At 49.7% G+C, this 57671-nt stretch carries 51 protein-coding genes and 1 riboswitch (1 of these 52 running past the window's edge); of the genes, 38 read left to right on the top strand and 13 right to left on the bottom strand.

Translation table 11 applies throughout. From position 1 onward, the window contains the following. The 3 genes from ACYVSB_RS09360 to ACYVSB_RS09350 form a co-directional block, all read left to right on the top strand. A protein-coding gene (locus ACYVSB_RS09360) for a MerR family transcriptional regulator (RefSeq protein ID WP_164511173.1) crosses the window boundary here: on the top strand, positions 1 to 280 show its final stretch. 494 nt of this gene lie to the left of the window's left edge; the window shows 280 of its 774 coding nt (coding positions 495–774); its start codon lies off the left edge, out of view; the stop codon is at positions 278 to 280. Positions 281 to 463: 183 nt separating this feature from the next. After that, a complete protein-coding gene (locus tag ACYVSB_RS09355; RefSeq protein ID WP_125600675.1) occupies positions 464 to 784 on the top strand; it encodes a DUF898 family protein in 321 nt (106 codons plus the stop codon). Positions 785 to 839: 55 nt separating this feature from the next. Further along, positions 840 to 1973, top strand: coding sequence for a YdcF family protein (locus ACYVSB_RS09350; RefSeq protein ID WP_125600672.1), 1134 nt, complete (start codon positions 840 to 842; stop codon positions 1971 to 1973). Between the two features lie 125 nt (positions 1974 to 2098). Here ACYVSB_RS09350 and ACYVSB_RS09345 read toward each other — a convergent pair whose 3' ends face one another. Both ACYVSB_RS09345 and ACYVSB_RS09340 read right to left on the bottom strand, forming a co-directional pair. Next, complete coding sequence (locus ACYVSB_RS09345; protein WP_461219203.1) at positions 2099 to 5368, bottom strand: bacterial Ig-like domain-containing protein; 3270 nt, start codon at positions 5366 to 5368, stop codon at positions 2099 to 2101. Positions 5369 to 6197: 829 nt separating this feature from the next. Further along, on the bottom strand, positions 6198 to 6389 hold the full coding sequence (locus ACYVSB_RS09340) for a hypothetical protein (RefSeq protein ID WP_461219202.1): 192 nt from the start codon (positions 6387 to 6389) through the stop codon (positions 6198 to 6200). Between the two features lie 132 nt (positions 6390 to 6521). Between ACYVSB_RS09340 and ACYVSB_RS09335 the strand changes: the two genes are divergently transcribed. After that, positions 6522 to 6803: a hypothetical protein gene (locus ACYVSB_RS09335; protein ID WP_125600666.1), complete on the top strand. Its 282-nt coding sequence runs from the start codon at positions 6522 to 6524 to the stop codon at positions 6801 to 6803. A gap of 181 nt (positions 6804 to 6984) precedes the next feature. After that, positions 6985 to 8946: a M13 family metallopeptidase gene (locus tag ACYVSB_RS09330; protein ID WP_125600663.1), complete on the top strand. Its 1962-nt coding sequence runs from the start codon at positions 6985 to 6987 to the stop codon at positions 8944 to 8946. Positions 8947 to 9083: 137 nt separating this feature from the next. Here ACYVSB_RS09330 and ACYVSB_RS09325 read toward each other — a convergent pair whose 3' ends face one another. Beyond that, the gene (locus ACYVSB_RS09325; RefSeq protein ID WP_461219201.1) at positions 9084 to 9272 is read right to left on the bottom strand and encodes a hypothetical protein; all 189 of its coding nucleotides are present in this window, start codon (positions 9270 to 9272) and stop codon (positions 9084 to 9086) included. 217 nt (positions 9273 to 9489) lie between these two features. Between ACYVSB_RS09325 and ACYVSB_RS09320 the strand changes: the two genes are divergently transcribed. From ACYVSB_RS09320 to ACYVSB_RS09280, 9 genes are all read left to right on the top strand, one after another. Then, complete coding sequence (locus ACYVSB_RS09320) at positions 9490 to 9762, top strand: hypothetical protein (protein WP_125600660.1); 273 nt, start codon at positions 9490 to 9492, stop codon at positions 9760 to 9762. Positions 9763 to 10045: 283 nt separating this feature from the next. Continuing rightward, positions 10046 to 10387 (top strand): YxeA family protein, encoded by a 342-nt coding sequence (locus ACYVSB_RS09315; RefSeq protein WP_125600657.1) that lies wholly within the window; start codon positions 10046 to 10048, stop codon positions 10385 to 10387. Positions 10388 to 10615: 228 nt separating this feature from the next. Then, complete coding sequence (locus tag ACYVSB_RS09310) at positions 10616 to 10762, top strand: teichoic acid D-Ala incorporation-associated protein DltX (RefSeq protein WP_125600654.1); 147 nt, start codon at positions 10616 to 10618, stop codon at positions 10760 to 10762. A 13-nt stretch (positions 10763 to 10775) separates the two neighbouring features. After that, complete coding sequence (gene dltA, locus ACYVSB_RS09305) at positions 10776 to 12296, top strand: D-alanine--poly(phosphoribitol) ligase subunit DltA (RefSeq protein WP_461219234.1); 1521 nt, start codon at positions 10776 to 10778, stop codon at positions 12294 to 12296. Further along, positions 12289 to 13500, top strand: a complete 1212-nt coding sequence (gene dltB, locus ACYVSB_RS09300) for a D-alanyl-lipoteichoic acid biosynthesis protein DltB (RefSeq protein ID WP_125600652.1) — start codon at positions 12289 to 12291, stop codon at positions 13498 to 13500. The genes dltA and dltB overlap by 8 nt, the downstream gene beginning before the upstream one ends. A 78-nt stretch (positions 13501 to 13578) precedes the next feature. Beyond that, positions 13579 to 13812 (top strand): D-alanine--poly(phosphoribitol) ligase subunit DltC, encoded by a 234-nt coding sequence (gene dltC / locus ACYVSB_RS09295; protein ID WP_125600649.1) that lies wholly within the window; start codon positions 13579 to 13581, stop codon positions 13810 to 13812. Beyond that, complete coding sequence (gene dltD / locus ACYVSB_RS09290; protein ID WP_461219200.1) at positions 13764 to 15065, top strand: D-alanyl-lipoteichoic acid biosynthesis protein DltD; 1302 nt, start codon at positions 13764 to 13766, stop codon at positions 15063 to 15065. The genes dltC and dltD overlap by 49 nt, the downstream gene beginning before the upstream one ends. Positions 15066 to 15092: 27 nt before the next feature. Further along, the gene (locus tag ACYVSB_RS09285; protein WP_125600643.1) at positions 15093 to 16292 is read left to right on the top strand and encodes a serine hydrolase domain-containing protein; all 1200 of its coding nucleotides are present in this window, start codon (positions 15093 to 15095) and stop codon (positions 16290 to 16292) included. Positions 16293 to 16382: 90 nt separating this feature from the next. Further along, positions 16383 to 17588, top strand: coding sequence for a serine hydrolase domain-containing protein (locus tag ACYVSB_RS09280; RefSeq protein WP_125600641.1), 1206 nt, complete (start codon positions 16383 to 16385; stop codon positions 17586 to 17588). 142 nt (positions 17589 to 17730) lie between these two features. Here ACYVSB_RS09280 and ACYVSB_RS09275 read toward each other — a convergent pair whose 3' ends face one another. The 4 genes from ACYVSB_RS09275 to ACYVSB_RS09260 form a co-directional block, all read right to left on the bottom strand. Further along, a complete protein-coding gene (locus tag ACYVSB_RS09275; RefSeq protein ID WP_125600638.1) occupies positions 17731 to 18258 on the bottom strand; it encodes a DUF308 domain-containing protein in 528 nt (175 codons plus the stop codon). A 178-nt stretch (positions 18259 to 18436) separates the two neighbouring features. Continuing rightward, the gene (locus ACYVSB_RS09270) at positions 18437 to 18784 is read right to left on the bottom strand and encodes a hypothetical protein (RefSeq protein WP_125600635.1); all 348 of its coding nucleotides are present in this window, start codon (positions 18782 to 18784) and stop codon (positions 18437 to 18439) included. A 27-nt stretch (positions 18785 to 18811) separates the two neighbouring features. Next, positions 18812 to 19177: a hypothetical protein gene (locus tag ACYVSB_RS09265; RefSeq protein ID WP_125600632.1), complete on the bottom strand. Its 366-nt coding sequence runs from the start codon at positions 19175 to 19177 to the stop codon at positions 18812 to 18814. Between the two features lie 304 nt (positions 19178 to 19481). After that, complete coding sequence (locus tag ACYVSB_RS09260; protein ID WP_263853211.1) at positions 19482 to 19607, bottom strand: hypothetical protein; 126 nt, start codon at positions 19605 to 19607, stop codon at positions 19482 to 19484. A gap of 249 nt (positions 19608 to 19856) precedes the next feature. Between ACYVSB_RS09260 and ACYVSB_RS09255 the strand changes: the two genes are divergently transcribed. Continuing rightward, positions 19857 to 20732, top strand: a complete 876-nt coding sequence (locus tag ACYVSB_RS09255) for an NAD(P)-dependent oxidoreductase (protein ID WP_461219199.1) — start codon at positions 19857 to 19859, stop codon at positions 20730 to 20732. 194 nt (positions 20733 to 20926) lie between these two features. Here ACYVSB_RS09255 and ACYVSB_RS09250 read toward each other — a convergent pair whose 3' ends face one another. After that, positions 20927 to 21877 carry an NAD(P)-dependent oxidoreductase gene (locus ACYVSB_RS09250; RefSeq protein WP_461219198.1) on the bottom strand — a complete coding sequence of 317 codons (951 nt, stop codon included), beginning with the start codon at positions 21875 to 21877 and terminating at the stop codon, positions 20927 to 20929. 198 nt (positions 21878 to 22075) lie between these two features. Here ACYVSB_RS09250 and ACYVSB_RS09245 point away from each other — a divergent pair, with 198 nt between their 5' ends. The 4 genes from ACYVSB_RS09245 (at position 22076) to ACYVSB_RS09230 (ending at position 27241) form a co-directional block, all read left to right on the top strand. After that, positions 22076 to 23584 carry a hypothetical protein gene (locus ACYVSB_RS09245; RefSeq protein ID WP_461219197.1) on the top strand — a complete coding sequence of 503 codons (1509 nt, stop codon included), beginning with the start codon at positions 22076 to 22078 and terminating at the stop codon, positions 23582 to 23584. A gap of 217 nt (positions 23585 to 23801) precedes the next feature. Then, positions 23802 to 24494, top strand: coding sequence for a 2,3-diphosphoglycerate-dependent phosphoglycerate mutase (locus ACYVSB_RS09240; RefSeq protein WP_125600617.1), 693 nt, complete (start codon positions 23802 to 23804; stop codon positions 24492 to 24494). Between the two features lie 238 nt (positions 24495 to 24732). Beyond that, positions 24733 to 25866 carry a GGDEF domain-containing protein gene (locus tag ACYVSB_RS09235; protein WP_461219196.1) on the top strand — a complete coding sequence of 378 codons (1134 nt, stop codon included), beginning with the start codon at positions 24733 to 24735 and terminating at the stop codon, positions 25864 to 25866. Between the two features lie 361 nt (positions 25867 to 26227). Continuing rightward, positions 26228 to 27241, top strand: coding sequence for a GGDEF domain-containing protein (locus ACYVSB_RS09230; protein WP_461219195.1), 1014 nt, complete (start codon positions 26228 to 26230; stop codon positions 27239 to 27241). A gap of 239 nt (positions 27242 to 27480) precedes the next feature. On the opposite strand, the gene ACYVSB_RS09225 is transcribed toward ACYVSB_RS09230, so the two are convergent. Continuing rightward, complete coding sequence (locus tag ACYVSB_RS09225) at positions 27481 to 28446, bottom strand: LysR family transcriptional regulator (RefSeq protein WP_125600608.1); 966 nt, start codon at positions 28444 to 28446, stop codon at positions 27481 to 27483. 115 nt (positions 28447 to 28561) lie between these two features. Between ACYVSB_RS09225 and ACYVSB_RS09220 the strand changes: the two genes are divergently transcribed. The 4 genes from ACYVSB_RS09220 (at position 28562) to ACYVSB_RS09205 (ending at position 31853) form a co-directional block, all read left to right on the top strand. Further along, complete coding sequence (locus ACYVSB_RS09220; protein ID WP_461219194.1) at positions 28562 to 29428, top strand: aldo/keto reductase; 867 nt, start codon at positions 28562 to 28564, stop codon at positions 29426 to 29428. Between the two features lie 145 nt (positions 29429 to 29573). Next, positions 29574 to 30437 carry an aldo/keto reductase gene (locus ACYVSB_RS09215; RefSeq protein WP_125600603.1) on the top strand — a complete coding sequence of 288 codons (864 nt, stop codon included), beginning with the start codon at positions 29574 to 29576 and terminating at the stop codon, positions 30435 to 30437. A gap of 169 nt (positions 30438 to 30606) precedes the next feature. Then, positions 30607 to 31182, top strand: coding sequence for an LbetaH domain-containing protein (locus ACYVSB_RS09210; RefSeq protein WP_125600600.1), 576 nt, complete (start codon positions 30607 to 30609; stop codon positions 31180 to 31182). Next, a complete protein-coding gene (locus ACYVSB_RS09205; RefSeq protein ID WP_125600597.1) occupies positions 31182 to 31853 on the top strand; it encodes a cyclophilin-like fold protein in 672 nt (223 codons plus the stop codon). The genes ACYVSB_RS09210 and ACYVSB_RS09205 overlap by 1 nt, the downstream gene beginning before the upstream one ends. Positions 31854 to 32072: 219 nt before the next feature. Here ACYVSB_RS09205 and ACYVSB_RS09200 read toward each other — a convergent pair whose 3' ends face one another. Continuing rightward, a complete protein-coding gene (locus ACYVSB_RS09200; RefSeq protein WP_125600594.1) occupies positions 32073 to 32273 on the bottom strand; it encodes a hypothetical protein in 201 nt (66 codons plus the stop codon). 12 nt (positions 32274 to 32285) lie between these two features. On the opposite strand from ACYVSB_RS09200, the gene ACYVSB_RS09195 reads away from it, so the two are divergent. The 4 genes from ACYVSB_RS09195 (at position 32286) to ACYVSB_RS09180 (ending at position 42178) form a co-directional block, all read left to right on the top strand. Continuing rightward, positions 32286 to 32411 (top strand): hypothetical protein, encoded by a 126-nt coding sequence (locus ACYVSB_RS09195; protein ID WP_263853246.1) that lies wholly within the window; start codon positions 32286 to 32288, stop codon positions 32409 to 32411. Between the two features lie 747 nt (positions 32412 to 33158). Beyond that, complete coding sequence (locus ACYVSB_RS09190; RefSeq protein ID WP_125600591.1) at positions 33159 to 34202, top strand: zinc-dependent alcohol dehydrogenase family protein; 1044 nt, start codon at positions 33159 to 33161, stop codon at positions 34200 to 34202. Positions 34203 to 34422: 220 nt separating this feature from the next. Next, positions 34423 to 35958, top strand: coding sequence for an MFS transporter (locus ACYVSB_RS09185; RefSeq protein ID WP_125600588.1), 1536 nt, complete (start codon positions 34423 to 34425; stop codon positions 35956 to 35958). Between the two features lie 211 nt (positions 35959 to 36169). Continuing rightward, positions 36170 to 42178, top strand: coding sequence for an MSCRAMM family protein (locus ACYVSB_RS09180; protein ID WP_461219193.1), 6009 nt, complete (start codon positions 36170 to 36172; stop codon positions 42176 to 42178). 219 nt (positions 42179 to 42397) lie between these two features. Here ACYVSB_RS09180 and ACYVSB_RS09175 read toward each other — a convergent pair whose 3' ends face one another. Further along, complete coding sequence (locus tag ACYVSB_RS09175) at positions 42398 to 43633, bottom strand: MFS transporter (protein WP_461219192.1); 1236 nt, start codon at positions 43631 to 43633, stop codon at positions 42398 to 42400. Then, positions 43626 to 44210, bottom strand: a complete 585-nt coding sequence (locus ACYVSB_RS09170) for a TetR/AcrR family transcriptional regulator (RefSeq protein ID WP_461219191.1) — start codon at positions 44208 to 44210, stop codon at positions 43626 to 43628. The genes ACYVSB_RS09175 and ACYVSB_RS09170 overlap by 8 nt, the downstream gene beginning before the upstream one ends. A 230-nt stretch (positions 44211 to 44440) precedes the next feature. On the opposite strand from ACYVSB_RS09170, the gene ACYVSB_RS09165 reads away from it, so the two are divergent. The 9 genes from ACYVSB_RS09165 (at position 44441) to ACYVSB_RS09125 (ending at position 53680) form a co-directional block, all read left to right on the top strand. Next, positions 44441 to 44695: a hypothetical protein gene (locus tag ACYVSB_RS09165; protein WP_461219190.1), complete on the top strand. Its 255-nt coding sequence runs from the start codon at positions 44441 to 44443 to the stop codon at positions 44693 to 44695. Positions 44696 to 44728: 33 nt separating this feature from the next. Continuing rightward, positions 44729 to 45250: a hypothetical protein gene (locus tag ACYVSB_RS09160; protein ID WP_461219189.1), complete on the top strand. Its 522-nt coding sequence runs from the start codon at positions 44729 to 44731 to the stop codon at positions 45248 to 45250. Continuing rightward, positions 45234 to 45665 carry a MarR family winged helix-turn-helix transcriptional regulator gene (locus ACYVSB_RS09155; protein WP_461219188.1) on the top strand — a complete coding sequence of 144 codons (432 nt, stop codon included), beginning with the start codon at positions 45234 to 45236 and terminating at the stop codon, positions 45663 to 45665. Before ACYVSB_RS09160 ends, ACYVSB_RS09155 begins: the two co-directional genes overlap by 17 nt. Beyond that, a complete protein-coding gene (locus ACYVSB_RS09150) occupies positions 45658 to 46497 on the top strand; it encodes an alpha/beta fold hydrolase (RefSeq protein WP_461219187.1) in 840 nt (279 codons plus the stop codon). The genes ACYVSB_RS09155 and ACYVSB_RS09150 overlap by 8 nt, the downstream gene beginning before the upstream one ends. A gap of 122 nt (positions 46498 to 46619) precedes the next feature. Continuing rightward, positions 46620 to 46880, top strand: a complete 261-nt coding sequence (locus ACYVSB_RS09145) for a hypothetical protein (protein ID WP_461219186.1) — start codon at positions 46620 to 46622, stop codon at positions 46878 to 46880. Positions 46881 to 47080: 200 nt separating this feature from the next. Then, the gene (locus ACYVSB_RS09140; RefSeq protein ID WP_461219185.1) at positions 47081 to 47311 is read left to right on the top strand and encodes a hypothetical protein; all 231 of its coding nucleotides are present in this window, start codon (positions 47081 to 47083) and stop codon (positions 47309 to 47311) included. Positions 47312 to 47428: 117 nt separating this feature from the next. Next, positions 47429 to 49963 (top strand): excinuclease ABC subunit UvrA, encoded by a 2535-nt coding sequence (locus ACYVSB_RS09135; RefSeq protein ID WP_461219184.1) that lies wholly within the window; start codon positions 47429 to 47431, stop codon positions 49961 to 49963. Positions 49964 to 50410: 447 nt separating this feature from the next. After that, on the top strand, positions 50411 to 51643 hold the full coding sequence (locus ACYVSB_RS09130) for a tetratricopeptide repeat protein (RefSeq protein WP_461219183.1): 1233 nt from the start codon (positions 50411 to 50413) through the stop codon (positions 51641 to 51643). A gap of 384 nt (positions 51644 to 52027) precedes the next feature. Then, complete coding sequence (locus ACYVSB_RS09125; protein ID WP_461219182.1) at positions 52028 to 53680, top strand: SpaA isopeptide-forming pilin-related protein; 1653 nt, start codon at positions 52028 to 52030, stop codon at positions 53678 to 53680. 130 nt (positions 53681 to 53810) lie between these two features. Here the strand turns inward: ACYVSB_RS09125 and ACYVSB_RS09120 are convergent, their stop codons facing one another. Beyond that, positions 53811 to 54800, bottom strand: coding sequence for a helix-turn-helix transcriptional regulator (locus ACYVSB_RS09120; protein ID WP_461219181.1), 990 nt, complete (start codon positions 54798 to 54800; stop codon positions 53811 to 53813). 347 nt (positions 54801 to 55147) lie between these two features. On the opposite strand from ACYVSB_RS09120, the gene ACYVSB_RS09115 reads away from it, so the two are divergent. Then, the gene (locus tag ACYVSB_RS09115; protein WP_461219180.1) at positions 55148 to 55723 is read left to right on the top strand and encodes a histidine phosphatase family protein; all 576 of its coding nucleotides are present in this window, start codon (positions 55148 to 55150) and stop codon (positions 55721 to 55723) included. A gap of 71 nt (positions 55724 to 55794) precedes the next feature. Next, positions 55795 to 55860: riboswitch (Fluoride riboswitch) on the top strand. Between the two features lie 94 nt (positions 55861 to 55954). After that, entirely contained in the window at positions 55955 to 57517 is a 1563-nt protein-coding gene (locus ACYVSB_RS09110) for a MutS-related protein (protein ID WP_461219179.1), read from the top strand. The last annotated feature ends 154 nt before the right edge of the window (positions 57518 to 57671 follow it).

Raw genomic sequence — 57671 nt, 5'->3', positions numbered from 1 at the left:
AATGCAGCAATTAGAGCAGCAGGTTTTTGCCGGGTTGCGCCAGTTGCTGGGGCCAACCACACCGGATCTGGATTCAAGCGGGAGCCAACAAGTTTTTGCGGCGCACCGTGCTTGGGTGCGGCTGGCTTGGGGCCAGGCGAAACCTTATTCGGCGGAAGCCCATCGTGGGTTGGCGGCCATGTACGCAGCAGATCCGCGGTTTATCAAGTATTATGATGACGCGGCTGGTCCTGGCGCGACCGCGTTATTGGTGGCGATCATTGACCACTACGCGCGCTAGATCAGCGGTGAGTGCGGTTACGTCGCATCAATTAAAGACAGTGACGTTGTCAGGGCAAGTCCACGGGGCGAAAGGCGTTCAGCCTTTCGTCCTATTTTGTTGAAAAGCGCCGAATCGACAGAATAATTATGGTAAAATATAGACAATTTGAAGGGCACGGACGGCGTGCGATGGGGTGGAAAAATGGAAACACGGAATGGTGAAACATCATTTTTTGATGGTGGGTTGTTGCAGTTTATCGGGTGGACGTTAATGGGAACAATCGTGACAGCGGTAACGTTGGGAATCTGTTATCCTTGGGCATTGACGATGATTTATGGGTGGCGGATCAATCATACGGTTGTTGATGGTCATCGGATGCATTTCGACGGGACTGCCGTTGAATTGTTTGGACAATGGCTGAAGTGGCTGGTTTTGACGATCATTACTTTGGGGATCTATGGGTTCTGGGTCAATATCAAATTGATCGATTGGAAGACACGGCACACTACTTTCCTGAATTGAGGTGGGCTGATCCTAGCGCAATCAAAATAATGGCTTCGGGGGAGTGAAGGGAATAATGGCGACAGCAGGTTGGTTGAATCAGGCTCCCTTATATACGGGACTGGCGACGATCGTCCTTTTGGGAATATTTCTGTGGTCGTGGTTAGCGGAACCGCGACGGTTAGTGAATGGTGTTTTATTTACGTTATTTTTTGTTGTTTTCTTATTAGAATTGGCCTTTTTGATTTTCTGGACGCGCAACGTGGTATTTATCACGATCATGGGGATCACCTTCATTATGCTCCTCATGTTGATTGCCTTGGTGCTTTTCTTCCTGTGGGCGCTCCTGCTGTGGAATGCGATTTTGGTGTGGAAACGGGAAAGTCATACCTTGTCGAATATGTTGACGCTGTTCTTAGGTGTGGGCCTGATCTTACTGTGGGTGATCAACCTGCTGGCGGTGAACCGTTTTCTGCCTAACTGGTTAAATGTGATTTTAACGGTGTTGCCCTTTATTGGCTTCTACTTGGTTGTTTGTAGTTATAATTTCTTGGTCAACGCCGCCTTGTATCAGTTCGTGCCGCGGGGCTACCGGGCCGATTATTTGATTGTGCTCGGCGCCGGGTTGATCGATGGTGATCGGGTCTCACGCCTGCTCGGTAATCGGATCGAGCGGGCGCTGAAGTTTGCCCAGAAGCAACAAGCCAAAGGTCGTCCTGCTCCGAAAATCATTTTCTCTGGCGGGCAGGGTCCAGACGAGAAGTTGTCTGAAGCCAAGGCGATGGCCGATTACGCGGTGGGCCACGGCTTGGATCCGCGCTTGGTGTTGTTGGAAGATCGGTCTACGACTACCTTAGAGAATATGACCTTTTCGAAGCAACTGATCACGTCTGATTATCAAGGGACCCGGGCACAACCACGGGTCAAGTTCTTCACCAATAACTATCACACTTTCCGGGCGGGCTTGTATGCGCGCCAAGCTGGCCTACCTGCTAATGGTGTTGGCGCGCCTACACGGCTTTACTTCCTGCCGAACGCGTTGATCCGTGAGTTCGTCGCGGTGCTGATCATGAATAAGCGGCGCCACTTCTGGATCCTGGTCACCTTTGTCGGGTTGTTGTTACTGACCTCGGGGCTGGTTTACGGCCTCAACAACTCCGATGCCTTCTCGCAATGGTTGGTCCGCTTCTTTAGACGGTTTACGAATTAAGCAAAACCATGACAAAATGAACCCAATCAACATGATGAAAAACAAAAAAGAAGCAAAGCGGGAATTCCGTTTTGCTTCTTTTTGTGCCACGGCTCAATTGCGTGTCTGCAGGCTCATCGCTGGGATCAGCGCTGCCGTTTCCGTAAGGCTAAATGGCCTAAAAGTACACTAGTAGCGCCTAATAAGGCTAGACCGATCGCTACAGCGACCTTAGTCGATTGTTCGTTGGTTTGCGGTAGCGTCGGCTTCGTTGCTTCCGTGGTGGTGGCGCCAGTCATCGGTAAGGTTGGCGCCGTGCTGGTGCCCGTTGTGTTCTGATCAGTGCCATTCGTGGCGGAATCATCACTACTGTCACTGCCGGTACTATTGTTAGTGCCGTTGGTGTCATTGCCGGCGCCGTTACTAGCGTCGTCCTGGTTGCCGGAGTCATCACTACCGGGATTGCCATCGCTGCCGTTGTCGCCAGGATTGTTGGTATTGCCATCACTGCCGTTGTCGCCAGAGTTGTTGTTAGTGTCACCACTGCCATTGTTGCCAGAGTTGTTGTCATCGCCGCCATTACCGCCGGATGGTAGTGATTGATCGGCCAAGACGGTGACCGTCGCTTGTTTAGAAATGACCGAATCGACCAGTTGATAGCTGTAAGTCACGGTGTAAATGCCGGGCGTTTTGGCCAAGTAGGTTTCTGGATCGGTGATTGTTTGCCCTTGGGCATCGGTAACGGCCACGTTGAAGTCGGCTGAGGTCAACGCAGCCTTGGTCGCGGGATTCTTGCCGGGAACTAGATTCGTGGTGGTCGTCCAATTATGGGCTTCGGAACTACCAACTTTGAATTTAGAAGAGGTCGTCTCAAGCACCTGGATCAGCTCAATATATTCTTGTTGCCTTGCAGTCGAACCTGAATCTGAACCGTCCGAATTAGTCAAACTGAAGCTGTTGCTTGTGCCTGTGCGATAGGTATAGTAGTCAACTTGTTTCCCGCTACTGTCAACGACCACCGAAAGTCCGGCGGGATTGACCTTGTCTTTGATGTCGTCAAGCACGATTCGATAAGAACCAGTTGTATAAGTGCCCGTATTCTTGGCGTCATAGGCGCTGAATTCGGCGTTGGCGATGTAATTCTTGAACTGAAGGTAGTGCGCGACCGGTTCGGGAAGATCGAGCAGGGCTTGGACATCTTCAGGGAAGGTGACATAACTATCGTCGCCGGTTAAGTAAGTCGCGAGGAAGCCGTTGGTGAACAGCTTGACAGGTAAGGCGAACAGCACGTTATTGTAAATCGCGGAGTTGGCGAACGTTGCGTAGCTACCCAACCGCCCCGTGGAACTGATTGTGGCAGTCGGCTGGCTAAAGGTAAAAGTACGACTGGTAAATCTGAGCGCGGATTGGACAACCCCAGAGGTAGCGTGGTCATTGTTATTGTTGATCGTGTTAATCATTGTGGCCAGACTCGCCGCGCTATCGCTAGAACTTACTGCTAGCGGAATCGACAGCTGGAGGTTTTGACCTTTACGCAAAGTGCCATCGACCATCACAACGGCGATTTTCTGGTAATCATTGTCGTTTTTGCTGAGGAATTCGTCAAGCGGGAAATAATTACCGTCACCATTGCTGTAATAGAGGGTCAACCCATCGGTGGAACCAGCCACCGCAGTCGCCGCTGCAGTCGCGCGGGCATACAGCCGTGTGGCAGCGGTAACCGGCACCGAACTAGGCAGGGAAAAAGCTGTTCGGATCCGCAATGAGCCGTTGGTGGTGTTTTTGATCGTACCAATCAGAGCCAAACTCTTGAAATTCAGCGCGTTGACGATGGCGTTGGGCGTAGTGGTGGCGGTCGTCTTCAGATCGTCCGTCGTGAGGAATTTAGCGATCGGTGAATAAGCCATCGTCCCGTCCGTGCCAGTCACCGCAAACTGGCTGTAATGTTGGTAACCGCCTTGTTCGTCAGGCGTCGCGGAGGTATTGGTTTCACTGTCGACCGCCGAACTGTTGATTTTGCTGGTGTCGATCAGGTTGCCTAAATCAGTCGCGCCGGTGACGGTGACCGTCGCGGTTTGACTGATGGTCTCTGACCCCAGTTGGTAGGCATAGGTCACCGGATAGGTCCCGGCTTTCGTGGTGTTGACGGTGCCGGATGTCGTGACTTTGCTCGTGATATCGGTGCCATCAACTGGTGAAGTTGCCGCCACGAGATTATCCGCGGCAGACCAAGTGTCACCGACAGTCAAGTTACTGTCTTTCGTGGTCAACACCTTGATCAGCGTGACATTAAGCGTGGTGCTCATCTTATCGGGGGTGGCGTAAGTGTACTGACTCAGTTGGGTGCCGTTACTACTCAGGCCCACACTATAGCCGGCCGGATTGACCGCTGCCTTGATCCGACTAAGATCCAAGGCGTAGCGTCCGGTAGTGAATAGCGTCGTCCCACTAGGAGTACTGCCACCAAAATTCAGCGCCGTGATATCGTCACGCGGCACCAAACCCTTGAGCAAACTTTGAGTGGCGCTGTCCCAATTGGCACCGGTAGGATCAATGGCGTTGTAGCCGGTGTAATTGGCGGGAACCGCATTGGCAAAGTAAATGATACCCTTGGTTGCTAGCGAGCGGCCCGCGGCATTATAAGTGAACGATGTGGTCGTTAACTCAGTACTCGCTTCTTTGGTCAAGTCGGCTGCGGCCAGGCCGGTGACCGCTAAAGGTGTGGTAACTTGGACGGTTTGATTTGCCGCCAAGGTGCCTTTGATTTGAATCGCTTTCAACTCCGACCAAGTTTTGCCGGCATCTTCGTAGGCTTGCAAGGTTCTGTATTTAGTATCTGCCGCCTGATAGAGGACGGTTAATCCGGCGTCCTGACTGATCGTTGGCGCCGCCGTGGCCGTTGCTGTGACCGCGGTGCTGGTCGCTGTGGGTAAATTAAAAACCGCATTGATCGTTATGTCGCCTGCAGTTGTGTTATGCAAGGTGCTCAAAAGTCCCAGACTAGCGAACTGGGTCTGATCAATGATTGCTTGCATGGCCGTCCCGACTTGTTCCATGGGCCCGGTTTCAGTGGCGCCGGCCGTAGTCGTGACCTGAAACTGCGAATAAGCTGCCAAACCACTAGCGTCAGTGGGCGTGCTGGCACTCAAATAAGGATCCGCCGTGATCGCCGCCGCGGTGTTGTCTGTCGTGCCGCTAGCTGTTGTGCTCGTAGTTGCTGTTGCGCTGGTGGTTTCCGTTGTGCTGGTGTTAGCGGTCGTGTCCGTGCTAGCCGTTGTTTCCGCGCTATTGGCGGTTGCTGCGGCGACTGTTAAGACCGGCACGCTAGGCGCTACGGTCCCGATGCCTAAAACAGCCACACTAAGTAGCGAGGCACCTTTGATCAAATGACTGAAATGTGTTTGATGATTATTCATGATCTTTCCCCCAATGAAAAGATAGATTTGCTCCGTTAACCAAACCGCGCCGCTTTAGCAGAGCGACTGAGCGACTGAAGACCGGCTGCGCTGATTGTTTGATTGTCAGGGCGTTGCTATGAAGGTGTTATGACGTTGATCAAGCGACCGCTTCGATTACACTCATGATTACCGAATGCTCTTGCGGACGCGAACTTGTCACCGCTACCACTTGTCCCAAGTTCCGAATGTCGAGCAAATAGGCAAACGGGCGCGACCACCGCCCTTTCAGAAAGTGATCACGCCCAGTTGAGAATCAGAAGAAGTCATCCTTTGAAAAAGCCGCTGACCCAATTCAAGTAAATCTTTGTGTAGTCCATCGTTGCCGATACAAATGAATTATTATTCCCCAATAATTAATTCATGGTCATACTAAAGCCACATGGACAATTTGTCAAGCATATAGCAACGATAAGAAATCTGTCTAAAACGCCCGCTATCCAGGAGGGTAGTGAATAACAAAACACTGAATCATCAACGTTTTGTTGAGTCTGGACACAGTGTTTCTCGGACTTATAAGACCGATTTCAGCCCTTATTCTTCATGAAAATATCTTATTTTGTTATAAAAATTCATTTTTTACTCACCATTTTGGCCGATTTGATTCATCAAGATTTCCTTTTTGACGCCTAAAGTGAAGAAGTTAGGTTCTTTCTAACGTTTGGCGAATGGCCTGAAAATTTCTCGATAATCGAGAGGCTTGCTTCCGGAATTTGAGAAATTGCAACACGCAACATTAGATAATAGGTTGGCTTGATGTGGCCATTTATTTCCTATCGCTCCAATTAATTTAGTTGGAGTATTTATTCGTCGTCATGAAAGCTGCTATATCAGCGTTGATCGCGTCTTCGTCAAAGTTTAGAAAGAACCGGACAATTTCACCACTGAGCCGCGTAGTCCCAGCCGGTTGCTGAACAGAATTGAGCTTATCTGCAATATGGGCGAAGGATTTGACGAAGTGGTTTTGCAAGGTAGAGGTCAAACCAACTGCCTCTTATGGGGTGGTACAGCAACACCAACAGATTCAGGGACATAGGTAGGTACATTTCGGATAGTGCCGCCAACTATATCTCACTTACTTAAACGGATTCTGGTTAGAAACCGACTGATTCATTTGATTCATCAAAATCTTGTCCGAGTTCATCAAACAGACTGCCCTGGTGTCACCAATTTAAAGCTGGTGACCACTAACCACGGTCGTCAATTGCGTGGCTCTCAATCCATTGGCAATAGCTTGCTGGATGGCGTGAGTGCTCAAACGACTGCTATAACGTTGAGCGGCTGGAGCGGAGAAATTCGGGGTGAGATCGCCGTGAAATTGGTCTTAGTGGCTATGCCACTTAGACCAAGGCTCAGCTTTGAGATTTTCGGTGGTTTTCCGAAAAGCTCAAAATGACGCCCACAGCGAGCTCACCCCGAATTTCGCAGCGCAAGCTGCGGACTAGCTACTTTTATCTGTCCGTCTAGCGCTGAGTTGCCGCAAAAAAACTTTATTCTCATATTTGTCTAATTAAACTCTTAGTGATAGAATTAAGACAAATCATTTTTCTGCACCAATGAAAGGAAGTTAACGTTTAATGAAAAAATTAAATCAGGCAACTGTTCGTGGCGGCGCTGGCGATACGACCGCTGCTGAATCAGCCCGGATCCAAGATAACTTATACCTCGCGATCAACGGCGAATGGGCCAAAACAGCGGTCATTCCCGGCGACCAACCCCGGACTGGCGGCTTCTCTGATCTGGCAGACGAATTGGAGAAACAAATGCTGGCCGATTTCGCGGGCTTCCGTGAAGATCCTAGCCAAGTAACTGACCCGATTTTGGCTGAAGCGGTCAAACTCAATGAATTAGCCTTGGCTTTTGAAGACCGTGATCAAGCCGGCGTTGCCGCGGCGCAGCCTGTTTTAGATGAAGTCGCTGGCGTGACCAGCTGGGCTGATTTCAACCACCAATTAGCGACCTTGATCAAAGATGGCGTCGCTAAACCGTTTAGCTTGAGCGTTGAACCCGATATGAAAAACACCGACGTTAATTTGATTTATCTTGATGTGCCTGGTTTGATCTTGCCGGACAAGACTTATTACGCTGAAGATAATGAAAATGGCGCCCAATTACTGGCTGTTTGGACGAAGATGGCGGAAGACGTTTTGGCTAAATTCGGCTACAACGCTGAAGCTGCGGCCAAAGAAGTCGCGCAGGCGAAGCAGTTTGACGCCTTGATCGTGCCTTTGGTCAAGAATTCAGAAGAATTGGCAGATTACACCAAGCAGTACAACCCTTATGCCTTCGCAGACGTCGTCAAATTGGTGCCGGACGTTGATTTTGCTGGGGCAATTACCAGTGTCTTCGGTAAAGCACCAGAAAAGGTTGTTTTGACGCAACCGCATTATTTTGAAAATCTATCACAATTGGTTAGCGAAGCAAACTTCCCACTGTATCATAGTTGGTTGTTGGTCAATATGATTCTCTCCACGACCAGCGCCTTGACCGACGAATTGCGGATCTTAGGCGGAACTTACGGCCGTGCGATCGGCGGCCAAAAGGAAGCCTCTTCCCACGAAAAATTTGCTTATCGGACGGCCAATGGTTATTTCGATGACGCCGTGGGCAAGTATTATGGGGAGAAATATTTCGGCGATGCCGCTCGTCAAGACGTGGCGCAAATGATCCACAAGATGATCGATGTTTATAAGGCCCGCTTGGCTGACAATACTTGGTTGTCCCAGGCCACCAAAGAGAAGGCCATCGTGAAGCTGAATACGATCAAGATCAAGGTCGGCTACCCAGACAAACTCCAACCGATCTATGCTCAATTAAAAGTCAAAACAGCGGCTGACGGCGGCACCTTATTAGGTAATATTTTGTCGTTGAACCAAGTCGTGCGGGCTTACAGTTTCGCTAAATTGGATCAACCAGTCGATCGCAGTCGCTGGGCGATGCCAGGAAATTTAGTTAATGCCTGCTACGATCCAAGTTTCAACGATATCACCTTCCCAGCCGCAATTTTGCAGGCCCCATTTTACAGTCTGAAACAATCCAGTTCTGAGAATTATGGTGGGATCGGCGCCGTCATCGCCCATGAAATTTCCCACGCCTTTGATAATAATGGCGCGAAATTTGACGAAAAGGGAAATATGACGAACTGGTGGACAGACGCCGACTACGCCGCTTTTGAAAAGCGGACCCAAGCGATGATCAACGAGTTTGACGGCATCCCTTATTCAGGCGCGCAGGTCAACGGCAAGTTGGTCATCAGTGAAAATGTCGCGGATGGTGGCGGCCTAAGCTGTGCCTTGCAAGCGGCTAAAAGTGAAGCGGATGTTGATTTGCCAGCGTTCTTCACCAACTGGGCGCGGGTTTGGCGGCTCAAAGCAACCGCGGCCTTCAATCAACTGCTCTTGGCCATTGATGTGCACGCGCCAGGTCCATTACGGGCCAATGTCCAAGCGCAAAACATGGATGATTTCTACACGGCCTTCAATGTTACTGAAAAAGATGGCATGTGGTTAGCACCAGAAGATCGGGTCAATATCTGGTAGAAATTCCGGGTCAACAGATCAATAAAATTTCTCGCAATAGTCCTTGGCGGCGTCCTCGCTGCTGAGGGCTATTTTTATGCCTGCGCTTGATTTGCAGGTGTGTAGGGTGTTTGCGCGTGAGCGCAACCGGGTCCTATTCATGATTTTTCGCCTAGTTGCAGGTGTGGTGGGTTTGGTTGGGGACGCAACCGCCTCAGGACGTTTGTCGTGGCTGGAACGCGGTGGGCATCGTTTGAAGCCAATCCGCAAAGTGCGCGGCTTGTCTTCAAATCGAGCCTTATTCTAAGCGATAAATCGCTAAGAATAATCTCACCGCTGAGCCACACGTCCTGAGGCGGTTGCTAGGCAGAATTGAGTTTATCTGCAATCGAAGCGAAGGATTTGACGAAGTGGTTTTGCAAGTAAGAGGTCAAACAATTGCTCTCTTTTGGGATGGTACGGCAATGCCAACGGATTTGGATTAGTAGGTCGGTACATTTTGCGCAGGCCTAATAGTTTAATCTATTTCCTTAACAAATCTTGAGTGGGAACCGACCGATTCAGTTGATTCAGCAAAATCTTATCCTAGTTCATCAAGCAAACTGTACTGGTGTCACCAATTTAAAGCGTATAACCACTAACCACGGTCGTCAATTGCGTGGTTCCCCATCAATTGACCATAGCTTACCAGTCGGCGTGAGTGCTCAAGTGACTATGATAATGTTGAGTAGCTGGAGCGGAGCGTGGCGTTGGTGGGCTGGTTATCAGTTGGCGGAAGGTCGGGCTGGGGGTGAGTCAGCCGCGATATTATTGTTGGCGATTTATCGCCTACAATAAGGCCGAGCTTGAAGATTTTCGGTGGGTTTCCGAAAAGCTTCAAGTCGTGCCCGCAGCGTTCCACCACCCCCAGCCCGACCTGGAGCCCTACCACATCTGCAATCCACCAACGCCACGCGCAGCGCAAGCTGCGGCCAACATCAGAATCGCCATGTTGCGCTGCGCATTCTTTTTCTGTCAACTAACATTTTTGTTAGATTGCTGTTCGTTGGTTAAATGGTTTCGATTAAGTTGACTGACTATAATGGATTCTGAAACACGAGAAAGGAGTTGCGACGTGATCATGAAAAGAATCATTGGGTTGATCGTCTTGTTCGGGTTGATCATCGGCGGCGCTTGGTATGGCGCGGAACATTATTTGCCGCCAGGGACCGTGGTTTATGCCGAGATGAAATTGATCGATCAAGACACTGCGCTGGGCAATGATGGCGAACAGTTGACCGGATTCGATCGTCATGGCAACTTGGTCCACATTCAATTGGATCGGGCCGAGCGTCGTCAACTGCCCCAACGAGGTTACTTGAAGTTCTACTATCGGCAGGGCAAAGTCGTCTCCGTTCGGCGGATCCCGTTGAAAGAGGTCCCGACTAAAGCTTTGACCCGGCTGTCGTTGGCCGATCAGTAAGCGCCGCTGCTCAGCGGTTACAATCGAGAAATTTGTGCATGAGCATACAAAGGAGAACATTCTTGACATTAAAATGTAATTTTGTTAGTTTTTGGACAGCAAAAGATTGAAATTTGGCGAGCATGACTAGACAAGTTCGGCAAATGCCGATCTGGCGTTTGAAATTATTGGTGGTCAAGTTTTTATCGGGGGATAACGACTCAGCTCAAGAAGGGAGCAGGATGAGTAATGGTTGAGAAAAAGCAGAGTCAGAAAAAGCAAATTGGCCGCTTTATTTTGAGAACAGTATTCTATTTTCTGATAATTTTGGTGCTGGTGTACCTGTATGGGTATAGCGGCATCAACGGTGGTCATTTCATCTATAACGAATTCTAGGGGGATAACGATGATGATCAAAAATGTGATTACGGCTTTTGATAAAGTCAGTCAAAAGCATCCAAACAAATTTGCCTATGACTATTTAGGGGAGCAACACACCTACCATGAATTGCGGGTCAACGCCGATCGCTTGGCCGCGCACCTCTTGAGTTTGAATTTGCCCAAACAGGCGCCGATCATGGTGTATGGGGGACAAACATTTGAAATGGTTGTGGCCTTTCTAGCGGCGGTGAAAGCAGGTCATGCTTACATTCCGGTGGATGATCATTCCTCAAACGATCGGCTTAAAATGATCCAGGAGGTGGCCCAACCACCCTTGGTCATTGCGGTTCGACCTTTACCTGTAGCTTTGACTGACATTCAGGTGATCGATCAGGACGATCTGATGGCGCTCACCAATCAGGAACTTACGGCGCCGTTGCCAAGCGAGCAATATGTCAGCGATGACGAGAATTTCTATATTATTTTCACCTCAGGCACCACCGGTAAACCTAAAGGGGTTCAAATCAGCGCTCGAAACTTGGAAAGCTTTGTTAACTGGCAGCTAGCGGATTTTTATTTCCCGAAACATGCCAATGTCTTGGCGCAGGCGCCGTATTCCTTCGACTTATCCGTAATGGGCTTATACCCAACACTGGTGACCGGCGGAACGCTGAAGGTTTTGCCTCGGGAGATCACAGACAACTTCAAAGCGCTATTCGCAACGCTACCGACGATGGATCTGAATATTTGGATCTCCACGCCATCTTTGATCGAAATCTGTCTACTAGTGGCTGATTTCGATAGTGAGCATTATCCTGACTTGGTGACGTTCTTGTTCTGTGGCGAGGAATTGAGCCACAAAACCGCCGCTACCCTGAAGCAGCGGTTCCCGAAGTCGCGGTTGTATAACACCTATGGCCCTACAGAAACAACGGTGGCGGTCACCGGCGTGGAGATCACACCGGCGCTTTTGGAGCGTTATGACCGCTTACCAATCGGCTACGTGAAGTCAGATACGCAAATTTGGGTAGATGGCGCGGCGGCTGTCGGTCAACAAGGGGAAATCATTATTAGCGGACCAAGTGTTTCCAAAGGCTATTTGAATTTACCTGAGAAAACCGCGGCGGTCTTCCGGCAAAAAGGCGGCTGGCCAAGTTATGCCAGTGGCGATATTGGTTTCTTCAATGACGCTGGCTTGCTCTTTTACCGTGGGCGGATGGATTTCCAAATCAAATTCAACGGTTATCGGATCGAGCTGGAAGAATTGAATTTCTTCTTGAAACAGCAAAAGATCGTCGACCAAGGCGCCATCGTTCCGCGCTACAACCAGGGTCACAAGGTTACCCAATTGGTAGCGTTGGTGGTTCCGGCGGCCGGGGATCCCGAAGATCAGCAAGCTTTGACCGCTGCGATCAAGGCGAATTTGGCCAAGGATATCATGCCTTACATGATGCCCCAGCGGTTCGTTTATCGCAGTGAACTGCCCCTATCCGCAAATGGGAAGGTCGATATCAAGGCGCTGATCCAGGAGGTCAATGCCAGTGATTAATTTACAACCATACAGTAGCCCCAGATATTTTCTGATCTTACTGCTGGGCTTATTACCGATCATGATTGGTCTTTATCACGGCAAGCGTTTCCGCGTCTACGAAACAATTTTCAGCCTAGTCTTCTTAGTGTTGACCTTTGGCGGGGACCACTGGCAACAAGGGGTGGCCTTGATCATCTACATCGCCTATCAGTTCATTCTGACGCTGGCCTATGTTCATTATCGCAAGACGCGCAATCAAACCGGCGTCTTTGTGGGCGCGGTTTTACTGGCGATTTTGCCGTTGACCGTGGTTAAATTCACGCCCTTTCTCGCCGGCGGGAAAATTACGCTGGGCTTTCTGGGCATTAGCTACCTGACCTTTAAGACGGTGCAAGTCGTCATGGAAGTCCGGGATGGTACAATCAAGGATTTCGATTGGAAGCTGTACTTACATTTCTTGCTGTTCTTTCCCACGATCTCCTCAGGACCGATCGACCGTTATCGTCGCTTCAAGAAAGACTATGAAACGATTCCCGATCGTAGCGCCTATTTAGAAGATTTGGAAAAGGCCGTTCATTATCTCTTTCTCGGTTTCTTCTATAAATTTATTCTAGGTTATCTTTTTGGAACATTGTGGCTGCCATCATTGCAACATTGGGCGTTAATGCAACGCCACGCGTTCGGCGGCCTCGGTCTGTCTTGGGCGCTGCTAGGTTATATGTATGATTACAGCATGTATCTGTTCTTTGATTTCGCTGGGTATAGCTTGTTTGCCATCGCGATCAGCTATTTCATGGGCATCAAAACACCGCCCAACTTCAATAAGCCTTTTGCGGCAGGCAACATCAAGGAGTTCTGGAATCGTTGGCATATGACCTTGTCCTTCTGGTTCCGCGATTTCATCTTTATGCGGTTTACCTTCTGGTTCATGAAGAAGCGCTGGATCAAGAACCGGATCCGGATCTCACAGATCGCCTATTTGGTCAATTTCCTGATCATGGGCTTCTGGCATGGGTTGACTTGGTATTACATTGTTTACGGTCTGTTCCATGCCTGCGCGATCATCATTAACGATATTTGGTTGCGGTATAAGAAGAAACATCAGGCGCAGATCCCCAGTAATAAGTTCACCAAAGGGTTCAGTGTTTTCTTGACCTTCAATGTGGTTTGCTTCAGCTTCTTGATTTTCTCAGGGATCTTAGACAAACTTTGGTTCATGTAACCGCCGATCCTATCGCAGTCGCGGAGGATCCACGGTAATTCAAAATAATAATTGATTTCAGAAAGGTTGGTTTTGGCAATGACTGATACAGAAAAAGTAGTTTCGATCTTAAATGATTTAACAGGTGAGGATCTCGGCGGCAAGTTAGACGAGAATATTTTCGCCAATGGGTTATTGGATTCCATGGCAACCGTGCAATTGTTGCTGGATCTAGAAGATCAATTCGATGTGGATGTGCCGGTCTCTGAATTTGATCGCAATGAATGGGATACCCCGAACAAGATCGTGGCGAAAGTAGCGGCGCTAAAATGAAAGCCGGCAAACAACTGTGGCGAACCTTTGGCCCAGTCTTGGTGGCAGTGATAGCGGCACTGGCACTGTTTGCAACACCATGGCGCGGGCTGAAGATCAATTCCCAAACGTTGAAAGAGGCGACGGTCTCGCTGTCCACCAATGTTTATCGCGGTGAGAAAATCAAGGATGTCGCGCTTAACGATAATTATGTGCCCTTCATTGGCTCATCAGAACTGTCGCGGATGGACGCGATGCACCCGTCAGTTTTGGCGGCGAAGTACAAACGCGGTTACCAAACGTTGTTGCTAGGGGGACCGGGGAGTCAATCGTTGAATCATTACTTCACCATTCAAGAGATGAGCGCCCAGCTCCGCAACAAGAAGGTTGTTTATGTGATTTCGCCGCAATGGTTCACGCCTAAGGGACAACGACCGGATGCGTTCGGCTATTACTACTCAGCCTTGCAAGCAACGGATTGGCTCTTGCAGGCTAAGAATACCAAGGCGGATCGTTATGCTGCTCAACGGCTGTTAGCGATGCCTTCGGGAACGTCCAGCCTGCTGATCGAAAACGCCACCAAGAAAATCGCGGCGGGACGACGGTTATCAGCGGTGGAGAAGCTGATGCTGACACAGAAGCAGGTTATTCTGAAGAATGAGGATGCCCTCTTTTCAACCTTGGATCTTGATAACAATTGGGAACATATCAAGCAGGAAACGAAGAAATTACCGGCGACGGATAATGAGCGCTTGTTAAATCAGGTGGCGGTCAAGCAGGCCCAACAAGAAACCACGAACAATGAGTTTAATATCAAAGATAGTTTCTTCAAGAAGGAATTGCGTGGCGGGCGGCGCCTACCACGGTTGAAGGACAGTCAAGTTCGTTTCGATTATCGGCGTTCGCCAGAATATGCGGATTTTCAACTGGTCTTGCAACAATTAGCGGCGTTGAATTGCCAAGTGGAATTTGTTTTACCGCCGATCAATCAACGCTGGGTCGATTATACCGGTCTCAACATGACCATGTGGCGGCAAACCACCAAGAAAATCAAGCAACAATTGCTCAATCAAGGGTTCACCAATATTGATGATCTGTCGGAGGACGGCAATCAGGCTTACTATATGGAAGATACGATCCACATTGGTTGGCGCGGTTGGCTGCGAATGGATCAGTCGGTTAGACCGTTTTTGACGGAGACTCAGGCGCAACCCGATTACCAAATCAGTGATTATTATTTGTCGCCAGCTTGGCAACAGAAAATCGTGAAATAGTCAGAATCTGGCTCCGGGGGGAGAACCATGAGAACAAGACGACAAAGAAAGCAATCCCGTGGACGGATCGTTGCGTTGTTGACGATCACGGTGGTCTTCGTACTGCTGGTTGGTGGCTGGTATTGGCGGGGACATCGCCGCTCACACTGGCCTTCTGAGCGGCAGGAAACTTCCGCGCAGAAGGCCAGTAAGAAGCAAGCGGAAACCAAGCCGAAAAAAGCCGCGCCGAAGCAGTCGCGCCGCTCTGAGTTAAAGCGTCCCAACAATGTCGATTATCAACAACAGCTAGAAGCCAAGTTGAATGATAATCAATTTGTCGGGACAGGCCTAATGGTCAAAGATGGCAAAGTCGTCGCCGTCTATGGCCGCGGCTACGCCAACGCGCAACGTGGCCAAGTTAATGGCGCGGATACTGCCTTTCAGATCAACTCGATGCAGAAATGCTTGACCGAGTTTCTAGTCATGAAGCAAGTTCAAGCGGGTAAAGTCAAGCTGTCGGATCATTTGAGCCAGTATTATCCACAAGTTCCCGGGAGTACGAGAATCACCTTGGCCCAGATGTTTACCATGACGTCAGGGCTGTCGATGAATGGGATGGGTTCCGGACCGTACAACAGTGATCGTGATGTGGTCAATAACGCCATTGCCCATTTGCAGTTCACACCATCTGCCTGGGGCCAGGCTAATTATCAGCCGGTCAACGTGGTTTTGTTGGCGGGGATCCTAGAAAAGGTCAGCGGTCAAACTTATCAGCAGCTTTTTGAAGAACAGCTTATCCGGCCTTTGCAGTTGCAACATACGTATTTTGGTTATCAGATCCCAGCTGCCTCGCTGGTGGCAACAGGCTATTATTCGGCAGGTAATCTACCAAGTTATGAGCAGCCGCTAGCCTTGTCACCACTGCAACAGCATTATGAGCTGGGAACGGGTCAAGTCTTCATGTCGGCGGAAGATTTCTATCGTGCTGTCAGTAGTATTTTGAATGGGAAATTACTACCAGCGGCCTTGATTGCGGAACAATTTAAAGGTAATTCCCGGGATCAATATGGTGGGGGTCTTTATAATACGGAACCGTTCAAAAGCGCTAATGGCGTAGGGATTTATTTCCGTTCCACGATCCACATCACGCCAAATGGCCAAGACGGTGTCGTGTTGATGACCAACCAATCGGTTTCACTGAATTTGATCGCCGGGATGGCCAAGGATCTACAGCAATCACTTCTTTAGTAGCTGACAAAACGTCGCAGTCAGCCGTGGCGGTTGCCCCGAGCTGAGTATGACGTTCTTGTCGAGTTGGGGGAACTCGAGGCGAAGGTTATGAAGCAGCAACATCGGAAATTGTCCGGCGGCACCCGTGCCATTTTGATTGTGGCCACTGTGCTGCTGTGCCTCTTTGGCAGTTATTTGGGGTATACGCGCTATCAGGCATACGAGCACGCGACCTACGCGGCGAAAGTCGCGCGGGAGAAACGCAAGATCAAGGCACGAGCCAAGGCTCAGGCGCAAGCGCGGGATTTGACCAAACAAGAGACCAAAGCGGTTTTGAACACCAGATTGAATCATTATTTTCAACAAGAATTGGTTACCCAATTGAAGAGCATTCACTTTGTTGGCAGCGCGATTCTTGCCCAGAATGGCGCCATCGTCGCGCAGTATTCCGCTGGGTATGCCGACTACAATAAGTTGCAAGCCAATACCAATCGGACCGCGTTTGAAATCGACTCCTTGCAGAAATGCTTGACCGGCACCTTGGTCATGCAGGAAGTTGAGGCTGGGAAGCTGAGTTTGGATGATCTTTTGGCGAAATATTACCCGCAGGTGCCCCATAGCAATGAGATCACTTTGCGGCAAATGTTGGCGATGAAATCGGGATTGACCATGAGTGGCATGGGCAGTGAAGCCTACACCAGTGATGAGAAAGTCATTGCCTACGACATTGACCATCTTAATTTCAGTCCGAGTTCATATAACACGGAGAACTACCAGCCAATCAACTTTGTGTTGCTGGCGGGAATCCTGATGCAGGTGACCGGCCGATCTTACCGGCAATTGTTCCATGAGCGGATCATTACTGCCCTGGGGTTGAAACACACTACCTTCGGCTATGAAATGAACTCGCCGGTTGCCACGGCGACGGCCTATCCAATCACAGACGCGCTACTGGGTAATTACAATAAGCCAATGACTCTGAGTGCGACCCAACAACATTTGGAACTGGGTACGGGCCAGGTCTTCATGTCCGCCAGTGATTTCTATGAGACGGTGCGCTCGATTTTTGACGGCACACTGATTTCGACCGCTTCAGTCCAAGAACTCTTCGTCTCAGGTGGCGCTAGTCCTTATAGTGGGGGCTTCTACAATGGCCCCCAAGTCCGCTATGCCAATGGGCTAGGCGCCGGTTTCGAATCAACGGTCTATTTAAGCCAGAATGGCCAGTCTGGGGTCGTGCTCATGTCGAACTATGGCGTCAACTATCTGAGCCTGAAAGGCAAAGCGTCACTCTTGATCAATTTGGTTTTGTAGCCGGGTGCCGGTCGGTCCGAACATCATCGCGCCAGTAGCAGCCCCAGATCAAGTTGAATCGATACAAAAAGAGACCAGCCGCGTGCTGGTCTCTTTTTGTATCGGTCATGATTTGACCGAGCCACCTTGATTTGAAGCAATGTTATTTGAAAAAGCGCGTACCGGCGATTTCGAAAATCCCCATGACGACGAGGATCCAACCGAAGATGCGAATCAGCACTGTGATCGTACTGAAGGGATTCCAGATCATAACCACAGCGGCGATGATCAAAAGAATGCCGTAAATGTAGCCAGGAACTGGGCTTACATTGACATATTGCCGATGACCGCGAAGTTGCATCACATAATTGATCCCGTGAACCAACAAGACGATCCCGAGAATAAATGGAATCAGGTTTAGCAAGCCTTTAGCGAAGAAGAAAACAAAGACCGCAGCGACTAATTTGATGATCCCACCAATCATTGTTTGGTTCATTGCCGCGCCTTGCGTCCGCTCCTTATTGCCCCCGATCAAGTCGATCGCGCCCATGATCGCAAGGTAAAGGGCAATCAATTTGACGATCCCATTTAAGGATAGTTGGGGATAGAACGCTAATGCTAGACCTAAGACGATAAAGATCGCGGCGCGAAGCCACATGTTGCGTTTGATATTCTTAACGAGTTTATCCATGATCTTAACCTCCAATGTTCACTTTCATTTTGCCAGAAAAAGTGAGTGTTGCCATCAATCCGAAGGCTGATTTTCTTCCTGATCTTAGTGTGTAGAATTTCGGTACCGCTGCATCAAGCCGTCAATGAATTCAGAGCTTGATGAAATTCGCCCTCCGACATGTTGCGTTCAGGCCATCTTAGTCCCGCGAAGTCCGTTGCGCGACCTGATCGATCACCCGATGGTACCAGTCATGCCAATCAGTCGTGGTTTGATACGCCGCAGTTTCAGGATATTGCGCGACAATTGCCTTCCGTAACGTTGCCAACTCGGTGTGACGATTGGTGAAGAGGGCCGTCAAGATTGCTTCACGAGTAGGATAGGGTGCTTGCTTCAAGAAGTGATTTGTTTCCGGGATCTGGTTGCTCTGATCGAATGTTGTCAGCAGATCCATTTCATTTTGACGAAACAGTTCTAGATAAAAGGATAAGAAAGCGTGCCCCGTTTCATTATCTTTTAAATCAGTGTGTGTCAGTTCGTTTTCCATTGCTAAAAGCCTCCAAATAAGTTCTCCTCATAAGAACAGTATACCTTTATTATTAGGATTTGGTAAGCCCCCCTGACTAACTGTGCTTGTTTGAGATTGGTTGAAAGGAGTTTGTCCGTGGCGTGGGATGCGATACTTTGCAGATGAAAGTAGATTGGCCGCAGCTTGCGCTGCGAAATTCGGGGTGAGCTCGCTGTGGGCGCTGTTTTGAGCCAATCCGCAAAGTGCGCGGCTTGTCTCAAAATCAGGCCTTGTCCTAAGCGGCAGAGCCGCCAAGGACAATTTCACGGCGATCTCACCCCGAATTTCTCCGCTCCAGCCGCTCAACGTTATAACAGCCGTTTGAGCACTCACGCCGGCCAGCAAGCTATGGCCAATTGATGGGGAACCCACGCAATTGACGGCCGTGGTTAGTGGTTACAATCCTTGAATTGGCGACACCAGCACAGTCTGTCTGATGAACAGACCCAGTTCTCAGTGAATCAACTGAATCAGTCGGTTGCCACTCAAGAATTATTAAGGAAACAAACAGAGATGGTCAGCCTACGCAAAATGTCCCGACCGCCTAATCCAAATCCGTTGGTGTTGCAGTTCCACCTCAAAAGTGGGCCATCGTTTTGACCTCTAGCTCGCAAAACCACTTCGTCAGATACCCAACTTCGATTGCAGATAGGCTCAATTCTGCCTAGCAACCGCCTCAGGACGTGTGGCTCAGCGGTGAGATTATTCTTAGCGATTTATCGCTTAGAATAAGGCTCGATTTGAAGACAAGCCGCTGGGCTTGCGGATTGGCTTCAAACGATGCCCACCGCGTTCCAGCCACGACAAACGTCCTGAGGCGGTTGCGTCACCATCCAAACCCGGTACACCTGCAACTAGGCGAAAAATAATGAATAGGACCCGGTTGCGCTCACGCGCAACACCCACCCACATCTACCACCAAGCGAAAGGCCAAGAATAGAACGCCATCTTCAGAATCAATCCGAGCAATGCAATACCCATCAAGGCTCTCACCATTGCTGGATCGTCGTCAGCAAGGTATGATAGAGAAAAAGTTAAAGGTGGTCGTAAAATGAAAAAAATCGGATTTATTGGCACTGGCGTGATGGGGACCAGCATGGTCAAGAATTTATTGAAGGCAGGGTATCCGGTGACCGTGTACAACCGCACCGCGGCTCATGCCCAAACGGCCCTAGCCGCTGGCGCTAACTGGGCCGATGATCCGGCTCAGTTGACGCTGGCCAGTGATGTGGTGATTTCGATGGTTGGTTTTCCCCAAGACGTCCAAGAAATTTATTTCGGTGCCAACGGTATTCTGTCTCAGGCACGGCCAGGACAGATCTTAATCGACATGACCACCAGCAAACCCTCCCTGGCCAAGGAAATCACAACAAAAGCTGCCGATCAAGGCGTGATTGCCTTAGATGCGCCAGTCTCTGGCGGAGATATTGGCGCTGCCAAAGGAACGCTGACAATCATGGTCGGCGGCGACGAACCGACCTTTAATCAAATTTTACCGATTTTTCAAGCACTGGGTCAACAGGTCAATCGTTTTGGTGGTCCTGGTCAAGGTCAAGCAACGAAAATGGCTAATCAAATCATGGTGGCCGGGACCATGACAGGTCTGACCGAAATGTTAGTTTATGCGAAAGCGGCCGGATTGGATCTGTCTAAGGTGCTGGCAACCGTTGGCGGCGGTGCGGCGGCCAACTGGTCGTTGAGTAATTATGGTCCTCGAATTTTGGCTGGTGATTACACGCCGGGCTTCTTCGCCAAACATTTCTTGAAGGATTTGCGAATTGCTTTGGAGGAGGCCCAGAATCTGGGCCTTGAGTTACCGGCGACTGCTCAAGCCACGAAATTGTATCAGATACTGGTGGAACAGGATGGTCACGGAAATGACGGGACACAAGCACTAGTCAAACTGTGGTGGCCAACCGAGAACTAAGCTGATCTGACGAGAATAAGTGGCCGTGATTGCCGAATCACCCGTTGCCTAGCGTGCCAATTACCTAAGGTTAAGCCAAATCAGCGCTAATTAGAGTTATAAAAAAAGTCACCTATCGCTAGTGAGATAGGTGACTTTTTGCATCGTGATGATTGGCTTTTGACAACGAGACGCCTGAACTTGGTGGCGCTGGGTCAATAGCCTTGACGAGGATCGACTTGATTAACGCTCAGCTGTCCTGTCGCCGCGAAACTAGCCAAGTTTGGCTGCACGATGGCAAATAATTTTTGACGGAAATGCGGGACCTGACCGGCGATGTGTGGGGTGATCAAAAAGTTGGGCAAATCCCAAAGCTGACTTGAACTAGGTAAAGGCTCGGTTCCAAAGACATCCGCGGAGGCAAAGCTAAGTTGGCCCGCTTGTAAAGCCGCTGCCAAATCGTTGATCACCACGGATGGTCCACGACCGACATTAATGAAAACAGCCCGAGGAGCCATTTGGCTGAAGAAAGCTTGGTCGAAATAGCCCGTCGTCGCGGCTGTCAAAGGCATGATGTTGACGACGAAATCGAAACTGGCGATTGCCGAAGTGACGGTAGATAAAGTATACATTGCTTCAAAGTTGGGCCGCGCCTCACCACGAGTATTCACGCCAGAGACATGGAGTCCCAGGGCAGTGGCCTGTTGCGCCAATTGCTGACCAATGTGACCGGCACCGAAAATCAATAAACTTTTACCAGCGACATCGTCAGGCTCGAACTCATTGGTCAGCCATTGATGCTCGCGTTGCGCCCGTGCATAGCCAAATAAACCGCGCTCATAGCCAAGAATGATGGCCAGCACGTGTTCAGTGATGACTTGAGCGTGAATACCGCTACCGTTGCTGACAAGGATGTGACGTGCGTTGATTTCCGGCCAAGGCAAATAGTCCACACCAGCAGAGATCGATTGGATCCATTTTAGGTGAGGTGCGGCCAACAGTGTCTGACTTAGTTCTTTCTTCCAGCCGATGACCCCAAGTAGACGATCCTGGGGAATCAAGGGCGAATCTTGGGCCAGAACGATTTCGAACTGCGGAGCGCTGTCCTGCAGTTGCGCTACTTGGTCGGGCTTGAAATTGGTGAATGAATAAATGACTGGTTTCATTAAGGGGGTTCCTTTCTTGATTGTAAAAATAGTTTCATCGATGAACACGTAATTTAAAATAATGATACCATTATACCCGTTGTAATTGGTAACGGTCGAGTGTTTGCGTTTGCTCGTTGAATAACTCCACCTATCGTATTATCGCATTTAGTGATAAAATCAATGATATAAGTCTTTTTTTAGGGGAGGGTCAGCCCAATGTCGATTTTTAAACGGAAACGTCAACCGGAACAAGTAAAGCTAACGCCAGAAGCTGATAACCATGATGGCAATCATCCTAAGGTGCCACCAATCAACTATACCGAACGCACGCAGACTGAGCCGAAAGCGGCAGCGGAAACGATTCCGGCGCCAGAACCCACAGCGACGACGATTGACTGGACTCGAACGGAGACGCAATTACATGCCTTGGATCAACAGCGTGATCAGTTGGCCGAGTCCTTACGTGATGAGCTGCTGGAGGCGCGAAGTGTTGCAAAATACGACCTGCGCCAATTAACGAGGCCCAATCGGCATGAAGCGGCGCCCCAGATCGACCCTAAGCAGGTTCAAGGGCTGGAACAAAGTCTTCAAACCTTGAATGATAAGCTGAAACATTGGTATGGCACGGATAAGATGGCCAATGAGATTCATTTCGATGCGGCGCGACCATACTTATTGTTGAATAATGGGTTGATCCATCAGCCGACTGTGATTCAAAGACGCTCTTTACAGCGGCTCAAACAGTTGTTTGCGGTCCATCAAATCGTTCCCACCAATGTGACGATCGATTATGATGATTTGTTAACGCCGACTTGGGCGGCCTATCAGAAAAACGGGCTGGTTGTGCCCAAGACGAAGCTCTTCAACCTGTTTCATGATCTGCAAGACCGTGAACAAACATCTGGCCAAAAGGCGAATGAACTGACTTTCGCTCCAGGATTCAAGGTCGTTGCTGAAGATAATGATAAGAAAGTTTATGATACTCAAGGTATCTTGAACATGGTGATCGATTATCGCGAGAATGGTAATCTGTTTACGGTGCGCCATTACTTGAATAATGCATTACTCAGTCGCGATTTGTTCGATGCCGCTGGCGTGATCTCGGCGACACAATATTATGCAATCGATGACGCACAGAAAGTAATCCGCGAGAATTTCTACCGGACCGATGGCTCGTTGGCGATTTCGAAGAGCTATCTCAGCGGCGAGCCCTATATTCAAATTTTCGGACCGACGAATGTGTTGATGGCGATTTTCGATAGTGATTTGGATCTGATTGAATGGTGGTTCGAAAATCATGTGCTCCAGCCCAATAGTGTGGTCATTGTTTCAATTGATAGTGTTCTCTATGACACTTTGATCGCCGCCCAGGATCAAGGGCTAGAGGTCATTCCGTTGATCAGCGAATTGGATCCGCAATCGCCGCGATTGCGCGATTTAGCAGCGCACAAGCATGGAATCGAGAGCATTCTGGTTGCCGAACCATCAATCAAGCAATACTTGGAGCAACGCACGGAAATCGATTTGGACATTACCGTGATATCACCATTGGCATCGGCGTCGGACCAGCCAACTGAGACCAAAACACCTAAATCGGCGCAAGCACCGGCATCTGATGACCCGACAGCAGCAGCGCCAGATCAGGCAGCAGTGTCGAACAAAGCCACTTCAGCGGCCGGTCAAGTGGTTGACCATGGCTCGGTTGATCGTCCAGACCAACCATAGCGGCGCAATGACCGATCAGGTTTCGCCCGCTTGTAAGTAGGGCAGATGAACAACAGCTCGCGGGATGAACTATTCTTCCGGGAGTTGTTTTTTTCATTGCAAGCCAGCAGAGCAGGACGACTCTTTCAGAAAACTGTCCGCTATTTCACTTGTATTTTCTGATAAAAACCAATACAATTGGAGAGGTAGAATTCATAAGAAATGAGGCTGTCATGCAATGACAAAATTAGTATTTATCCGTCATGGTCAAAGCGAATGGAATTTAAGCAACCAGTTCACTGGTTGGGTCGACGTTGACCTTAGCGAAAAAGGTGTTGAAGAAGCAAAGAATGCTGGTCATTTGATCAAGGAAGCTGGCTTGGAATTCGATCAAGCTTACACATCTGTTTTGACACGAGCAATCAAGACTTTGCACTACGCTTTGGAAGAATCTGGACAACTCTGGATTCCTGAAACTAAGACATGGCGTTTGAACGAACGTCATTATGGCGCTTTGCAAGGCTTGAATAAGAAAGAAACCGCTGAGAAATATGGCGACGAACAAGTCCATATCTGGCGTCGTTCATACGATACTTTGCCACCATTATTGTCCGCTGACGATGAAGGCTCAGCAGCAAAGGATCGTCGTTACGCTGATTTGGATCCTCGGATCATTCCTGGCGGCGAGAACTTGAAAGTTACTTTGGAACGGGTCATTCCTTTCTGGGAAGATGAAATCGCGCCTAAATTGCTTGATGGCAAGAACGTGATCATCGCCGCTCATGGTAACTCATTACGCGCCTTGACCAAGTACATCGAGAACATTTCTGACGCTGACATCATGGACTTGGAAATGGCAACTGGCGAACCAGTTGTTTATGACTTGGACGAGAAGTTGAACATCGTTTCTAAGACTAAATTAGGTAAGTAGTCATCGCGACCTTTGCTGATAGATCACAAAAAGACGTCCATACCCGGACGTCTTTTTGTATGCGCTGATTGATCAGAAAATTGCCTTTGTCAGAATAATGGCAAAACGTTTGTGGTAGCCCTTTGATTGGTATAAAATAATTATAATTGAGTTTGCATTTTGGAACGACAATAATGAAATACTTTCGTTATTCATGGGAAAGCCAATTATAACGAGCGCTAGATAAGAAGGTTTTTGTATGACATGGTCTAATTGGCTGGTCCCACCATTTCCAACCAGCATTTTCTTTGTGTTGGGTTTTTTAATGCTTTATCAGGTCTCCTATAGCTGGATTACGACCCAGCTACACGATCATCACGTCCAAATCAACGATGATACCTTTAACACTTGGTATGGTGTTTTCTACATGCTGGTGTTTGTTTTTGCGTTGCAGTCGCTGGTTGTCGGCCAGAGTAATTCTTGGGAGTTTATGAACTTCGAGCTGATTGCGGTGACGTTTTGCGCGTATTTCTTGAATATTCGAATCCCGGTCTATTTCTTGTTTCCGATTGTGTTGGTCTATATGGCTTTCAATGGCTCCTATATTTATTGGCAATCTTGGGGGCACGCCCTGACGTTGATGACCTTTTTCTGGGTGTTGAATTTGATTCGGCGTAAGCTGGCAGATCGTCGTTACAATCTTGCGTTATACTTGGCTGTAACGGTGCCGTTCGGTGGGGCCTTATGGTTATGGATGAAATGGAAATTCACTTTATCTTGGACAACCTTCGCTCAAGAATGGTTGTATCTGACTGTTTTCGAGATTTTGCTTTATAGTTACTTGGACATGTTGTCCCGCGACAGTAAGTCAAAATTGCGTTTGGCTCGTCTCGCCAGCCATGATGCCTTGACCGGTATTGAGAATTACGAGGCTTATCGTAATGATGTCCATCGGTTGTTCGCCGAAAGCCGTGAAAAGGGTCAAGGGTTGGCGATGATGATGTTTGATATTGATCACTTTAAGCAGGTCAATGACACATATGGTCATCTGGCAGGCGATCGGGTGCTCCAGCAACTTGCGAAGACGGTGGCACGAATTGCCAATCAGGCAGACCCCACCATCAAAGTCTATCTAACTGGTGGTGAAGAATTCAATCTCCTCTTCCCCAACTACAGTTTAGCGGAGACGAACGCGATCGTTGACCAAATTTTTACGGTGATCAATCATTTACCAATCACGCTCGATGATGGCCGGCTGATCCAAGTGACCATTTCTGTGGGGGTTTCGGCGGTGGTTGCCGATGATCAAACATCGCTGGACTTTTATAATCGGGTCGATCACAATCTCTACCAATCGAAACGCGAAGGGCGCCAGCTGATCACCCGTTATTAGGCGCCGATTTTGCTTCGTCATTTTACACGGACCTTGCTGGTATTTTTCGACTGTGGTTGGTTTGAGTCAGGATGCTGAGCTTGATGGCGCGTTTAGGAATCGGACTAACCAGCCAAAATGATTGAGAAATCAAGCTGTTTCAGGTAGGATATTAATACTAATTGTTTCGATAGGAAAAATTGATTGATCGCTTTTTTCGTGTGGGCACCGATCAAAGTGACAGAGTTGAGAGGATTAAGTTATGACATGGTCTAACTGGCTAGTGCCACCATTTCCAACAAGTGTTTTTTTCGTGTTAGGGTTTCTGACACTTTTTCAGGTTTCTTATAGCTGGCTGACAACGCTACTGCACGAGCGGAAAGTGAAGCTCAGTGATGATGCTTGCAAAACTTGGTATGGCCTGCTTTATATGGTCGTCTTTGTTTTCGCGCTTCAGTCATTGGTTCGAGGGCAAAGCAATTCGTGGATGTTCATGAATTTTGAGTTGATTGCGGTGACCTTTTGCGCTTACTTTTTGAATATTCGAATTCCAATTTATTTTCTGTTTCCCAGCGTGCTGATTTTTATGGTGTTCAATGGCTCGTTTACCCATTGGCAATCATGGGGTCATGCCTTCACACTGATGGCTTTCTTCTGGATTTTGAATCTAGTTAGCGTGAAGCTTCATGCTTGGCCATACAAGGCCTTCGCTTATTTGGCGGTGACGATTCCCTTTGGTGGCTTGTTATGGCTTTGGATGAAATGGAAATTCGCGCTTTCTTTGACAACGTTCGCTCAGGAATGGCTTTACTTGACGATTTTTGATGTGTTGATGTATAGCTATACCGCGATGCTGTCGCGAGATAGTCACACGAAATCGCATTTAGCACGGCTGGCCAGTCATGACGCCTTGACCGGGATTCTGAATTATGAAACGTACCGTAATGACATCGATGTATTATTTGCCAGGAGTCAAAGTAAACAACGACCGTTGACGATGATGATGTTTGACATTGACCATTTCAAACTGGTGAATGATACCTACGGCCATGCTGCAGGGGATCAAGTGTTGCGCGCGCTGGCCCAAACGGTTACCCAAATCATTCGCGAGACCGATCCTAAGGTCAAATTCTATCGGACCGGTGGCGAGGAATTTGTGTTGCTTCTACCTGAGTATGATTTGGCCCAGTGTAATCAGCTGGCGCGGCGGATATTTGCGGCGGTTGATCAGATGACGATTAGGCTGGATTCAACTCAAATAATCAAAATCGAGATTTCCATGGGGATTTCGCGCATGAATGAAGCTGACAAGACCTCACTTGATTTCTATAATCGCGTTGATCATAACCTCTATCATTCCAAGAAGAACGGGCGTCATCAGATCACCAGCAATTAAGCGGATGTGCTTGCTTAGGTTCGGCGGGATTCGGCTGGACGTTGGCACCACCTGCGCACTCAGAGCGTGAGATCCTAATCAAAAGGCCCCCAAAGTCAGATTTTTGATCTGATTTTGGGGGCTTGTTTGTGGAATCGGCGAACTATGGCGACCACAATGCGGTGACTTCCTAAGGCAAATAAAGAAATAGGACAGCGCTGCGCCGTTCTTAGCCTGACCGCAATGTCAGCGTCGCGCGGTCAAGCTTGTGGGGGGAGTTCTGGGGCAGTTCTATTTGGATCAGGCCATAAGTGGATCAATTGCTCGAGTAGCGGCTTGACTTGGGCCCGATTTCGCTGCAAGTAGTTGGCGTAGACCGGCATCTGAGCGGCAGGATCGCTAATGGGAATTTGCACGCGGCTGTCATGCGCGGATCGTTTCTCTTGAAAAGCAGGATCGAGCGGCGACAAATTGGTACTGAAATAGGGGAAATCGGAGTAGCGGCTGATTTCCGTTAAGGCCGCTTGTTCCTTTTGATAAAGGAATTTAGCTTGGGGAATATAGTGTTGGATGATCTGGCGCCAAGGTCCAATTTCCGTCAACACGAGAAAGCTGATCCCCGTCAAATCCGCGAAGCTGACGGTGGTTTGGCTGGCTTGATACATAAATTGATTTAAATTAACGGCCAGACTTTCTGTGCCTAAATAGGTGGCGCCGATTGCATCTGGCGCACTTGCGGTCGGTGTTTTTGCAGTTGTGGGCGCCGTCTTGACCGTGGGCGCTGCCAACGCTTGATTGGAGATGATCACGGTGGCGGCATTGGCGCGCAATTGACCGACCACATCGGCTGTCACTAAAGCCCGGCTGATTTTTAGCGGCGGCAACAAGGTCTGATCTAATTGCGCCAGCAGATTCAACGGTCCGGGAATGACGGTAGCCAGCACCAGCGCTTGTTGACTGCGGTCAAAATTCTGAATCTCCGTGACCGCTTGGGCTTGGGCGCGCAACAACTTCTCCGCCAACTGCGCGGTCAAGCGACCTGTTGCGGTCAAGGTCAGACGATTGGGCTGACGGTGGAAAAGTTGTACACCTAGGTCAGCTTCTAACTTCTGCATTCCCCGGGTAATCGTGGGCTGCGTTACGTGTAAATGCGCGGCGGTTTGTGCCAAAGTGCCTGTCTGGGCGAAAACAACTAATTCTTGCAATAAATAATTATCTAAGGGCATCAAGTCAACCTCCTCAGTATACATCGACTGTATACTAGCATGAAATGTTGGTAATTTTCAAGCGGAAACTAGGGTTGTATAGTTAGACCATGCGAATGGAAAGGATGTTTTAATAATGGTTGAAATTCCCACAGTCACTTTAAATAATGGGGTCACCATGCCGCAACTGGGCTTTGGTGTTTTCCAGATTCCCGACGCCACCGAATGTGAGGCGGCGGTGACGGCAGCGTTGCAGGCGGGTTATCGCTTGCTGGACACGGCCACCGCTTATCAAAATGAAGCCGCGGTTGGTCAGGCCTTGCGCAAAAGTGGTTTGGCGCGTCAAGATGTATTCGTCACTTCCAAGTTGTGGGTTTCCGAATTCACCTACGAACGGGCCAAGCAAGGCATTGATGCGTCTTTGCAACGGTTGGGTCTAGATTATTTGGATCTTTATTTGCTCCATCAGCCTTATGGTGATGTGATCGGCGCGTGGCGGGCGTTGGAGGAGGCTTACCACGCTGGCAAGATCCGCGCGATCGGCGTTTCCAACTTTTACCCCGATCAATTGAAGAATTTGGAGTTGAGCACCACGGTCCAACCCGCGGTCAATCAAATCGAGATCAATCCCTGGTATCAGCAAACCGCTGATGTTCGTTTCAATCAGGAAGAACACGTTCGGGTCGAAGCCTGGAGTCCCTTCGCGGAAGGTAAGCAAGACATTTTCAGAAACGAAACCATCGCGCAAATCGCCCAGGCTCATGGCAAGACGACTGGTCAAGTCATCTTACGTTGGCTTTTGCAGCGGCAAATCACGGTCATTCCGAAATCGGTCCATCCGGCGCGCATGGCGGAGAATCTGGCGGTTTTCGATTTCGAATTATCTCCAGTTGAAATGGCGACCATGGCCAGCTTAGATCAACACCAAAGCCAATTCTTCGATCATCGCGATCCAGTGACCATTGAGCAAATTTTCGGCGCCAGCTTAGCGAAAATCAAATAAAGTCCAGACCGACCCGATCGTCTGACCAGCGCTAGTCGCATGAGGTTTGGCGTGAAAATTCTTCGCCTGCCTAGGTCGTGGAAACGCTCAGTAGCAAAGCCGGTTCAATGCAGCTTTTTTTAAAATTAGGAGAGTAGAGATAAATATGACAACACCAACGATTCAATTAAATGATGGCAACAAGATTCCAGCTATCGGTTTTGGGACGTTTCAAATTCCGAATGATGGCAGTACTTTCAAGGCAGTCAGTGCCGCCTTGGCCGCAGGTTACCGCCACATTGACACGGCGGTGGCTTACTTTAACGAGGCCGAAGTCGGTCAGGCCATCAAGGCTAGCGGCATTCCCCGGGACCAGATTTGGGTCACCAGCAAATTGTGGTTACAAGATTACGGTCAGGCTCCGGCGGAAAAGGCGATTGATCGCTCGCTCCAGAAGTTAGGTTTGGATTACCTTGATCTTTATTTATTGCACCAACCATATGGTGATGTACCCGGCGCATGGCGCGCGCTAGAGGCGGCTCAGCAGGCGGGCAAGATTCGCTCGATCGGCGTTTCGAATATGACGCCCAAATTGTGGCAACGATTCGTGCCTGAATTCACCACGATCCCAGCAGTCGATCAAGTTGAGTTCAACCCGTATTTCCAGCAGCAACCTTTGCGCCGCTTACTGGCTCAGCATCAGGTCAGAATTGAAGCCTGGGCGCCACTTGGTCAGGGGAACCAGGTACTTTTGAATGATCCGATCATCACGCAACTGGCCGCGAAATATGACAAGAATCCCGGTCAAATCATTTTACGCTTTGAACATCAATTAGGCGTGATCATCTTCCCGAAATCGACCCACGAAGCGCGCATCAAAAGCAATCTGGCGATCTTCGATTTTGAATTGACAGCCGCGGAAATGGGCCGCATGGCGACCTTGGATCAGGGTCATGGACGTCATGACCCTGACGCGCCCGGAGTTCAAGCACGGTTGCTAAGCGCTTTCGATGTCCACGCCGACGATTAGTTGTGGTTGATACTGCCCAGATATAACAAATAGTCATGGATATTGATTCGATATAAGTATTGGATATGATTATCGTCACCGGTTATACTAATTTTTGAGAGAAAGTATGCTAGACGATTGGATCCGTTCCGGCATCACAATCGTCAAATTTCAAAATAAGGTGGACAAGATGACGACAAAAACAATCCTAGAACGCGCGCTGGCTGGCGAACGCCTGGTCTTCAATGATCCTGAATTCGAGCAAATCGCTCAAATCGCGACGCGGACCGAAACCCGCTTAATGGCGTTCAACCAGGCGCCGACGTCCAGCGCCCGGCATCAACTTCTTGACGAAATCGTTGGTTACGCGGTACCCAGTACTAGCGAAGTGCATATCGGCTTTCGCTCAGATTTCGGTCAGCACATTTTTATTGGTGAGCATGTTTTCGTTAACCAAGGAGTGACCATGGTAGATCTGGGCGGGATCTATTTGGCCGCGGGCGTTCTGGTGGGACCGAACGTAACCTTGATTACGGTCAATCACGCTGAAGATCCTGGGCGGCGTCGGGATGTGATTCCTCAGGCGATCCATGTGGGTCAGGGGGCGTGGATCGGCGCCGGCGCGCTGATCCTGCCGGGCGTCACGATTGGCGCTCAGGCTATTATCGGCGCCGGTTCGATCGTCACCCATGATGTGCCCGCCGCCACTGTTGTCGTGGGCACACCGGCTAAGATCCTGCGCTCGATCAAGCAGGAGGTGCACTAATGGCCGGTCAAGAAAAGCCAGCATCAGTGAAACTTGCGTCAGCGCGGCACCGGAGAATAGTGGTCGTTAGTTTTCTGGTCATTTTCGCCCTTGCCGCCACTGCTGTTTTATGGTGGCAGCGATCGAGTTCAAGCCAGCCGGCAGTCAAGCAATCAGCGTCTGAACAAGCAATGTTAGCGCAGAAAAGTGGTCAGCCAGCCGGTGCGAGCATCAAGGGCCACGCTTCTACCAAGAATTCCACCAAGACCTCTACTAAGACTTCCACCAGCGCCACTCCCGCGGCAAAGGTGCCGACCAGTCAGCAAATCACTGTTTTGATTGGCGCCCAACATTTACGCGCACGTTTGAACGATCGTGCCACCGCCCAGGCCTTGACCAAGCGGTTGCCGTTGCAGCTGGATTTCCGTGATTTCAGCAGTGGCTTCCCCGAGAAAATCGCGGACTTGGCGCAACCTTTGACCACCAAAGGAACGCCGGCCGCCAGCGACCCCAAGCCGGGGGATTTAGCCTACTGGTCACCAGAACCGCGAGTGGTTTTATACTGGGGCGATGTGGGCGAATATGCCGGGATCCACGTCCTCGGTCATTTTCTTGATCGCGCTTCGGCAATCAAGACCATCAAGCAACAAAAAGGTGAGTTCTCAGCCCGAATCGTTGCTGGTTGGCAGTGAGCTGATTAGATTATTTGATGATGATAGGTAGATGCTTGGAACTGATTTGAAGCGCTGATCTCACTGTTGAGCCATACGTCTTGAGGGGTACGGCAATGCCAACGAATTTCAGAAACCTGTGCTTGATTGCAAGTGTGGTGGGTTTGGGTGGGACGCAACCGCCTCAGGACGTTTGTCGTGGCTGGAAACGTGCTCCGCGCAACTGACTTCTGTGCTTAGCTACGCAATGGCTTCGGAAGCGAAGCCCGCTTCCAAAGCCATCGCTAGGCTAATGCTCGAAGTCAACCCGTTGCGCTGCGCACTGTTTCGAACGCAGTGGGCATCGTTTGAAGCCAATCCGCAAAGTGCGCGGCTTGTCTTCAAATCGAGCCTTATTCTAAGCGATAAATCGCTAAGAATAGTCTCACCGCTGAGCCACACGTCCTGAGGCGGTTGCTAGGCAGAATCGAGCTTATCTGCAATCAAGGCGAAGGATTCGACGAGGTGCTTTTGCAAGCTAGAGGTCAAACAATCGCCCACTTTTGGGGTGGTACGGCAATGCCAACGGATTCGGATTAGGTAGTCGGACCATTTTGCGTAGGCTGAACATCTTTACTCGTTTCCGTAACAGTCCATAGGTGGAAAGCCGACCGATTCAGTTGATTCGCTGAGAACTAGGCCTGTTCATCAGACAGACTACGCTGGTGTCACCAATTTAAAGCTGGTAACCACTAACCACGGCCGTCAAATGCGCGGCTCCCCATCAATTGACCATAGCTTGCCGATTGGCGTGAGTGCTCAAACGGCTGTTATAACGTTGAGCGGCTGGAGCGGAGCGTGGTGTTGAAACGTGTTCGCCGACCCAGCTCCCTGCGCTTAGCTACGCAATTGTTCCGGAAGCAAAGTACGGCTTCCAAAACAATTGCTAGGCTAATGCTCAGGAGCTGACCGGGTCGGTTCACACTCTGGCGTTGGTGGTCTGTTTGCTTGTCGGCGGAAGGTCGGGCTGGGGGTGAGTCAGCCGCGATATTATTCTTGGCGGCTATGCCGCCTAGAATAAGGCCGAGTTTTGAGATTTTCGGTGCACTTCCGAAAAGCTCAAAATCGTGCCCGCAGCGTTCCACCACCCCCCAGTCCGACCTGGAGTCCCTACCACATCTGCCAACCACCAACGCCACGCGCAGCGCAAACCGCGGCCAACCTACTATCGCAACAGTCGACATCTCACGAGGCACAATTGATCAAATAATTGAAATTACGACTTGCCTTAGAGTGAACTCGAAGTTATATAATGAAAATGAAAAAAACAAAGTTGGAGGTTTTAGAATGAAAACAACAGTCTTTATGGAACCCGGAAAAGTAGTGCTTCAAGACAAACCAATGCCAACAATCCAGGCCGACGATGACGTGATCATTAAAGTCGTGCGCGCCTGCGTCTGTGGCTCTGATCTTTGGGCCTATCGTGGTTTTGATAAGAAAGAAGCCGGCTCACTAAATGATGGACATGAAGCCATCGGAATCGTCAGCGCGGTTGGCGCCGCGATCACCACGGTCAAACCTGGGGATTTCGTCATCGCGCCATTTACGCATGGATGCGGTCATTGCGCGGCTTGCTTGGCCGGCTTTGAGGGTGGCTGTCAGAATCATAGTGATAATTTCAGTTCTGGTTTTCAAGGCGAGTATGCCCGTTATCAACACGCGGAGTGGTCACTGGTCAAGATTCCTGGTCAACCTGAGGATTACAGTGAAGGCATGCTGGCCTCACTGCTGACGTTGGCAGATGTGATGGCGACGGGTTATCACGCCGCGCGGGTGGCCAATGTGCAAGCCGGTGATACCGTGGCGGTGGTTGGTGACGGCGCTGTGGGGCTCTGTGCGGTGATTGCCGCGAAGATGCGTGGCGCGAAGCGGATCATTGCCATGAGTCGGCATGAGGATCGACAGAAATTGGCGTTAGAATTCGGCGCGACGGATATTGTTCCGGAACGTGGCGATGAAGCGGTCGCTAAGGTATTAGCGTTGACCAATAATGCTGGCGCCGACGCGGTTCTGGAATGTGTCGGGACCGAATTGTCCACGGAAACCGCGATTCGAATCATCCGTCCAGGCGCCGCTGTTGGCCGAGTTGGCGTGCCGCACACGCCTAAAATTGACGTGGCCACACCATTTATGCAGAATCTAGTTTTGGCGGGCGGGCCCGCTTCGGTAACGACTTACGATAAGAGCTTGTTACTTAAAGCCGTGCTTGATGGGGAAATCAATCCTGGCAAGGTCTTCACTAAGAGCTTCCCGCTGGATCAGATCAATGAGGCTTACCAAGCCATGCAAAATCGCGAAGTCATCAAGTCGATGATAGTGGTGGCTCAGTAGACCAACTTCAGAAAAAAGCGTTAATCAGAACCTGATGATTCAGAAAGGTCACGTTACGCGCGGACAGCTTCGAGTTAAAGCTGTCCGCTTTTCTATGCTCGCGAATTAGGCGCAACGTGAAATCGGGAAATCGTTAGCTGAGCTCGCGTAACAAGAATTTTATTATGTTTTCAGTGTTTTCAAGCTATAAAATAGATCAGATAAGAGTAAAATAAGGATTATGATTTTCTTTGTTCGATTTTTCAGAAATAAATTCAATTTCTTTCAGAAAGAAGCGCTGGCTTTGTCAAGCTCGAAACGAAATACGTTGATTGTCACGTGCGCCCTATTACTCTCCAATGCCATGAGTGGACTGGATAATACAATTATTAATACAGCCTTGCCGGCAATCATTTCCGATTTGCACGGGATCGAAATGATGGGCTGGATCGTGGCGATTTTCCTATTGGGGACGGCGGTGAGTACGCCGCTTTGGAGTAAATTCGGGGAACACGTTGGCAATAAGAAGAGTTACCAATTGGCCGCGCTGTTCTTCGTGGTCGGTTCCTTGCTGGAAGGCTTGGCGCCGAATATGGCGGTCTTGATCGTGGCTCGTTTATTGGCGGGTATCGGCAACGGGGGCGTGGTTTCGTTGCCCTACATCATCTATGCCCGACTTTATCCCGAACCACGGAAACGGATGCAAGTCTTGGGCTTTGTCTCGGCTAGCTATAGCATGGCCACGATCATTGGCCCATTAGTCGGCGGCTATTTAGTCGATGCCTTGAGCTGGCACTGGGTCTTCTATATCAATGTGCCGATCGGGTTGTTATCGGCGCTGCTCGTGCAGATCTTCTATCGGATCGCGGATCGGCGTGCGGAAGTCCAGCCTGTGGATTATCGCGGCTGTACTTTGTTGGTTGTTGGCCTAGGTAGTTTATTGGCGGGGATCGAACTGGTGGGTAGCGCGAATGGCTGGCTCGTGGCCGGTCTCTTGGCTTTCGCGTTGATTTGTTTGGCAGCGCTGGTTCGCTTCGAACAAAACGCGGTCGACCCGATCATTCCCAATCGCCTTTTCAAAAATCATGTGTTGGTGCTGGATTTTATTTTATTCGCGTTGATCTGGGGCGCCTTTGTCGGCTTTCTGATTTATAGTCCCATGTGGGCGCAGGGTCTGCTGGGCACCACGGCCTTGGTCGGTGGCGCCACCCAAATCCCCGGTTCGGTGACCAATTTCATCGGCTCCGGTTCGGTGGCGACTTTTCGCAAGTGGTTCTCACCCCAAAAAGTTATTACTATCGGAATCGTGACGCTAACCATCTCATTTCTGTTGATGCTGATCTGGGGTGTGCGAACACCTTACTGGATTCTGCTGGTGGCGGCCGCGTTTGAAGGCTTCGGCAACGGTATGTGCTTCAATGAATTGCAAGTCAAGGTGCAGCAGGACGCCGAGCGACAAGATGTGCCCGTGGCGACCTCCTTCAGCTTTTTGATTCGAATGTTGAGCCAAACGTTCACCGCCTCGATCTTCGGGTTGATCATGAATGCGGCGTTGCGCCGTGGGGTCTGGCAAAGCCACGGTGCGGTCACGATGAAAATGATGAATAAACTCAGTGACGCGTCGAATTTAACCAGTTTACCAACACAATTGATCCCACAAATGCGGCAAATTCTGCATAGTGGGTTACGGAATATCATGATTTTGTCGCTAGGGTTGATGTTGCTGGCGCTAGGGTTGAATCTCTGGGTACAGCATCGCCAGCGGCAAACAATTTGAACAAACCTCAAATATGGCCTAGCAATTTTGCTAGGCTTTTTTGATAGATAAATAATTTTAAAATGTTTTAATAGCGGTTATCTAGACACAGTAAAGCCTTTCCTTATCAATGGGTCATATTATTAACGGTAAGCGCTTTATTTGTTATATAATTCAAATTGACTGGAAGAATAACTAAACGTTAGCACATTCGAAATCGGGGGGACTTTGGATGAAAGCAAAATGGGGGAAACTCGCAATGGCCTTAATGCTGGTTGGGCAAATCGCGATCACACCAATTGGGGTGGTCCGGGCCAGCGGGGCGACGGACATAACGCCGGAGACACAAGTGACGCCAGCGACTGATTCGCAGTTGCCAGTGTCGCCGACTGGATTCGGGGAACAGGAGAATCCTGTAGCGCCAATTGAAGGCGAACTGCAAGCGGATTCAACGGGAACTGAGACGGAAACAATTACTGAATCCGATTCGGGTTCGGATGCAACGAGTCAGACGAAGACTGATCCAGATGTATCAGGTGATTCTGGTGATTCGGTCGAAGCGGGCACGCATACTGACACAGACGAAACTGAAAGGTCAGATACACCAGAAAAAGATCCTCATGATTTGGGGAATATTTTGACTGCCGTTAAAGTGGTGGATCCTGATGATCAGACGACTGAGCTCAGTCAGCATGATCAGCTAACACAGGAAAGTAAGCTCCAACTGATTCTGAGCTTTACCTTGGCCGCTGGCGACCACCAGAAAGGCGATTATACCACGGTGACGATCCCGGCCTACGCCTTGAAGGTCGATAATTTCAAAAGCGGAACAATTCCGGCTAGCGGCGATAATCCAGCCTTGAATTGGACTTTGACCGCTGATCCGACTGAAGATTTGGATGCCCCAAAAACAAGCACCTTAAAAGTAACTTTAGGTGGACCGGTGCAGGCGACCAAGTGGGAATTAAAGCTGACGACAACTTTTCAACCATTGAGCGACAGCGACCCGCTGTTTTGGAGCGTGCCTTTTGAGCTGGCTGATGGAGATAGTGTTGAACTTGTGTATCATTTCAGGTCCATCGAGCACGCTGTTTTCGACCCGGTTTTTGATGGTGACAAGGAGCCGGTGCCGCTCAACCCAACTGCCTTTAGTGGCCACGTTGATTTCAATATGAACGGGAAGACCAGCGATGCGCAAACACCACCACACTGGTCTGAAGATGATGAACAAATCACGGACAATCCCGACCTTCAAGTTGATTTGAGCGCTGAGTTCGGTGACGCTGATGAGCCAGAATCCACGCCCGCTTTAGTGACTTTCGATCAGGATAAGCTCAAGGTCAGCGCCGGCCCAGTCAAAAGTTCTCATGGTTTTAGCGATGATACGTCGTTGACGCAGTTGAAGCCGGGCGAAGATTATCATGTTGTTTGGTCAGCCTCTGGGGACACGGCCAAGATTTATTTAACGAAGGGCTTGCAGGCTGGTATCGGCTATCGCGTAGCCTATCAGGCAAAGATCGACCGTGATAATAGCGCTGTCGGCTTAATGATGGGGGCCACCGTTCTAGCGAAAATTTTCTATGCGGCCACGGATCCGGCTGTTGATGCACCAAAAGCCAGCACGACATTGGTTGTCAAGAATACCGGTGTCCCGCTACGGAAAAAGGCGGTCGGGTTCGATGCGGCTCATGTGAAACTGGGCTGGCAACTACAGCTTAACTATGATGGCGCTAGTGTTTTTTCTGGCAAATATCAGCTTATTGATCGTTTTGGTTTGAAGGAGCACCCATCCGAAAATTCGGAGACCGAGGCCGTAATCAAACCAGATCCCGGTTTGAAATTAGCGGTTGATAAAGACCATCCGCTAGTCGTTCGCCGGGTGACTTTTGACGATAAAGGGACTCCAGATGAGCACACGGACCATGATTATAGCGATCTCTTTTCGGTTGAGAAGCATGTTAGTGCCACGGAGGATACCTCGGAACAATTCGAGATAGTCTTCAACAAACCGAATGCTTCGGCAACAGATCCAGTAACAAACTCAGAATCAAACCAGTCAGAAGCTTGGTCATGGCTGGCGACGGCCAGTTTCAATATCTACTACAATCTGACGGTGAGTGACTTTAGTGAGCGCACCGTGACCAATGTGGCGACCGCGACCACACCAAGTGGCAAGCAGGAAACTGCTAAGGACGATTACGTCTTCAGCATCCGCAATGGCTTGCTCTCGAAAACCGGTGGTAAAATCGATTATTTCAACGGTTTGGTCAATTGGAAGATCGAAGTGAATAAGAATAATCAAGGCATGTTAAGCCCGGTGATCTTTGACATTTTGCCAGCGGGGTTGGCCAACTTCACCACTGATCCAGCAATCCTAAAAGAAACGGACAAGCCAGATCGCTATGATTTGAACGACACCACCAGTGAGGGCACTGAGGATGGAAGTAATGACGGAATCGTGGTCTACGCGCAAAAACCTCGTGAAGACGGCCTCGGGACCTTGTTAAAGGCGGAGCAGGACTATGATCTAGAGATTGTTACCGATAAAACCACCGATGAAACCCCTGATGAAAATGGGTTGACCGAAATTATTAGGAGTTATAATGATGGCTTAAAGGCAGAAGATCAGATCTCGGCAAAGGTTCCTCGTGGTTTTGTGGTCAAACTAAAGGGCGCCTATGCGGCTGCCGATTCGACTAAGTCAGATGGCCAAACGAGCAGCGCGCCGGTTAACTATAAATATGTGATCTATGCCCGAACGGCGCTAGACCGGACCGTCCTTGGCCCTTTGACGGAGCAGGGCGACTCGGACGTGGTCAAGGATAAGTTGAAAAAAGCCTTGACAAATCAAGCTTATTTATTCTATTCCTTCCCGCCTGGCAGTATGGCAGTTGGTCGGGATCTTGACCAATCGGAACCTGAAGAAATCAAAGCCAATTATCTTAAAGGCGTTACCAAATTTGGCGCTAGTAAGACGGCGGATACACAGAGTTGGGCGATTCTGGTGAATCAGTTGCAACTGGTTTATTCTAATCTAGTGATGACGGATACCTTGCCTCTATCTGGCGAGCATTCCTTTAGATTCGTGCCTGGATCATTGAAATTCTATCAGGTGACCGATAATGACTCCTTGACCAACACGCCACTTGCTTCGCCGAATCCAGACAATCTGATTGGATCCATCAATAAAGATGGTAAGTTGGTTCCTTCAGAATCAGCATCAGAAGAAGCCAAAGCCCTCCTGCCGAATAATTTTAGTATTAACGGCGCTGGCGAATCGGTAGAAGGGTTGGAAACGGCGGCTGACAAGGACCAAGAGACCTTGACCTTGAATTTCGGAGCCTTGAACGATCGCGTTTGGGTTGTTTTTGAAACGCGCCGGGACAATCAATGGGCCTACAATATCGCGAATATCTCAAATACTGTAACGGTAACAGATGGCGACTCAGGCACACCATCACTCGGTGGGATCCCAAAGTTTACAGCTACGGCTAGTGCGAACGCTAGAAGTGCTTGGCTAGCGCTAGAAAAGACGTTCCCAACAGTAGATCAGGCGTTCTTATCCTGGCAAGATTCAATCATCAACATTTATGGCTCAGAGCGGCCAATGCGCAAACCAATCTTGACGGGAGAAATTGTCAATCCTGATAATGGGATGAAGCGTGCGCCATCGACGTTTGTGGCGGATAGTTTCAAAGCGGAATTGGTCACAGGTAATAAGCCGGGTAAGCCAATAGATCCGGATCGATATCAGGTTGAACTGACTAGCCCGACCACGTTCACAGTTAGCTTTAACGAAGACTTTGGGACTGAAAGCAATAATCAAAATTACCAAATCAAGGTGACCTATAAAACTGAGAGTCACAAAGCTGGCCGGGTTCAGGTTCGAAGTACGGTTAGTTGGTTGAATACTGAAGATAAGCGTAATTCTGATGGTGTCGATGTACTCGCGCGTCAGAGAACTACCTATGGTTCGCCAAAAATTGAATTTGGTGGTATCACCGGCGAATTTATTCAACAATACGCCGAGATCCGCGTCAAGAAGATCTCCGACTTTCGGAATCACCCAATCGCCGGGGTCACATTTGAGCTAGAGGCTTTGGATGCTGATGGGAAGACGGTCGGTGAATGGGAGCAGACCACTGATGAAAACGGTATTGCTTCTTTTGCAGGCTTACCAGTCAAGCAGAACTACCGACTGACGGAAGTTGGGGAACTGGCGGGTTATGTCAATAATTTCGAGCCAATGGGATTCTCCTTCGAACCCGAAATGGTTGATCCGGATTCCGGGGAGTATCAATTGATTACGGTGACGAACCCGACCTACCAAATGACGTTGACTAAGTATGGTAGTCGCGTTGAAATGAATCCAGATGACCCCGCTGGCGAACCATTGGCCGGTGCGACCTACGCTTTATGGGATGTGGAGCAGCGGGCGTTCTTGCGGCTGGGGATGAAGACCAACGCTCGTGGTGAAATCAAAGTGGTGATGGCAACAGAGGCCCAAGATGATCCAGACCAGGGGTTATACACCGTTCCCAATGTCACTAGCACCGATGCGACTTCCGGTCAAGAGACACTTGGGTTTGATCCGAGTCACCATTATCAATTCGTTGAAACAGCTGCACCAAAAGGCTATAAAACCGTGCCAAACCAAATCTCCGTTGGTCAGTTGATCACGGCCAATGATGTTTTACTGGGGCAGTCGGTCACGACGGTCAAGATCGACCCTGATTTTCTAGGCAATTCGCTGGTGTTTGGCTTCCAAGCCGATCCCAAAGCGCCAAATTTCACGACAAATGTTCCCGTATCCGCCTATGATCAATATCAACCGGGGACCTTGAATTTTAACAAAACGAATCAAGTCATTGCTGAAGACCAATTTCTGGATAAATTAGCGCTTACTGACGCCAAGTTTGCATTACAACGGTATGATCTTCAAGGGAATCTGGATTCAAGTCGGACCTGGCAGCCAAGCTATGATCCGGACAAAGAGAGTTGGTCCTTGGAGGCTGACGATCTTTATGAAGGGCAGTATCGTTTCCAGGAAACGAAAGCACCCCAAGGCTACGTCATTCCTGATCAGCTCAAGGAAGGGGTGGATCTGAAAATCAACGGTGGCGGTCAGGCGAATACTCTGGCTGCGATCAACGAGATTACGGATGCCACCGCCACAGAAGCAACAACCACAGCAGGTACCACCGAGGCGGCAGCCAAGTTGGCGACTGCCTCTGAGACGACAACGGCCGCCTCAATGGCTGGTGTGGTCATTGATAATGTGATCCAAGAGCCGGAGTTCCGCCGCCAAGTAGTTGTAAAGAAGTATGATGGCTCATCGCGGCGGCCACTAGCTGGCGCCAAATTCAAGCTGTACCAGACTAAGGGCAACAAGGACGGCAGTGATCGTTTGTTGAGCGCTGACCTGGATCGCAGTGATGCTCAGGGTCAGATCGTGATCCCCCTTTTACTGCCACTGGGCAACTATTATCTGACTGAGGTCAAAACGCCGGCAGGCTATCTGACCCGCACCGGCAAAATCTATTTCAGTGTCACCCAGTCCGCTAAACAACAAGAATGGACCGTTTCCAACTTGACGGCGGCCAATGCATTGACCCCAGCAGGTGAAAAAGAGACCCGTCCGGCAGATGAACGCCCAATTCAAGTTAACGTGGCTAATTATCTGCCGGGTAATCCAGCGACGACCTCATTGATCGTCCACAAAATCGACGAAACTTCTGGGTTCCCACTAGCCGGCGCCGTCTTTACGTTAGCCGATCAGCTAGGGGTCACTTGGACTATCACCACGGATGACCATGGGAATGTCGTTTTTGACGATCTGCCATTGGGTAAGTATCAATTAACCGAGAACCAAGCACCTGCAGGTTATTTGATCAGTAGTCGCTATCAAACCGGGACCACAATCGAGCTGACGTCAACGACAACTAAACGGTTGATTGTTGGCAACCAACGCGATCCCAAGCAGCCGATCGCGCCAACCGATCCGCAGCAGCCAACGAACCCGGATGGCGACCAAGGCGGTACCACCACGGATCCGACCTTACCGAGTACGAATTTACCTGGGGCGAATGGCGGCGCGGATTTGAAACCAACCGCGCAACAACCGGCAACGCTGCCACAAGCCGATGAACGACCGACAAACTTGTTGTCATTGATCGCTGGGATCATTGGCCTAACCTGTTTCACCATGAGTTTACTGTTTCGGAAGCAAGAACAAGCATAGCACAGAACATGACGATGCTTGATTGATCAGTCAATCGGGTCAAAGTCCGATTCCTCCTCAGCTGATCGCAAATCGTCAAAAAACGCCAAACCTCATTTTCTAGCCAGATGCTAGAAAGTGAGGTCGGCGTTTTTTGCTGGTGCTGGAGGTATTGCTTATGGGTGGTGGGTGTACCACTGCGACTAGCGCCACTGGGACTGCGATAATCAAGCCAAGGCGTCACTTAACTTGCCCGCCTTTGCGCAGGGATGGCTCAGTCAGCCAAAGCATGATGAAGTTGATCAAGAGTAGCGTGGCAGTGGCGATAAAGACGACATTATAGTCGAACCAGCCAGCCAACGCACCACCCAATAAAGCGCCAAACATGTTACCCAGGGCTTGGAAAGACTGGTTCCAGGAGAAAATCGCGCTGGTGGCGCTGACTGGTGAGTTTTTGGTTAGGAGGGTCTGGATCGTGGGGAACAAGGCGCCATCAGACACACCCACGAGCAGACGTAAGATCCCGAGGACCCAAACGCTAGGAATCAAGCCTTGGGGAATGTAAACCAGCACGGCGAAAAGGTAGCCGGCGATCAACACTTTGCCAGAACCGTGTTTGTCACCGTAAGAACCCAAACGCGGCGCGGCGATAATATTGGAGATTCCGGGTAAGGCGGCGATGATCCCAGCAACTAAAGGCACACTGCCGGTGTTATGCATCAGTTCTTTAACGTAAAGACTGATGATTGGGGAGATCGAAGCGTTGCCCAACTGAACAAACATGGTTGACAACAAAAGGACAATAATCAAGCGGGGATTCTCAAATTGGCTGAGTAAGCCGGACAACATGCCTTTTTTGGTAGGATCAGTCGTTCGTTTGATCGGGACAAAATCCTCTTTGACCAAGGTCGCGGAGAGAATCCCAGTGATCATCAGGAGCGCGGCGGTGATGAAGAACGTGTTGCGGATCGAGAAGGCCTCAGCTAAGATCCCGCCAATAATCGGGCCCATCAACATCCCGGAGGTTGATCCGGTGACCAAGGTACCCAGCGCCTTACCAGCATTGGCTCGTGGTGTTTGCGAAGCAATCAAGGCTTGGGCATTAGAGATATACCCGGAGAAAACACCTTGCAGGGCTCTTAAGGCAATCAATTGCCAAACATTTGTGGCCAAGCCCATTAAGAATAAGGCGACCGCCATACCCCAAGAGGCGCGGATCAACATGATCTTGCGCCCTTTTCGATCGGCCAAAGCGCCCCACAATGGCGAAACGATCGCAGTCACAAAGAAAGTCGCCGCAAAAACCAAACCACTATAAAAAGATAATTGTGCCTTGGTGAAGTTGCCCAATTCACCAACATAAAGCGACATGAAGGGCATGATCTCGCTGAAGGAAATCCCGGCGATGAAAGTGCAGGCCCAAAGAACGATTAAATTTTTTCGCCAAGGTTGTTTGGCTCGTTGTGCATCATCCATGTTTGATCACGCCTTCTTTCGTAATATTCGTCACGGCCTGCGTCAATGCCTCGTTAAAAGTCGTCTCGGCAGCCAGATCGGGCTGACTGAACAATCCCCACAGTTCATTTTGAACATAACCGAAGATCAACGCTCTTAGGTAGCGAGCTTGAGCGATCACTTCTCGGTCATTGTCATAATAAGGCGCCAGTAAGCGGTCTAACACTAAGACCAACTGATGCAAGTGTTCACCAGCCTCGCTTTCCTGTTGATAGTTGATACCGCCGAAAGCCAGTTTGGTTAAATTCGGTTCTGCTAAAAGTGAATGGTGCAACTCACTGCCATAGATGATCAGGCCTTGTTCACCGCTGATTCCGACCAGCGCTGTATTTAAATTCTTGGTCAAACTGTCGAGAAAAGAGACAATCAAGGCGAATTTCAATTGTTCACGATTGCCGAAATAAGCGTATAGTGCTTGCGGACGCACGCCTAACGCGTTAGCCACATTGCTGAAAGTTAAGGCGGCGGCGCCAGTTTCATTGACGATCTGGGCCGCGGCTTCGATGATTCGTTGTTGATTTAGATTACGTTTTTGCATGATAAGTTGAGTGACCTCCTGACAAACGACTTTTATTTTACACCTCAAAAAATCAAATTACAAATAGTAAATTAAATTTACGGTTATTCGACCTTTGGATTGTTCTTGAATTGATTTGGCAGGGTTGGTTCTTATTCTTGATTTTTTATTTAATTGCAGGTGTGCAGGGTTTGGGTGGGGACGCAACCGGCTGGGACTGCTGTTGCGGACTGGAACGTGGTGGGCATCGTTTGAAGCCAATTCCAAAAGCGGGAATTGTCTTCAAATCGAGCCTTGTCCTAAGCGGCAAAGCCGCCAAGGACAATTTCACCACTGAGCCGCGCAGTCCCAGCCGGTTGCTGGGCAGCATTGAGCCTATCTGCAATCGAAGTTGGACATCTGACGAAGTGCTTTTTGCAAGTGCGGTGGTCAAACAATTGTCCGCTTTTGGGATGGTACGGCAAGGCCAACTGATTTGGATTAGAAGGTCGGGACAGTTTGCGTAGGCCGAACATCTCTGCTTGTTTCCTTAACAAACCTTGGATGACAACCGACTGATCCAGCTGAATCATCAAGAACTTGCCTTAGTTCATCAAGCGGACTGTGCTGGCGTCGCCAATTTAAAGCTGATGACCACTAACCACGGTTGTCAATTGCGTGGTTCTCTATCAATTGACGATAGCTTACCAGTCGGCGTGAGTGCTCAAACGGCTGTTAAAACGTTGAGCGGCTGGAGCGGAGAAATTCGGGGTGAGATCGCCGTGAAATTGGTCTTAGTGGCTCTGCCACTTAGACCAAGGCCTGATTTTGAGACAAGCCGCGGACTTTGCGGATTGGCTCAAAACAGCGCCCACAGCGAGCTCACCCCGAATTTCGCAGCGCAAGCCGCGGCCAAACTGTCTTGCCAATTTACCACGGCGGTTCACTGCCATCAAAAATTTTTCGGAAAAATTCACGCTGAGAACTTGAAAAAGTCAGTCAAAAGATTTACAGTGTATGTACACGATGAAGTGATAAGAGATCAGATAATCGAGGTGAATGATCGTGACGCATCATTTTGAACAAACTTGCGCATATTTCACGGCGGCTCGGTATATGCGGACAGTGGAACAGGTCGCTGATTCGATTTTCGCGCCGACCGGGTTGAAGCCGGCGTACGCTTATATCATGATGGCGTTGGAAGATGAACAACCGCAAACGGTGGTGCAATTGGCCCAGCGCTTGGGCTATGAGCGTTCGTCGCTATATCGGATGGCGCAAATACTGGAACGCCAAGGACTTTTGCAAATGACCAGTACCGGTCGGGCTAGTAGTTTAGCGTTATTGCCTGCCAGCGCGGCTTTTCTCAAAACCGCCAATCAGTGCTTAGCGGAATTTGGTCAGTATACGGATACCAAACTTGGCGCTGATAAAGTGGCGATGACTAGTTTATTAACGCGTAATAATCAGAAATTAAGGAGTGAAAAGTATGATTAGTTATCATCGGTTAGAAGTTTCAGGGTTGTCGATTTTCTATCGTGAGGCGGGGGATCCTAGTTTGCCGACAATGGTGCTCTTACATGGGTTCCCTTCGGCCAGCCATATGTTTCGAGATTTAATGCCCTTGTTGTCCGACCGCTTTCATTTGATTGCGTTGGATTATCCGGGTTTCGGGCAATCAAGTATGCCTGATCATCAAGAATTCAGTTACACGTTTGAGCATTTGGCGGCGGTCACGACTGAATTCTTAGTTAAATTAAAACTCACGGATTTTTATATGTATGTTTTCGATTATGGCGCGCCGATCGGCTTCATGATTGCAATGGCGCATCCCCAATGGATCCGCGGGATCATCAGCCAAAACGGGAATATCTATCAAGCCGGTCTGGGTGAAAAATGGGCCACTCGACGCGACTTTTGGGAACATCCAACGGCAGCTAAACGTGCCAGTTACCGCAACGCCTTCGCGCCGGAGACAATCAAGGGCCAGTATTTAACTGGTACGCCCGCGAACAGTGTCAGCCCTGACGGCTATACCTTGGATATTGCCTACACACAGCGACCGAATTATGTGGAGAACCAGCTAGATCTAATTTTCGACTATCAAAATAATATTAAGAAATACCCGCAATTTCAGGCCTATTTGCGCCAATACCAACCGAAACTGTTAGCGGTTTGGGGTAAAAATGATCCTTCGTTCATTTATCCTGGCGCGCTGGCCTTCAAACAAGATGTTCCTGATGCGGTGGTTAAACTGGTAGATAGTGGCCACTTCGCTCTAGAAAGCCATAGTGCGGAAATCGCCGCGTTGATCAAAACAACCTTTTGAGTGCCGGTGTTCTGGACATCGTGTTTGAATTGATTTGGAACGACTGATTCCTATTCTTGAACCTGCGCTTGATTGCAGTGGAGTCGAGTGTTGCGCGTGAGCGCAACCGGCTGGGACTGCTGATGCGGACTGGAACGTGGTGGGCGTCGTTTGAAGCCAATCCGCAAAGTGCGCGGCTTGTCTTCAAATCGAGCCTTGTCCTAAGCGGCAAAGCCGCCAAGGACAATTTCACCACTGAGCCGCGCAGTCCCAGCCGGTTGCTAGGCAGAATTGATCCTACCTGCGATCAAGGCGAAGGATTTAACGAGGTGGTTTTGCGAGGTAGAGGTCAAACAATTGCCAGCTTTTGTAGTGGTACGTCAATGCCAACGGATTCGGATTAGAAGGTCGGGACATTTTGTGTAGGCTGAACACTCTCTATTTGTTTCCTTAACAATCATTGGTTGGAAGCCGACCGATTCAGCTGATTCATCAAGAACTTGCCTCAGTTCATCAGGCGAACTGTGCCGGTGTCACCAATTGAAAGCTTGTAACCACTAACCACGGTTGTCAATGGCGTGGCTCCCCGTCAATTGACAACAGCTTGTCAATTGACGTGAGTGCTCAAACGGCTGCTAAAACGTTGAGCGGCTGGAGCGGAGAAATTCGGGGTGAGATCGCCGTGAAATTGGTCTTAGTGGCTATGCCACTTAGACCAAGGCCTGATTTTGAGACAAGCCGCGGACTTTGCGGATTGGCTCAAAACAGCGCCCACAGCGAGCTCACCCCGAATTTCGCAGCGCAAGCTGCGGCCAACCTACTTTTGCTAGGTTAATGCTCAGAAGCCGCTCAGGGTGGTTTGCACTCTAGCTGTAAATGCTGTTGCTCAGTTTCATCTTGCGTTATACTTGGTTAATGTAAGTTGAGTCTGTTTAGCACTGGGAGGGTCATTATGGCAACAATTACGATACCGACGCAGATCGAAGTGCGCGGCGGTCAGGTTCATAATCTGAAAAACATTGATGTTGATATTCCCTTAAATAAATTTGTCGCGATTTCCGGCCTATCTGGCTCTGGGAAAAGTTCGTTGGCGATGGGAATCTTATACGCGGAAGGGTCGCGGCGTTACCTTGAAGCGCTCTCGACTTATACACGGCGGCGGATCAGCCAGAATAAACGGTCGCAGGTCCAAGAAGTGCGCCATATTCCTTCGGCGATCGCCTTACGCCAGCGGCCGACGGTACCCTCAGAGCGCTCCACCGTTGGCTCAATGAGTGAAACGTTCAACACGGTTCGTTTGATTTTCTCCCGGTTGGGTTCGGTGGTGTGTCCCAATGGGCATCGGCTCGCGCCCAGTTTGAAGATCGCTCAGGTGATGGATCTGGCGGGGGACAAAATGGGGGTCCTGACCTGCCCGACGTGTGGCGTGAGCTTCATGGCCAAAGGCGCCGAAGATTTCGCCTTCAATTCCGGTGGGGCTTGTCCTGAGTGTCAAGGCACGGGCAAGATCCGGACATTAGATGAGAGCAAGTTGATCGGTGATGACTCGCTGACTTTAGATCAGGGCGTAGTCGCGTCTTGGCATTTACCAGGACGCAACTTCATGCCGACCGTCGCGGCGACGATCGGGGTACGCACCGATGTCCCTTACCGCGAGCTGACCGCGGCCGAGCAACAAATTATCTTGCATGGTGAGAAGAAACAGTACGCGGTTGATTTTCACACCAGCACCGGCCGGGTCTTTCACACGGACAAGACCTTATATGAGAACGCTTATGATGCGGTTTACGACTCTCTGAAAACTGTCAAAAGTGAGCGGGCGATCGCCCAAGTCAACCAGTTTTTCCACTTTGAAACTTGTCCCACCTGTCATGGCTCGCGGTTGAATCCGGAATTGCTGAATCAATTGGTCGGCGGGTTGAATATCGCGGAAGTCGCGGATTTGACTTTAGGCGCGCTACAACAATGGGAAACAACGACCAAACAGGCATTACCAGCCAACATGACAAATTTGGCGGCGATCTTGTTCAAAGATTTGAGCGATAATGTGCGGCCGCTACTGGAATTGGGCTTGGACTATCTAACGCTGTCTCGAAGTGGCAACACGTTATCGACCGGTGAATTGCAGCGGATCCAGTTGGCGAAAACCTTGCGGACTGAGACAACGGGAGTCCTTTATGTCTTGGATGAGCCTTCGATCGGGTTGCATCCCGACAATATCCAAGGCCTTTTGCAGATTTTCCGGCAATTGATCGCGCAGGGCAATTCGCTGGTCGTGGTGGATCATGAAGTTGACATTGTGGCCGCGGCGGATTGGGTCGTTGAGATCGGTCCGGGGTCAGGTGATGCCGGTGGCGAGATCATCGCCCAAGGGACGCCGGAAGCCTTGACGAAGGATCCGCAGTCGTTGATCGGGCCCTTTATCGCGGGTCAAGCCAATATTTTCCACGCCAAGGTCGCGCCGGTCGTGGCCAAGCCCCAGTGGACCCAACTGAAGATCGGTGATTATTTCAATCTCCATGATATTAGTGTGGCCTTGCCGGATCATCAAATCACCGCGGTCACCGGTTTTTCCGGCGCGGGGAAAACCAGCTTGATTTTGAACAGCTTATTACCGGCGATCAAGGCGCGGGCAGCCAAGCAACGACTGCCGCAACAAGTGACCGACTTGACGACTGATCTGCGGCATGTGGTCAGTGTTGACGCGACGCCCATTGGCAAAAATACCCGCTCGACGTTGGCGACTTACACGACAATCATGGATAATTTGCGCCGGCTTTTTGCCAGTCAACCGGCAGCTAAAGCCAAACATTATGGCATCGCTTATTTCTCTTACAACAACAAGCAAGGCGCTTGTCCCGATTGTGGGGGTCAAGGGACGATCACGTTGGACATTCAATATTTGCCGGATATGGATGAGGTTTGCCCCACCTGTCAAGGGGCGCGCTTCAACCAAGCTGTCCAACAGATCAAGTGGCAGGGCTACTCGATCGTGGATCTATTGGCGTTGTCTGTCAAAGAAGCGTTGCCGGTTTTTGCCAAGGTGCCAAAGATCCACCGCCAATTGGTCTTATTACAGGAGATCGGCTTGGATTATCTGCACTTAGGTGAGAGCACACCTAGCTTATCAGGTGGTGAAGCCCAACGTTTAAAGCTGGTCAACCACTTGAATCAAAAGCAACCAGATACTGTTTTTGTTTTTGATGAGCCTTCGGTGGGTCTGCATCCTTTGGACGTTCAGGTGCTCTTAGGGGTGCTCAATCAGTTGAAAGCCAAGGGAGCAACGATCGTGATCATCACTCATGACTTGGACCTTATGGCTAACGCTGATTACTTGATCGATCTTGGGCCAAAAGGCGGCGAGCAGGGTGGCCGGGTGATGGCGTCTGGTCGGCCGGTGGAATTGGTACAGGAACCGACGAGCTTGACGCTTCAATATTTAAGTCAGCATTGGCAGAAGTTTAGCGTCAAGGTGCCGAAGTCATAAGCGGACACACTAGTTATCTTTTCTGCTGTAATTAACCTGGCAACGGCGAACTCAATTAACCTGAGTTCGCTTTTTTGCTTGAATCGGCTAGACCCCACCGCCAATGGTTTGACTCGGTCAGGCATGACCCAATGATGCCGATTCTCGTCTGAAATTAATTTTTAGGGAGTACTTTTTGGGTATCAGGTGATCAGACTCAGCAGTTGACTTTTGTTAATAACACTAAAAGCAATTGCTGCAATTAAAATTAATGAAAAGCATACAAAACAATTGAAGAACGTGGTATACTAAAGCCAGTTGTTACATGGACCAGCTTTATCTGGCTGTCAATTCTTAAGGCTTGGTTAATTAATGAAATGTGACTGCACAAAAGAGCGTTTTCGCGGTATACTAAAATTATGTGAAGTCACGATCTTTTTCGAATGAATTCAAGGAGTAGTGAGGGCAATGAACAGGCACCGATGGTTACACCGATATGCAAGCATCAGTCTGCTGTTAATCGCATTTGTGGGCCTGTCCGCCTGCCGCCAGCAGACTAAAACGACATTGTACCAACAGTCTTTAGATCAAGGGGCAGCTGCCTTAGCGGCCAATAAGATTGCCCAGGCGCAGGATCATTTCGAGGATGCCTTGAAGGAAGTGCCGCGGGATCAACAAGCGCAACGATTGTTAACGCAAACCAATGATTATTTGGCGGCGCAAAAGGCGTTCAATCGCGGTGACCTTAAACAGGCCGCCGCCAAATTGGCCCAGTTGGGCAACGAGCAAGATCTGGACACATCATTGAAAACTGCGTTCGCTGAATTGCGGCAAGCTGTCCAGGCGGCGGAGCGGGAAACGGGCACGGTAACCAATCAAGTCGCCCAAGTACAGAAGTCTTACGATGACGGCGATTATCAACAGGCCAATTTATTGTTGACGCAAATGGATACGATCGATTGGCGCAATAAACCTTACCTGGCGCAGTTGCACACGCAATACAGTGACTTAGGTCGCTTGGTTTTGCAGAAACTGTTAGCGCAAAATCCAGCAGGAACGGTGGTCAGCGCTGAGAAGCAAGCGGATCAGCAGGCGCCGCAGACGAATCAGTCCGCGGCCGGCGATGATCAGGAAGCAACCGCTGACGCCGAGAGCGGCGCGGACACCAATGTGGAATCTAGCGATAGTACTACGGCATTACCGACGGATCCGCCTGAGTCTGACGATTCGTCAACTGCGGACACGCCGCAACCAACCGCAACTTACTATCGGCAAATGTTGGTGCGCCTGATGGGCTATCAAGTGTCCACGGTCGCGGCGATCCCCGATCAGATCATTACCGCGGCTTTTGTTCAAGCACAGTCCCAAACTGGCGATGCCCGAATCGCGGCGACGATTCTGGAAGCGAGTTATCCACAATTGGTACTTGAACGCCAACAACACCAGAATACCGGGACTCAGTTGACCACCGCGGCAGCGCAACAGTTGGCGCAGAAATATTGGAATCAGGCCGATACTTTGGCCCAACAGGATTGCGAACCGAGGACGACCACGGTCAATGAAGAAACCGGGACGGTCACGGTTCATTTTGCTGGCATCGGCGAAGCCAACTACACCTATACCATTGATTTCACCGCTAGCGGTCAGATCAATTGGCAAGATAGCGCCGGTAACTTGCGGGTGCTGGGTGTTTGGAAATAGGTTAAGCGTGGGTCTAGCCCGACTATTTGGTCGGTGAGGCAATCGGAATTGAGTAGCGCTTGAATTGAACTGAAACTAGCATAGAATGCTGATCGTTAACAGTAGTAACCAAGTTGGTTATTACTGTTTTTTAATGGCCTTTTTTAGAAATATCATAATGAGCAAAGTTCGGTGAACCTGTTGGAGATGTCTGATTTAAACTGCTTGTCTGACCGGACTTTGTCGACAATCTTGACTAGTCCAGTTTTTCACGAGTTCCGGGTATTTCTGCTTTATCTCCGCCGCGGCTGGTGGTATTGTTTAGCCGAAATTAAGAGATCAATCTTTCATCGTGGAAGAATGACCCAGAGGAAAATCGCGACGACTTAGTTAGGGGGAGCAACGATGAGGAAAATTGTAAAGAAGTGGCTCACAGGACGGTCGATTCCATGGCTGGTCATGACGCTAGTGTTATTGGTTTGTGGGGCCAGTCGCGTGGCAGCCAATCGAATCCAGGCAGCGGTGCTGAACGTTGCTGGGTTGGACTCAGGGAGTGCGACGATCACGGATCGTGATGGTAATGATGTCACCAATGAGCAGGAATTGGACCGCTTCAGCCATTACAAGATTACTTACAATTGGAAGTATCCAGATGGGCAGCCAATCAAGGCCGGAGATACCGCCAATTTTGAATTGCCAGATAATGTACTGGCCGTTGATGACATAACGGTTAACTTGACGGAAAAGGATGGAACCGTTGTGGGCACGGCCAACATTAAGAAAGGTCAAGGGGTTGGGACGATCACCTTCTCCGAAGCCTTGGAGAACACCATTTACGGTCGCAACGGTACCCTTCAATTTACCGTTGCTGGGACGAAAGAAACCCAAGCGTCCAACAGCGATTGGTTCATCAACAAGTATGGTTGGATTAATCAGGCCGCGACTAGTCCTGATGGGACACCAGATGAACTCTACTGGAATATTGCGATCAATCCCAGCTCAGAAAAGTTGAGCCAAGTTTTAATTACCGACACCCTGGGACCAGGGCAGACTTTCATTCCTGATTCGTTAGTGGCGACACAGCGAGTCGATGGGGTCGACAAAACGCCAGCGCCAGTCAAGGTCAGCACCAATGGTAATCAAATTTTTATCGACTTGGGCGATATTGACCAAGAAATCAGTATTGTCTATCGGACGAAAATCACTGATCTAAATTTGAGCGCTGGTAATCATTGGACTGATAATGCTAGCGTTAATGTAACTGATCTGGCCCATCACGAGACCAGCTCCTCTGGTAATATTGCCTGGGGTGGGACTGGCACGGGCACTGGGTACAAAGGGTCCGCCAAGCTGACCAAGTATGCTAGCCAGTCACAAAATCTGCTGGCCGGTGCTATCTATGAGCTGCGTAAAGAAGGAACCGTGATCAAAACTGGGCTGACTACCGATGATCAAGGCCAAATCTATGTAGATGGACTGGATTTTGGCAACTATGAATTTGTTGAGACACAAGCGCCGGTAGGGTTCCAACTACATCCAGAGCCAGTGCCATTCCAGATCACTTTGGAAAATGGTGGTTACAGCCATGTTGAAGTCGTCGATCGCGACTATCCGGCAAAACCAACAAATCCGACGAACCCGACAAATCCAACGAATCCAACGAATCCGACGAACCCGACAAATCCAACGAATCCAACGAATCCAACGAATCCGGAAAAGCCAACGAACCCGACGAACCCGACGAATCCAACAAATCCGACGAATCCAACGAACCCAACAAAGCCAGAAAAACCAGGCAAACCAGGCAAACCGACGGTACCAGAACGGCCGATAAAGCCTGTAGCCCCAGTTACACCGGGCTTGCCAACCAGACCAAGTCAACCACAGCCGTCGGGGAAGCCGCATGATAACGGCGTAATCACGCCAACACGTCCACAAGCACTTGGTAAATTGCCGCAAGCTGGCGAGCAAAAGGACGATTCGTTGACCGCCTTGATCGGTCTGCTCGCACTGATAACTTTGGCTGGTGAGGTCTTCATTCGAAAAGTTGAAGCCTGAATTGACCAAGCGAATAGACTCGTGATACCCGTTGAGTGCCCGCATATCTGTCTGCATCAAGGGAACCACAAAAATACCGTAGAATCGATTCGAGATTCTACGGTATTTTTTTATGGGCCATCAGGAGTGACTAAATTTTGAAATGGGGTTGCTCGGCGTCATCCCCCAACTTGCCACCATAGAGATCGACCATTTCTTGGGAAATCGGTTTCATTTCTGCCACGAGGCTCGGTGGCGCAAGGACCTTAAGCATATTGCCTTGACTGAGTAGCCACATGCGGACACCGTTGCCCATTACTTTAGCGCGAATAGTCACACTATGGCGTTCGGGATGGCGAGCAATCACTTCCGCAGTCGGGAGCCGATCTAAAACCGCTTCCTCGATCCCCCAGAATTCAAAAGTGATCTCCTCTAAAGGCCCGGTGTACATAAATTGGATATGTTTCCGCAATTCCCCCTCCAAAAAACGGTTGACTGGCGGCTTCTTTTCGAGGGCCGGGACCACTTCGTAGTTGGCGATTCGATCGGAGCGAAAGAAACGTTCCTGCTTTGATTTGAAGTCGTAAGAAATGATATAGAAGTAAAATTCAGAGAAGAAGATTGCTTCTGGCTTGATCGTATACAGGGACTGCTTTTGATGCCTAGTTTCATAGGAAATTTGGATGGTTTGCTGGTGGAGAATAAAGTTGCTGAAATCCCAGATACTATTGATCAGTTTGCGATGATGTTTTAGTGGTTGGTAGTTAACGATTTCGTTATGAATGATCGGGTCAAGTTTTCGAGCTTGATCAGGCCCCATGATTGCTTGTAGTCCCTGAATGATTTGCTTGAGTTCAGGCTCATCCAAAGCGCGACTAGCCAAAAGGATCTTGATCAGCAGCAGAATCTGACGTTGATCTAAGGCAGTTTTGTTGGAAACTAAGTAATAGCCATGTTTCTTGGCATCATAAGCGATGCGCTGGTGATAATATTCATCAGTGAAGAGGTCGTTGAGTTGACTGACATCACGTTGAATCGAACGAGTCGTGACATGAAAATGGTCTGCTAAGGCGAGTTTGGTCAAATGCTCGCCCCGCAGAAGATGAATCAAGATGTATGCTTGCCGATAACCAGAATTCATTCTTTCACGCCACCTTTGCTTGACTAAAGTGTAACTTGTTCAAATGTTCAGGGCAAGCATTTAATTGGTTTTTCTGGATAAAAAGATTAAATTGGTATTATTTGGACGTACTATGTACTTAAGTGAACGACCGGGCAGGAATTGGTTAGAGGGGGAACGGAAACGAGCTGCACACAACTGACCTCTGCGCTTAACTATGCCAGGCTTCTGGAGACATAGTGTGCCTCCAAAATCCTGGCTAGGTTAATGCTCAAAGTCAACCCGTTGTGTTCCGCACTCTTTTTTCGTCGTGCAAGTGCTAATTAATATGTTAGAATTAACTTAGAAAGCGAATGGGTGAAGTGGAAATGACAAAATATCTGTATTTAATGCGACATGGTGAGACACTTTTCAACGTGCAGCACAAAATTCAAGGCTGGAGTGATTCGCCTTTGACTGCGCGGGGCGTGGCTCAAGCCAAGATTGCCGGTCAATATTTGCAAGATGCTGGCGTGGTGTTCGATCACGCTTATTCCTCAACAGCGGAGCGGGCCAGCGATACTTTGGAATTAGTTACTCAGGGTAAGTTGCCCTATCAGCGGGTCAAAGGGCTGCGCGAATGGGGCTTTGGCGTTTATGAAGGGCAGGATGAGAGTCTGAATCCTGCGCTACCTTATGGTGATTTCTTCCATCAATTCGGCGGTGAAACTGAGACCGAAGTGGAGCAGCGAATCTATTCGACGATCCTAAGCTTGATGCCAGCAATCGATCACGCTGGGCTGGTCGTTTCTCATGGCGGCGCCTGCGCGAATTTCCTGCGGCGAGCACTGGATCATGATGGGCATTATGGGATTACGAATTGTACGATTTTCAAACTCGCTTATACCGCGGGGCAGTTTGAATTGTTGGCAACGATCCATCCGGATTTCTCGTCGCTGGACTAAAGTGCCGCGACTAACGGGCTTACTAGGCAACATAGTTGGCACCTCTGGTTGGCCGTGTTAGACTGCAGTTAGTTGAAAGTAGCGATGGTGTTCGCTACGTTAAGTGGTCACAACGGCCTGATGACACCTACCATTTTCTTTGGAGAATGGTAGGTGTTTTTTTATTCGATCGAGCCGAGCAACCGACCAAGTTGACACATTAGTTACAGGTAAAAAAACGGGGGGAGCCAAATGTTTACGAGTTTACTTTTTGCAACAGCAACACCGCCAACCGCCAGAAATCCGCAGGCGGCAATTTGGCAAGATCTACATTTAGGTCAATTGTTCACGGCTGTTTGCGCCGATCGTGGGGGCAATGAACCGGCGCTATTGCCGTATTGTTATCAACCCTTGACTACGGGGGCGCTGGTCAAGCTGCGGCAGCAAATTTTCCAGGATTTGGCTCAGCCGGAAATACTGCAAGCGGTTGATCGGTTTGTCGGGCGAATGCAACTGATGGCACGCCGCCGCGAAAAACTATCTCACTTGGATCCGGAGCCCTATCAGCAAGAACAATTTCTGCGGCTGGTCCAAACGGAGCAACAAGCGCTGCGGGATTTCGTTGCGCAGTTGGCCCAGCTGCCGATCCAGTCAGCCGGGTTACTGACATTTCGTCAAGAATTACAAGCTTATTTAGCAGCGGCGGCCACACAGACGCTACAGGCTGCCATCGATCATCTGGGCCAAACCTTGACCAAAATTAGTTATCGATCAGAATTTCAAGGCCGGCACGTCTTGATCAAAGCTCAACCGGAACCAGCACCGACCTTCGTCGCAACCTTTACGGCTTGCTTTCAGGGGTTGTTCGCGGACCCGACTGCGATTGCCAGGCCCGTCGCGAAATTAGACCGGCCTGGCTCCGATTTCGATTTAGACAATCTGCAATCCTCGATCTTATTGAGGCTGCAACATTTATATCGAAGCGAATTTCAGGAGTTGGCCAGCTTTGCGCAACGCTATCAGGGCTATCTCGTCCCGGGATTGGCGCAGGCAGTGCAAGAACTGCAATTTTATCTAGTTTGGACCAAAATGATTCAGCGCTTGACCCAAGCAGGCTTAAACTTTTGCCGACCGCAGATCATCACATCTGGTACAGAGCTGGTCCGGGATAGCTTTGACTGGGACTTGGCGGTTCATTTGCAACATCTCGGACACTTGGAACGGTTGGTGACCAATGATTATCGTTTGCCGGCGGATCAGTCTTTTCTCGTGATCTCGGGGCCTAATCAAGGGGGCAAGACGACTTACGCGCGGATGGTCGGCGAAGATTATTATCTGATGGCGTTGGGTCTGCCGATTCCGGGGACGGCGGCAAGCTTGAAACTGAAGCCAGTTGTTTTGACCCATTTTGAGCGGGCAGAACAAGCCGATAAAATCAGTGGCTTACTGGCCACCGATGTTGAGCGGATGCATGGAATCATTGCGGAAACGACCGCAGATAGTTTCGTGATCATGAACGAGTTGTTCTCTTCGACTACCGCGGCGGATGGCCAACGCTTGGCCGATAAGGTGCTGGATCTGTTGCAAGCGCGGCAAGCCAGCGGGATCTACATTACCTTCTTGACGGCGCTGGGTGATCACGCCGGGGTGGTGCCGATGATGAGCCAGGTCGCCCAAGGAACAACGACGCGGACTTATCAGGTGCTGCCGCAAGCCTTGGATGGGCAGGCTTACGCCACGACACTGCTGCAGGCCTATCATCTACGGGCAGTGGATCTGGAAGGGAGATTATCGCAGTCAACCACCCGTGACTAAAGTCACAGGCTTGTGAGAGCATCGCCTAACGGCGACACGACCACAATTTGCTTAGATACAGCCATCGCCTGCAAGCAGGTCTTACGTGCTAATTACCAAAGCCTTTAGAGTCCGCAGGTTGCCAGACGGACTGTGATTCTTAGTTAAGGGCTAA

This window comes from Lapidilactobacillus salsurivasis (assembly GCF_054785215.1).
Note: the sequence above shows the minus strand (reverse complement) of the source record. Positions and strands in the feature narration are given on the sequence as shown.

Excerpts from the sequence above, each read along its gene's own strand:
- ACYVSB_RS09355 (WP_125600675.1), top strand. The coding sequence starts at position 464 with ATGGAAACACGGAATGGTGAAACATCATTTTTTGATGGTGGGTTGTTG.
- ACYVSB_RS09350 (WP_125600672.1), top strand. The coding sequence starts at position 840 with ATGGCGACAGCAGGTTGGTTGAATCAGGCTCCCTTATATACGGGACTG.
- ACYVSB_RS09345 (WP_461219203.1), bottom strand. The coding sequence starts at position 5,368 with ATGAATAATCATCAAACACATTTCAGTCATTTGATCAAAGGTGCCTCG.
- ACYVSB_RS09330 (WP_125600663.1), top strand. The coding sequence starts at position 6,985 with ATGAAAAAATTAAATCAGGCAACTGTTCGTGGCGGCGCTGGCGATACG.
- ACYVSB_RS09315 (WP_125600657.1), top strand. The coding sequence starts at position 10,046 with ATGAAAAGAATCATTGGGTTGATCGTCTTGTTCGGGTTGATCATCGGC.
- ACYVSB_RS09310 (WP_125600654.1), top strand. The coding sequence starts at position 10,616 with ATGGTTGAGAAAAAGCAGAGTCAGAAAAAGCAAATTGGCCGCTTTATT.
- dltA (WP_461219234.1), top strand. The coding sequence starts at position 10,776 with ATGATCAAAAATGTGATTACGGCTTTTGATAAAGTCAGTCAAAAGCAT.
- dltC (WP_125600649.1), top strand. The coding sequence starts at position 13,579 with ATGACTGATACAGAAAAAGTAGTTTCGATCTTAAATGATTTAACAGGT.
- dltD (WP_461219200.1), top strand. The coding sequence starts at position 13,764 with ATGGGATACCCCGAACAAGATCGTGGCGAAAGTAGCGGCGCTAAAATG.
- ACYVSB_RS09285 (WP_125600643.1), top strand. The coding sequence starts at position 15,093 with ATGAGAACAAGACGACAAAGAAAGCAATCCCGTGGACGGATCGTTGCG.
- ACYVSB_RS09280 (WP_125600641.1), top strand. The coding sequence starts at position 16,383 with ATGAAGCAGCAACATCGGAAATTGTCCGGCGGCACCCGTGCCATTTTG.
- ACYVSB_RS09275 (WP_125600638.1), bottom strand. The coding sequence starts at position 18,258 with ATGGATAAACTCGTTAAGAATATCAAACGCAACATGTGGCTTCGCGCC.
- ACYVSB_RS09270 (WP_125600635.1), bottom strand. The coding sequence starts at position 18,784 with ATGGAAAACGAACTGACACACACTGATTTAAAAGATAATGAAACGGGG.
- ACYVSB_RS09255 (WP_461219199.1), top strand. The coding sequence starts at position 19,857 with ATGAAAAAAATCGGATTTATTGGCACTGGCGTGATGGGGACCAGCATG.
- ACYVSB_RS09250 (WP_461219198.1), bottom strand. The coding sequence starts at position 21,877 with ATGAAACCAGTCATTTATTCATTCACCAATTTCAAGCCCGACCAAGTA.
- ACYVSB_RS09245 (WP_461219197.1), top strand. The coding sequence starts at position 22,076 with ATGTCGATTTTTAAACGGAAACGTCAACCGGAACAAGTAAAGCTAACG.
- ACYVSB_RS09240 (WP_125600617.1), top strand. The coding sequence starts at position 23,802 with ATGACAAAATTAGTATTTATCCGTCATGGTCAAAGCGAATGGAATTTA.
- ACYVSB_RS09235 (WP_461219196.1), top strand. The coding sequence starts at position 24,733 with ATGACATGGTCTAATTGGCTGGTCCCACCATTTCCAACCAGCATTTTC.
- ACYVSB_RS09225 (WP_125600608.1), bottom strand. The coding sequence starts at position 28,446 with ATGCCCTTAGATAATTATTTATTGCAAGAATTAGTTGTTTTCGCCCAG.
- ACYVSB_RS09220 (WP_461219194.1), top strand. The coding sequence starts at position 28,562 with ATGGTTGAAATTCCCACAGTCACTTTAAATAATGGGGTCACCATGCCG.
- ACYVSB_RS09215 (WP_125600603.1), top strand. The coding sequence starts at position 29,574 with ATGACAACACCAACGATTCAATTAAATGATGGCAACAAGATTCCAGCT.
- ACYVSB_RS09210 (WP_125600600.1), top strand. The coding sequence starts at position 30,607 with ATGACGACAAAAACAATCCTAGAACGCGCGCTGGCTGGCGAACGCCTG.
- ACYVSB_RS09205 (WP_125600597.1), top strand. The coding sequence starts at position 31,182 with ATGGCCGGTCAAGAAAAGCCAGCATCAGTGAAACTTGCGTCAGCGCGG.
- ACYVSB_RS09190 (WP_125600591.1), top strand. The coding sequence starts at position 33,159 with ATGAAAACAACAGTCTTTATGGAACCCGGAAAAGTAGTGCTTCAAGAC.
- ACYVSB_RS09185 (WP_125600588.1), top strand. The coding sequence starts at position 34,423 with ATGATTTTCTTTGTTCGATTTTTCAGAAATAAATTCAATTTCTTTCAG.
- ACYVSB_RS09180 (WP_461219193.1), top strand. The coding sequence starts at position 36,170 with ATGAAAGCAAAATGGGGGAAACTCGCAATGGCCTTAATGCTGGTTGGG.
- ACYVSB_RS09175 (WP_461219192.1), bottom strand. The coding sequence starts at position 43,633 with ATGGATGATGCACAACGAGCCAAACAACCTTGGCGAAAAAATTTAATC.
- ACYVSB_RS09170 (WP_461219191.1), bottom strand. The coding sequence starts at position 44,210 with ATGCAAAAACGTAATCTAAATCAACAACGAATCATCGAAGCCGCGGCC.
- ACYVSB_RS09150 (WP_461219187.1), top strand. The coding sequence starts at position 45,658 with ATGATTAGTTATCATCGGTTAGAAGTTTCAGGGTTGTCGATTTTCTAT.
- ACYVSB_RS09145 (WP_461219186.1), top strand. The coding sequence starts at position 46,620 with ATGCGGACTGGAACGTGGTGGGCGTCGTTTGAAGCCAATCCGCAAAGT.
- ACYVSB_RS09135 (WP_461219184.1), top strand. The coding sequence starts at position 47,429 with ATGGCAACAATTACGATACCGACGCAGATCGAAGTGCGCGGCGGTCAG.
- ACYVSB_RS09130 (WP_461219183.1), top strand. The coding sequence starts at position 50,411 with ATGAACAGGCACCGATGGTTACACCGATATGCAAGCATCAGTCTGCTG.
- ACYVSB_RS09125 (WP_461219182.1), top strand. The coding sequence starts at position 52,028 with ATGAGGAAAATTGTAAAGAAGTGGCTCACAGGACGGTCGATTCCATGG.
- ACYVSB_RS09120 (WP_461219181.1), bottom strand. The coding sequence starts at position 54,800 with ATGAATTCTGGTTATCGGCAAGCATACATCTTGATTCATCTTCTGCGG.
- ACYVSB_RS09115 (WP_461219180.1), top strand. The coding sequence starts at position 55,148 with ATGACAAAATATCTGTATTTAATGCGACATGGTGAGACACTTTTCAAC.
- ACYVSB_RS09110 (WP_461219179.1), top strand. The coding sequence starts at position 55,955 with ATGTTTACGAGTTTACTTTTTGCAACAGCAACACCGCCAACCGCCAGA.